Genomic DNA, 57,671 nt, shown 5'->3' with positions numbered 1-57,671 from the left:
CGGAAAGCGTCCGCAAGCAGAGAAAATCATAACGGTCACTAGTAAACGTATTGTGACGCATTATCTCTATATAGTTAACACTTATTAAGTTGTGTGATTCCCCGATTCACTTGCATATGGAACGTCCTATGTTCACGACTGTTCCAAAACGCTTTAAAATGAAGCGTATATTATTAATTCTTAAGTTTCGTATTTACAATAACAAAACTATAATAACTTATGCATAGATATTGAAGAGGAAGAGTAGCCCATCTTTTTATAAAGTCGAAGTGCATTCTCATTACCCCCAAACACACTTAAAGCAATCGAATTCATTCCTAGTTCTTTTACCCTTACTTGCAATTCTTCTAAAGCTTTAGTTGCGTAACCATTTTGTCTATATGCTTCTTCAATGTAAATATGATAAAGGAAGGCACGATTAATATCTTTATTTACGTTGAACCAAAGTAATCCTACTTTCTTGTTTAGGGCATGATCATAAATATTAAGCAAAAATTGATTTTTGGTAGACAAACCATCTGGAAGTAAATCCTTCATCATTAATTCTGATTCTTCCATTGCTTTATCCATTGGAAGATCATAGTTATTAGAAATGTCTTTTGCATAATCAGGTACCATAAAATCTAAATACTTTTTAAACTCATTATTTTTCATCTTTTCAAGCTTAATCATGTTTTCTCTCCTTTAACAACCGAATTGATCACTCAACCGATCCCTATCTGAAATAATCATTTGTAAAGTGAACAGTGTAAGATAACCGCGATTGAAGATAATGTATTTAAAAGAGACTGTTAATCCCACCTTGATCACTTTACGATGTAATCCATGGAACACTGAAATTATATTGGTTCACTCTTTATTCCTCCTTAACTATCCTCTTATATAATAAATTCGTAAAACTTCGAAAAAATCCTGTTCCTACTATTTATTTTAACTGTGATTAACGAAAAGAGGGACGGAAAGTGGATTTTTCCACTTTCCGTCCCTTTTAAAAACAAACAAATTTTACTTTATGTTATTTCGTGAAATCTTTAAGCTTGTCTCCTAGTACATCGCTGATGGAGAAGCCTCTTGATTCTTCTGGTAATTGATAATCCGCTATATTGAACTCTTCTTCGTTTTCGATTAGTTCCTTAATACTTAGAGATAATCTTTTTTCTGCGCTGCTTACTTCCAGAACTTTTACTTGTACTTCGTCGCCTTCTTTTAATACTTCTTGTGGCGTGCCAATATGTTTATGCGCAATTTGAGAAATATGGACAAGTCCTTCTACCCCTGGGAAGACTTCTACAAACGCCCCATAAGAAACTAAACGTTTTACTTTGCCTGTTAAAACAGTCCCTTTAGAAGCCTTTTCTTCGATTTCATCCCACGGTCCAGGTAAAGTATCTTTAATAGATAAGGAAATTCTTTCAGCGTCTCTATCAATTGATAATACTTTCACTTTCACTTGCTGTCCTTCCGACAGTACGTCCGCAACATTAGCTAAATGCTCGTATGATATTTGTGAAATATGCACAAGCCCGTCTACGCCGCCAATGTCTACGAAAGCACCAAAAGATGCAATTCGTTGGACAGTACCCGTTAGCACGTCCCCACTTTTAATAGAATCCATGGTTTTTTGTTTACTTACTGATTTTTCATCTTCCACAACTGCTTTATGGGAAAGAATTAATCGGTTTTTGTCTTTTTCAAACTCTACAATTTTAAAGGTTAATACTTTACCTTTATAGTCTTCAAATGATTCAACGAAATGGTCTTCTATTAAAGATGCAGGGATAAATCCGCGCACTCCTAAGTCAACAACCAATCCGCCTTTTACTACCTCTTTTACTTCTGTTTCAATAATCTCTCCAGAGTGGAATTGCTTTTCTAGCTTATCCCAAGCTTTCTCTGCATCCACTTTGCGTTTGGAAAGAACAAAATTTGCTTCTTCCACTTTTGTAATCATAAGCTCTAGTTCATCACCGATGGAAACGGCGTCGGATGCTTTTTCAATATGCAAGCTAGATAGTTCGCTGATAGGAACGATCCCATCAAAAGGTGCACCTTCAATTGTTACGATTGCTGATTTATCATCTACTTGTGCAATCGTCGCTTTTACTAGATCTCCCTCTTTAAACTCATGTGTGTCATTTAAGTTCATTTCTTCTGACATATGATATTCCTCCTTCACAACGTCTCTTCTCTATTTTATGCGAACTAGCACAGAAATACAAAAAGAAGCACTTTTGAAACAGAAAAATTCTAATTATTTTGTTTTATATTGCTCAAGTAAAGCTGCAATATTAGCCATAATGACTTCTGTTACTTCATCCGCAGAAGCCTTTCTTTCACGGTAAGGTTGCATATCAATAGCTTCACCATAAACTATTTTTAACCTTTTAAAAGGTTTATATGGACCGATAATGGCACATGGAACTACATTTGCCTCTCCTCTTAGGGCAAAGAAGCCTGCCCCACTAAAACCTTTACCGAGCTGCCCATCCTTACTTCTTGTACCTTCTGGAAAAAGACCGACTACTTCTCCATCTTTTAATAGTTTAAGAGCTCTGCGCAATGCATCTCTATCGCTCATTCCTCTTTTTACAGGAAATGCACGCACTCCTGGCAAAATACTTTTTAATATCGGCAAGTTGAACAATTCTTCTTTTGCCATAAAATTTACGGGTCTTGGAGCATTTATACCAACGACGGGAGGATCTAAATTATCAATGTGATTACTACATAATAAAATTCCTCCCTCTTTTGGAAATTTATCTGCTCCAATTACTTCAAATCTGTAAATTGGTTTTAGAACGCCATATACTACTGTTTTTGCAAAGGAATAAAGATTCATATTAGGCCATCCTTTCTTTTGCGAGCAACATAATCTTTTCCGAAACTTCATCGATCGTTAAAGAGGTAGTATCGATAAAAATTGCATCCTCTGCTTGTACTAATGGAGAAGCTTCACGTTCGCTGTCTAATTTATCCCGAAGAGCTATCTCTTCCATTAGTTCTTCCAAACTTGTATGGATTCCTCTTTTTTGGTTTTCTAAAAATCTTCTATTTGCTCTTTCTTCCACACTAGCAGACATAAAAATTTTCAATTCTGCATTTGTTAATACAAATGTTCCAATATCTCGTCCATCCATTACGATACCACCGTTTTTACCCATTTCCACTTGTCTTTTTACCATTTCTTTTCGTAAATCAGCATGAGCTGCCACAGCAGAAACAGAAGCAGTTACTTGTTTGGAACGGATCTCTTCCGTCACTTCTACTTCATCTAAAAAGACTAGTTGTCCTGTGGGAGAGGGTTTTAACTCAATAGTAGTCTTGTTTAATAATTTCGTTAAATTTTCTCCGTCTTGCAAATCTATGTTTAGTCGAATCGCTTTATACGTGATGGCACGATACATAGCGCCAGTATCTACATATGTATAACCTAATAACTCTGCTGTTTTTTTAGCTATCGTACTTTTTCCAGCAGCTGCTGGCCCGTCGATTGCAATCTGTATTTTTTTTGTCATCTAATTGCCTCCACTCTATTCGATCATAATTTTATCATACAACATTACGTAAAAAAAAAGCCTGTCAATACAGACTTTTTAGTCTAAATTCTTCTTTCTTAAAAATACTTGTCTTTCAAAACAAAAGCGAACAATCTGCTGTTTGTCTATCTCATCGGTACCAGAAAATTGCAAGGATGCCAAGGTGATAGAATCTCTATCCCAGATACGTATAACTATAGCTGTAGTGGACACATATTTAATATCCCCGTTATTAAATGCTAATGGGATTAATAAGGAAACTTCGTCGCCTGCTTTAAAATTCACTTCACGATTTAATATAACAGCAGTGCCTCCAGCACTAATATCATCTGTCACAAATTGATACTTTTCTTCTTCAAATTGTATAGATATATCAAGTGATGTGGCTACCCTTACAAAATCTCTGCGCTGTATTTTAATAATTTCTGCATCTCCTGGATAAGAAAGTTTAATCATTGGGATTTGACCTTTCCTTTTACCAAGTACCTCCGTTTGGAAGGCAAAAGCTGCTTTAGACTCTTCCACGTAGGACGCGCGAAGCTGAGTGCCATCCATCAAAAAGACTGTTCTATTAGAAATAGTATCTGTTGGGTAATCAACATAAACAAAATGATCATCTGAATCGACAATTTTGCAACGATACTTTTCAGCATTTTCTGTAAAGGTTGGTTCTAAAGTTAGAACTGTTCCTAGTTTAATTTTCATAAGCAACCCTCTTTAAGTGTCATAATATAATTATTATGACACTTAAAGCGTCGCTTTTCTATTAAAAATTATTTTAAGGTAGTTTTTCTGTGTGTAAAATTTCATGTGTTTGTGCATCAATATAAGTTTTGTATGTGCCAATAGAATCATTTCTTGTTAATACTTCAAATGCTAGCCGTTGTTGTAATTCTTTATTTTCAACATAAGCCAATCGTTCTTCTTCTATGGAAAAATCGCCTGAAAATAATTCTTTATAATCTAGCGGAACAATTTCTTGCTTCCCAATATTTTCTTTTTGAATATATTCCATTGCGTTTAAACCTAGAAGTTCCCCATTATCTTTGGCAATTTTAAGTTGTATTCCATCTGCATAGATTAATGCATCGTTTTCTTTATCTACTCGTGCAAACGCTGCATGCCAGGCTATATTATTTTCTCTATAGTCAACCATTTCTGTGTCGGTGTAATCAAAAGACTTCAAATAGGTAGAAGTCTTTTTCTTCATCTCTTCTACGCTAATCGTTGTTTTATCAAAAGGTCGTTCCATTAAATAAGATAATAAATGGCCGCCTTTTTTAGTAAAATCTGCATAGCCAATACGGATTCCTTTATGGAATTGTATATGATAGAAAGGATAAGGAGCATCTTTAGAGCTTTCCGTAATGTGAAGCGTCGCATCTTTTAACTCTGGAAATAATTCTGCAAATTTTTGTTTCATTTGCTCTATGGTAACCTCAGAGTCCTCGATATGCTTTAAATCTTTCTTTTTCTGTTTATCCGTTTCACTTGCCGTCATGGGAAAATCACTTTCGGTATAAGCTTTCACCGAATCTCCTAGTGTTTTCCAATTTTTCTCGTTTTCTTTATTGACTTTATTGTTTACAAAAGTGGTTACTATATAATCTTTTTTACCAGCATCTCTATTAGTAAAAGCCCATTGATCGGATAGTGATATTAAATTTGCCCTAGCATCCTTCATGCTTTTTTGCCAATCTTCAATTGGTATTTTGCCTTCTTTAACAAGTGAAGCTCCATTACCAATGCGGTTTAAATAATTCATCCATACCGTTGATGTTTGATGGTCGATTGGTAAAGCAGATATAGAATCCCGAACATCTGAAGAAATTCTCCATACATCTTCTAAAGGCTGATCCAATGCTTCTTTGTCTTGAAAAAGTAAGGTCTGATCGATTGAGTCGCTTAATTTTATTAATTTCTCAGAGGCAGATGTTAATTGATTGGAATACTGGTTGGCGAGTGCTGTTTCGAGACGGTTATTTTTAGATTGTACTGAGAAATGATACACAAGAAATATGGCGGCAGCTGAGACAATTATTATCCATGTAAACTTTTTCATCTGATCTCCTTATGAACAAAAAATATGCTGTCCGATTGTTTTTATTTGTGGTCTTGACCAAATCCATTTGCTTGTTGCTGTCTTTGGATTGAAATAATAAATGGCATTTTCAGTAGGATCCCAACCGTTCAACGCATCGAGAACCGCTTCTTTTGCACGTTCATTTGGCTCTAACCATATTTGTCCGTCTGCAACTGCAGTAAAGGCTAATGGTTGAAAGATAACCTCTGAGATTGTGTTAGGAAAGTCAGGATGTTCCACTCTATTTAAAATAACGGCAGCAACCGCAACTTGTCCTTCATAAGGCTCGCCCCTAGATTCACCGTAAACTGCGTTTGCTATAAGTTTTAAATCTTTTTCTGAGTATTTGGGAGGCAATTGCATATTAGTGCCTTCGCCTTTTTGATTTTTTACTTGTTTCTCTAAATCCTGTCCTCCATAATAAGTAAAACTGTTACCTTTTTTAATTTGTTCATGAACATATTCTTTATTGTATTCTGAAACGTTTACAAGTTTTTTCTTCGTTGATTCCCCTAGTAAACCATCGATTGGGAGCCCATATTTTTCTTGGAAGTTTCTAAGAGCCCAGTATGTGTTGTATCCAAATTTTCCATCTATTTGACTCGTATAAAATCCAATGTATTGAAGTCTAGATTGTAATTCAATTACATCATCTCCGTAGGCCCCACGTTCTAAAACTTGAGTGGAGAATGCTTGTGTATGCTCTTCTTCGTGTAAAATTGCATAACTAGCTGTGCAAAATAACAGGCTTATAAGAATATATTTTATTTGTTTCAAACGACATCTCTCCTTTTTATATAGCTTGGATAAGAAATGTCCAAATATACGAAAAAAATCTAGCGCTTGGCTAGATTTCTTCGCTCATATAAAATTGATGATGCTCCATTCGTTTTTTACGTGATAAAATATGTGCTTTTTTAGCTTTGGATAAACCAAATGCCCATAAAAATAACATAAAAGGAACTATTAAAATTAAATCTAGCCCTTTGATGATTAAAATACTATTATAAATAGTATGTAGCGCAAAGGATGCTAAAAATGCATACGCAATTTCGTTTTTTGCTTTTCGAGAAGGCGAAAATTTTGCTCTTCCGAAATAATACCCCATTACTACACCAAATAATGCATGACTGGATACTGGTAGTAATGCACGAAGGAATGCTTCGTTCATTCCGAAATTTAATAAAAATAAAATGTTTTCAACAGTCGCAAAACCAAGAGCTACACTCGCACCATATAATATTCCGTCATATGGATCATTAAATTCTACATGTTTGTAAATGGCAATAAGTAATATAAGCCATTTAAAAAATTCCTCTAAAGCGCTGGTAACCAATGCTTGATGAATAAATAACGAAGAAAATATCTCTTCTTCCTGAAACACATGTTGTATAAATAATATTGGAAATGTTAATATAGCACCATATATAAATGAGTGTAGTAATAATTTTGAAGGCTCTTTTGCGATCTCTTTACGCAAATAGAAATAACTTAAAAGTGCAAGTGCCGGGGCAATTGCAACGGAAAGCAGTATGAACATATGCGTACTCCTTCCAATAGATTATCTTTATTATACATCTTTTTATCGATAAATTGTAAAAATTACGGAGGTTTTATTATGAAATCCATTTTACTTATTCATACTGGCGGTACAATTTCTATGCAAGTACAAGCAGATACTGGTGCTGTGCTGCCCGCAGAGAATAACCCTCTTATTTTAGAAGGGGAAAAATTAAAACAATTCGCTAATATAATCGAAATTGAAGCTTTTAATCTGCCTTCTCCCCATATAACTCCTAAAGAGATGTTTCAATTGAAGCACATGATAGAGCAATATATCCAAGAACAGAATATCGACGGAGTAGTCATTACTCATGGCACTGACACATTAGAGGAAACTGCTTACTTTTTAGACCTAACTATTAATACTTCTATACCAGTTGTCATTACAGGGGCCATGCGTTCTTCAAATGAAATAGGATCAGATGGTCTATACAATTTAGTTTCTGCTATAAAAGTTGCTTGTTCCGACGAGGCAATGGATAAAGGAGTACTCGTAGTTCTAAATGATGAAATACACACCGCAGAAAATGTTACTAAAACTCACGCTAGCAATGTAAGCACTTTTCAGAGTCCCCAATATGGGCCTATTGGTTTTATTTCAAAAAATATTGTACATTTTCATCATACTCCTAATCATCGCACCGTGTTACCTATTGAAAGCATTTCAAAAAGGGTAGCCCTCTTTAAAGTGTATGCAGGAATGGAACCTGATTTATTGGAAGCATCTATCCAATTGGGATACGAAGGCATTGTATTAGAAGGATTGGGACAAGGTAATGTTCCTCCTAGCCTAGTTCCAATAATTAATAAAATATTGAGCAAAGAAATACCAATTGTCATTGTTTCTAGATGTTTTAACGGAATTGCTCAGGACGTATATGGTTATGTAGGTGGTGGGAAAGGTTTAAAAGATCAAGGAGTGATGTTTGCCAATGGACTAAATGGGCAAAAAGCAAGATTAGCTCTACTAGTTGCTTTACATAATCCGAACCCCCAAAATGCCATGCGTAAAATCTTTTCGATTTAGAGCAATGAAAAAAGCGCAAAGAGTTATCGTTCTTTGCGCTTTTTTTCTATTTCTTTTGCTATTTGTCCCCCATGAAAACGTCCATTTTCGATAAATATTTCGTTTGCATTATTTCCAGCTGCAATTACCCCCGCTATAAAAATCCCTTCAATATTGGTTTCCATAGTTTCCGGATTAAACGAAGGTCTTCCCGTAGAAGCATCAATTTGAATGCCCATTTGTGCTAAAAATGCATGGTCGGGATGGTAACCAGTCATTGCAAATACAAAGTCATTTTCAATTTTGTATTTACCATCGGGGCCTTTTAATTGTACATACTGTTGTTCTATAGATATTACTTGGGTATCGAAATGCATCTGAATCTCATCATTCCGAACGAGTCCATCAAACTCTGGTAATACCCAAGGTTTTATACTTGGAGAATACTCGCTGCCACGATAAGCAACGGTCACATTAGCTCCTGCTTTATTTAGTTCGAGCGCAGCATCAATCGCGGAGTTTTTGCCTCCAATTACTAATACATTTTGATCAAAAAATGGATGCCCTTCTTTAAAGTAATGTTTTACTTTCGGTAACTCTTCACCTGGAATCCCCATAAAGTTAGGGTGATCATAATAACCTGTCGCAATGATTACGTATGTAGAATGATATGTTTCTTTAGATGTTTTTACGATAAAATAGTCTTTTTCTTTTTCCACTTTTTCAACATATTCATATTTATTGACTTGTATGTTTTTTAATTTTGCGACTTCCCTATAATAAACTAATGCCTGGTTTCTCTTTGGTTTCCTTTTCTCTACGATAAAAGGAACATCTCCAATCGCTAACTTTTCACTTGTGCTAAAAAAAGTTTGGTGGGTAGGATAATTAAAAATAGCTTCGACAATATTGCCTTTTTCAATTACTAGCGTATTTAAACCAAGATCTTGCATGGATACCGCAGCAGCCAACCCACATGGTCCCCCTCCAACTATTAATACATCAACCTGTTGTACCACTTGTAAAACTTCCTTTCTCTTATTTCCTTACTTGCTTATTCACCGTACATTGTAATGATATGGCATTCGGATTTTGCACCTAATCTCAGTGGCACTCCAGTCGTTCCGAAACCATTACTTACGAGCTCAGCGCTATCATCTTTTTCCCTAAATGAGCCATTTTCATATATACCAAAAGGACCCAATCTAATTTGGCCACCATGCAGATGCCCTGCTAATAACAAATGCGGTTTGCTTATCTTTTTTGCGTTATTAAAATAAGCTGGTGCATGCGTAACAAAGATAATAATGTCTTTTGCCTTCACTTCCTGAAAAGCATCATACATTTTAACTTTACCACTGAATCCGTCATTAATTCCAATCAAGCGAATCGGAGTACTAACAATCTTAAGTTCCACGGATTTATTCACTAACATACAAACATTATTTCTTTCTAACATTTCGATTAGCTCTTGTTCTCCTACTTCACGGTCATTATTTCCAAATACATAATAGATTTCTCCCATTTTTTTTAGTTGCTGAAGATTTTGTTCAATACGATGTAAAGGAACCCCTTTTTCACAAATATCTCCCCCAATAATAACAATATCTACGCTACCCATAAGGGAGTGAATTAATTGAGGCTTTATTTTTCTTCGATGGATATCCGAAATAAAAAACAGATGAATCTGTTCCCCTTTTTTCATCTTCTTTACACGTAAAGTATGTGTTTTAACATTTACTTGAAAAGCTAGAAAAAGCATATAAAGTAACAAACCTATACCCAAGATGATAACTGTCAGAAAAAAATACATCCATGTCCCTCCAATGTAAACATACAAAAAGACAGGGAATTACCCCTGTCCTTTCTCGTATTTCACTATTGATAAAATTATTCGTCTTTTTCAATATGTAAAACACGAAATCCTGATTTTTCAAGATCTGTTACGATACGATCGATTTTTTCTTCGTTTTCAATTTTCAAGACAATGCGGCGAAAAAGCTTGTCAGTTTCATCAAAAGTAACTAGCGAAATAACTGATGCATGATATTTGTGAAGAATATCGGTCATCTTTAATATGCGTCCTTTTGACTCAACGGAGGTAAAGGTAATTCGTGTGCCTTTGCTATTCATGCCGAATGCGCTTTTAAATTGATGCATTATATCAAAGCGAGTTACTAATCCAAGAAACTTCCCATCTTCTACAACGGCAAGTATCGGAAAATCATATAATTTCACCATTGCTTTTTCATATACATCTTCTAATTTTACGAATGTATTTTTTTTGATCGCTACATCTGAAACCTTCGCTTGTTCTAAGAAGCTTTTTTTATCCATATCACTATAAAAAAAAGCTTTATATAAAAGATATCGATTGAACATTCCTAAGTACTTTCCATCCTCAATAATTGGAAGGGCATCGATTTCTTTTGCTTCTAGTTCTTGTAAAGCTTCTAGAACAGGGGTATTCTCCCGCACAGTTAAACATTTTTCTTTCGGAATCATAACACTTTTGACGAACATACAAACACCTCTTTCAAACAGTATATAATTATATATTCAACAAAAAATACAATTATCCTTCTTTTTCACAGTATTAAGGCAAGATTAACTTTTGACCAACAGAAATTTCGTTTGAAGATAAGCCATTCGCTGCCTTGATCTTTTCAACTGCAGTGGGATCATTATAATAATTTATGGCAATACGATATAAAGTTTCGTTCGATTTTACGATATGTGTCTTGGACGGAGTATTCTGTTTAGGCTCTTCTTTTACTACCGGTTTTTTGGGTTGTTCTATTTTTGGTTGTTCTTCTACTTTAGGCTCTTCTATTTTTGGCTCTTCTTTTTCCGGAGTCTTTCCAGCTGCAGCTTGTTCCTCTGCTACTGATTGATCTTCCTCTGGAGTTGTTTCCTCTTCTTTTTCATTTGTACTATTTGTTATAATTTTCGTTTCTACTTGTATAATACCAGCATCTTGAACTTCTTCTACTTCTTTAGGTGTGTAGAAAAATTGTACATAAATGAAAATGCATACAGGAATTAGTATAAAAACACAGAACAAAGTTGGTATTAAAATATTTCTAGATTTTTTCTTTGCTTTTTTTCCTGTATTTTTTCTTCTGCTTCTGCTTAATTCAACTTTTTCGTCTTCTACCCCTATGGACTGTCTGTGCTCATCTATTTTCTTTTGATAGTCGTCTTGATTCATATTTCTCAAACTCCATTTCTACCTTCATATCTACTTCTATTATGACGAATTTTGTTGAAAAAGTAAACTTCCCTAAAGGTTATACGATTGTAGAAGTTCATCTAGCCTATACTTCCAATTAAAATGCTCACTTGTTTCATGCGTTTGTTTTTTACTTTCTAATAATTCCTCCAAATTTAACAAACACTTGGAGCAACAATTAATTGGACGATCAATCAATTGTTCATCAAAAAAATGTAATAACTGCTCCCTTATACATAATTCATTATGAATAATATTGTACAAAGCTTGAATTTCAACCCACTTTTTTTGTTTAATATTTTGAAATAAATGAATTGTTTCTTGCTCGGTTAATTCTTCCTTCCAATAATTTAAAATTCGTTCCGTCGTTTCTGGTAATTGTAGTTGAAAGTTATCGGTTTGATAAATGAGCTGGATATCCGTTTCTTCTGGAAAGTCCTGCATTGAAACATAAAACGCCTGTTCCACATCTGAGGTAGTATAGAGTAAAGATGCGATTGCTTGTTTTCCGTCTCTTGATGCTCTTCCTACTTCTTGCATATAGCTCGCCACGGATGTTGGAATATGATCATGAATAATTTGACGAATATTGTCTTTATGTATTCCCATGCCAAAAGCATTCGTTGCGCATATCCAGTCTAGCTGTCCTTGTTGAAACTGTTGCTGTACTAAAATGCGATCTTCTTGCTCCATTTTCGCATGGTAAAACGCGCATCTAACACCTCTATTCCGAAGTTCCTTTGCATACATTTCTGTTTTTTTGCGTGATTGTGTATATACAATTCCTGGACCACCGGTATTTGTTATTCTATCTATTATCCAAGCAAGCTTTTCCTGTTGATTTGCCATTTGTTTGACTTCATATGCAATGGAAGGTCGATCAACTGAATGGATATACTCATATGGCTCTTTCATCAATAAAGTCGTTTTAATATCTTCTACAACAGTTCTAGTTGCAGTGGCAGTTAAGGCAAGTACATTCGTTGCTCGAAAAATTTTTAGCCATCGAGCGATTCTTAAATAATCCGGTCGGAAGTCAAATCCCCATTGGGAAATACAATGCGCTTCATCCGCCACAATATAAGCGATTCGTATTTCTTCAAGGGCTTTATTAAATCTTTCGTTCTGCAGCATTTCTGGTGAAGTAAAAATAAATTTATAAAAAGACAAATGACGAAAAGCAAACTCTCTTTGTTCAAAAGTCAAAAAAGAGTTGATAGCAATTACACTTTTCTCCCCAATCATTTTGAGTTGCTCCACTTGATCTTGCATTAAAGACAATAAAGGAGAAACAACTACTACCGTCCCTTCCATCATATACGCTGGTAATTGGTATAGTAGTGATTTCCCCATACCGGTAGGTAAAATTGCAACTACGTCCCGCCCAGCTATTACTTGTTCGATTATTTCCTTTTGTCCGTTGCGAAATGAATCATAACCAAATTTGTCTTTAAGCACTTTCGTCAATTTATCCATATGTTCCTCCAATCGTTAGCGCTAGTCTAATTTGAAAAAAGCTTAAGTCAGGGGCTTTCTCACGAATCATTTTTAACTTTTTCGTTTGCAACTCGGCAGAAATTTGCAACACAAGCTGTATTTGTTCACCGGCAATAAAAGAAGAAATAGGAAATTCCGGCTTTGCCGACACGATTTCAATCACATGGTCTTCAATTGTATTTTCTTTTAGAAAACGCATTTTAGCGATTTCATTTAAAGAATATCCTTTTTCAAATAATTTACTCGTTTTCAATGCAGAATCAGTTAAAGGTGTTTTTGCATAAACATCGTTTGTTAACACTGATATATCCGGATATTTTTCCATTGTTATGTCATTCAACATAATATGTAAACTCTCGATAAATAGGAACTTTACATCTAAAACTCCCATACTATGATGAGCAGCGAGCTGCTCCCACGTTAATCCACTATCCTTGTACCCGCTCAACCGATATACAAACAAATTACGATGAATTTCTAGTAAATTAGGATTTTCAAGTAAGCACGTCAATTGTTCTTTAAAGCTTGCTCCAAATGCAATCGATTGAAAATCTCTTGGAAGTAAAAAGCCTTTCACAAAATGATGAATTTCGTTATCTTTTTGAACAGGAATAAACCTTTTTTCGTTTTCTTGAAAATGGGATAATGTTTGAACAATCAACTCCATCCTTTTCCAAAAAGTAAACTCCCTTCCTCTATATACCCACCCATTATAAAAAAGGGGTCTCATCGCAAGAATATGATGTAAGCCTTTTTCGGTTATTGCGAGAAAGGAATCATCCATTACGATATAGTTCTTAGCAAGAAGTGCCGTAATTTCCTCATCGAATGCTTCCTTTGATAGTTTAGGATAAAGCGAGAAGTAAGGATGTAAGTTAAAATACGTAACATCTTGAATAGTTTGTCCTGACTTTTTTCCTCTTAACAAATAATAGGGTGCTGATGCAGATCGTTCTCCTTGAAATTTATATATAATCAATAGTAATAATTGTTGGAAATGCAACTGAAATCCCTCACATTTAAATGTATTTTGGTTGAAATCTGATGAAAATATCTTTAGAATGAATAGGATAGCATATTCGTGAAAGCAGATATAAAGGAGAGAATATAGTAATGGCTAAGTATACAATTGTAGATAAAGATACATGTATTGCATGCGGTGCATGTGGCGCTGCTGCCCCAGATATATATGATTACGACGATGAAGGTATTGCCTTCGTTATTTTAGATGATAACATGGGCACAACCGAAGTTCCAGATGAACTAATGGAAGATATGGAAGATGCATTTGAAGGTTGCCCAACTGATTCTATTAAAGTAGCAGAGGAATCATTTGACGGTGATGCATTAAAATTCGAATAGTGTCTTAGATCATTTCCTTGTAATATAGATTGAGCTAAAAAGGTCGTTTCTCATTAATTAGAGAAACGACCTTTTTTTAACTTATATTGACAACACCAAATGAATTCGCAATTTTATCAAGCAAAGGCTTCATTCGTTTGAATAAAACAATCATGACTACTGTCACTAAAATACCTTTTATAAGATTAAACGGTAATATACCGAAAATGATAGAATTGAATAATGCCGTTCCAGTTTCCATTGGAAAGTTTAAGAAATAAGCATACATCGGTAAAAACACATAATAATTCAATACACTCATCCCAAATGCCATAGAGATTGTTCCACAAGCTAATCCATAAGTAATTCCTTTAGATGATGTAGCTTTACGATAAATTAAGTAAACAGGAGTTAAAAATAAAATACTTGTCACAAAGTTTGCCATATGCCCCACCGGAACCCCTGTTGGACTTCCAGAAAACAACCAATCCAATACATTTTTTAATAATGCTACAAGAACCCCGGCAATTGGGCCCATCGTAATAGCGGCTATTAGTGCTGGAATGTCACTAAAATCTACCTTTAAATAAGCTGGTAGCACTGGTAACGGAAATGCAAGTAGCATGAGAACAAAAGAAATACTACTTAACATAGCAATTGCAATAAGCATCCGCGTCTTGCTTTTAATCATAAAATCCTCTCTCCTTTTGTGATTCACTCCACAAGAAGAAAAGTTCAGACCGTATTTCCTACTCAAAAAATCCCTTAAGCTTTTATAACAGGCTTAAAGGAGTAAAAGGTACACTTAAATAAGCGTATCCGTATAAGAGTATACGAAACACGTCTGCACCTTCACCTTCTCCCATCCAGACTATACTGTCGGCTTTGGAATCGCACCAAATCCTGCCATTACGGCTCACGGGCTTAAGAAAAAATTTCTCTTACCGTCGATCGGGAATTTCACCCTGCCCCGAAGATGAATCAATATTTTATTGTCCTTCAAGAATATCTTGAATTGAATACATTTTATCAAAGTTTGAACTGTTATGCAATACTTCTGTCTTAGAGAATCTTAAGTTCGATGCAAGCATATCTTGTCGTCATTGTTTCTTGCATGCCTTGTAGTTCGTGGGGCCGGTTTAGTATGACCTTCCTATCTCTTCCATTGTTCGGGGTTTGTATAGAAAGAATGGAATTGAGAAATAGCTAATGAATTTATTTTGGCAGGGTCTTGTTCTTATACATATCCTACTTTTTTCATTGAAGAGGTAATTATTGATATGGCTAATCTCAAAAAGGGGTTTTTTACCCTAACTTGCGCTTAAATTCTCTACTGGCGAAGAAGTAAGCGATGATCATAATGCCAATGCACCAGGCAAGCGCTATCCAGATTTCGTTGCCAACAGTCCCTTCAAACAAAAGGGCACGAATTACATTCACGATTGAAGTGACGGGCTGGTTCTCTGCGAAAGTACGGACAATTTTAGGCATGGTTTCAGTAGGCACAAAGGCAGAACTGATAAATGGCAAGAAAATCAGCGGGTACGAGTAGGCATACGACCCTTCCATAGAACTCGCCGTCAAGCCAGGAATGATCGCCAGCCATGTCAGCGCCAGCGTAAACAGTCCGAGTATTCCAGCTACCACGAGCCAATCCAGGATATCAGCGCTGGAACGGAAACCCATCAAAAGCGCAACGAGGATAACAATTATTAAAGTAAGCACATTAGAAAGGAGCGAGGTTAGCACGTGAGCCCACAATATCGATGAGCGCTTGATGGGCATGGAAATGAAACGCGACATTAGCCCACTCTTTACATCTGTAAACAGCCTCACAGAAGTGTATGCGACACCGGATGCGATAGCCATCAGCAAGATTCCTGGCAATAAATAATTGACATAGTTGTCCGTACCCGTTTCTATGGCACCGCCAAATACATAGACAAACAGCAGCATCATCATAATTGGAGTAATCGCCACCGTAATAATTGTATCCGGGCTGCGCTTGATATTGCGCATTAAACGGCCAAGTAATACTCCTGTTTTGTTTTTCATTTACATCTCCTCCTTTTTGCCAATGATTGCGAGGAAAATTTCCTCCAAGGTCGGTTGCTTCTCAATGTATTCCACTTTCGCTGGCGGGAACATCCCTTTGAGTTCGGTAAGGGTACCGGTCGTGATGATTTTTCCGCCATGCAGGATGCCTATATGGTCCGCCAATTGTTCGGCTTCCTCCAGGTACTGGGTCGTCAACAAGATGGTCGTGCCACCGCCGGCAAGCTCCTTGACGGTATCCCAAACTTCAATCCGTGCTTCAGGGTCAAGCCCTGTCGTTGGTTCGTCGAGAAAAATGACTGCTGGTGTACCGATTAGGCTCATGGCTATGTCAAGCCGACGCTTCATCCCACCGGAATATTTGTCAGCCCGGCGGTTTGCCGCCTCACGCAGACCGAATCTTGCAAGCAGACTGTCGGCAACTCGAGCGGGTTTGGAAACTCCCCGCAACCTGGCAATCATCATCAGGTTTTCTCGTCCGGTCAGCATGCCATCTAAAGCTGCGAATTGCCCTGTCAGGCTGATGTTTTGGCGAACATGATCCGGTTGACGCTGGACATCAAACCCGCAAATACCTACTTCGCCGTCATCAGCCTTCATTAAAGTTGAGAGTATGTTGACCGTCGTCGTCTTGCCTGCTCCATTTGAGCCCAGTAGTGCGAAAATTTCACCACGCCGCACCTCAAAATCCACCCCCTTTAAGATTTCCTTGTCTTTAAAAGATTTCGTTAACCCTTTTACTGAGATCGCTGCATTGTTCATACTTTTTCCTCCTTATGCGCCTTGCGGAGCTAGATTGTTTATCCCCCTACTTAGTACCACCGGTAACCTGTATCACTTATTACTTAGCGAAAATAAAACTGAATAACAAAGGGGGCATTTCACATTTGCAAACAGCTATTCAGTCGGTATAATCTATTGAATTTATTTTTTTCCCAATCGCTTCATGATACTCTGATTCAACTCTTCCTGATACTTGGCGACATAGGTTTTAGCGTTTGCCACAAGTTCATCAGCAAAGGAAGCTACGTCTTCACCAGTAATTTCCAGCACTTGTCTTCCATCAGCTGCACCTGCTTCGAACAACTCGATTAATTCATACTGAATGTGCAGCATATCCATTCCATTGCCCGCTGAGAAATTCCACATGTAGCTTTGAATTTTCTTAAATACAAACTCGTAATCCTCTGGCAAAGCATCAACCCGACCCATCATCATCTTGTACTCTTTTTTATCACCAATCATTTTTTTGAACATATCCATCATGTTATTTTCCTCCTTTTTTAATAAGCTGAACCATACAATCCAAAAATATCGTACGGAATATCTTATGAAGCTAGAATGACTTCAAGACGTTTATTTTTGATGATACAAAGTCCCACTTTTTCCAAAATAATTCAAGTTCCTTGCAACCAGCCTCATTAAGTGAGTAAAACTTGCGAGGTGGTCCCATATCTGATGGTTTCTTTACTATATTCACTAGCTTTTTCTTTTCTAATCGCACGAGGATAGTGTAGACCGTTCCTTCCACTACTTCGGTAAATCCAAGCTCGTTCAGGCGGCGGGTAATTTCATAACCATAAGTTTCATGGCGGCTGATGATTTCTAATACGCAGCCTTCCAGCGATCCCTTCAGCATTTCTGTTAAATTTTCCATATTCGAATCCTCCTCTCTTCCGTCTGACTTTTTATAAGTATAACTTAGTACTAAAGGAATTTTTACTGAATAGCTTTCCAAAAATCATTCTATTAAGTATTACTTACTACAGGTATATCGTAACACCGAGTAGTGGTAATGTCAAATCTTTTTTTAGATGCTGTTTATCGCTTTAATGGATTGTCTATGATGTTTTTTTGTAACGCTCTTTAAACTGGCATCTTTGTCTGAGATGATATAGTTCTTCATTATTCATTCCTTTGATATTCTTTGTATTCTAACTTCATACATATTCATTTCTCCTACTTTAAACAGAAGTCTTAAAGCATGTGCTAAACAGGTTATTTCGTTAAATTTGATGTCCTTATTCATTTTCATTTCACTCCAGTTCCGTAATAGAACTGTATTACCTAAATTCCCCATAGTAGTATATTCAAAAAAGCATACAACACACAGATCACTATGTGTTGTATGCTTTTTAGTTAATTGTTCATGATAAAACCATTTGGTCCCAGCGGAACAGGGAGAGGCTTGGTTAAATCGAATTCTGCCCACTCTTGTTGTGCTACGTTTTCCAGCTTCACTTTCGTTTTGAAGCTTGCACCTGTTAATGAAAATGCTTCTATTAGCCTAGTTGCCGCTAAAGGTTCCAATTTTGTTAAGTCAAGCGTATCATCGAATTGAATAACTGCTACCCCTTTCTCTTCCTTATAAGAATAAGTAACTGAGGAGGGAATTACAGAAGTATAAATATCATTATCTTCAGTTTTCATTGCTAAAAAAGCCTCTGAGATAGAATTATAAGAATTCCCAAAATTAGGTGCTAAATAATTTTCTCCATTATTCGCATGATAATTATAGTAATTAGTATGACCTAATTTTCCATCAAGTTTACTAGGTTTTTCCCACAATCCGACTTGATCCCATTCTATTGGTGAACTATCTTCATTTACTGCTAAAAAGGTTTCAAAGTCTGTAAATATTTCGTTTATCGATTGTCGATAAGTCGTGGAAGCACCTGACGCCATATCGTATCCGTGGTCTTTAGGTAAATAGTGCTTTAATAGTTTATCCTCGGCGATAAAGTAGCCTTTATATGGATGATACTCCATAAAGCCTAAGGATTCTTCATCAATCTGACCTGCATATCTATCATACAATTGTAGGCTGGTTGGAGTAATTCCTGGAAAATCAGCTTCAATCTTTTCTTTTGGAATAATAATAGTAACAGGAATTGTTAATGCATTTTCAACAAGTGAAAAATGAAAAACTGTCCCTTCGTTTACAGTATCTGCGTAAACGGATGTCGTTTTATGCAAAGGTAATAACTCGATGCTAGTATCTATCATTGCCGACATCGTCGTCATTTCACTTGCTTGGTCCCCTTCTTCTACCAGTGACGTTTCTTCACTTTCTTTTGCTTCATCCATAGAGCGCATCTTTGCTGTTGGAGAGGCTTGATCGGCTTCACTTTCTGTTGATATCGCTGTTTCTTTTTGATCGATATATGAAGAAACAAGAAATGTAAGAAGCAAAATGGATGCAACAGAAACTATAAAAGGCATCCATTTGGAGAATGACACTGCAGAAGCCTTTCTTTTTTCTTCCTTAATTTGAGCTTCTACTTCCACTTTTACCCGATTATATATTTCTTCTTTGGAACGTTGATCTGTAAACTTGGGCATATTGGTTAATAGCTCATCTAATGTATCGTCGTCTTTTTTTATCTCACTCATGATGAACTGTACCCTCCTTTTCTTCATCAGATAAACGTTCCCGAAGTGCTTTTATAGCTCTATGTTGCGTTGTTTTCACTTTCCCTTCTGTCCAATTGAGTACTTGTGCTGTTTCGGCGATTGAAAGCTCCTGAAAATAACGCATAATGATAACTATTTTTTGATCACCTGTGCAATCATCTAGCGCGTTGAGCAGTGTTTTCATCTCGTCGTTCAACTGTACTAAATCTTCTGGAAGCATATCGTTAGAAGTAAGCTGCATCGTTTCCCAATCAAAAGACTCGAACAATCTTTTTTTTCTAACGGTCTGTTTCCTAAAATGATCAATGGCTACATTTTTCGCTATAGAAAATAACCATGTTTTTTCTGAACTTTTGCCTTCAAACTTGCTGTAGGCCCTTAATACGCGTACATATACTTCTTGGACCAAGTCTTCCGCAGTTTGCCTATTTTTCACTAAATAAATAAGAAACTGAAAAACGTCTTGATGATAGCTATCATACAAGCGATGGAAAACGGAGTCATTCATAAGCTCCCCCCGTTCTATTAATTAGTCGTTTCATGTACCGTTTTGTTTCATTATAAGTGGTTTAAAGGCAATTTTATGATGAACGTCGTCCCAACACCAACTTCACTTTCTACAGACAAATTACCGTCATGTCGTTCTACAATATTTTTAGCAATCGCCAGCCCTAGACCAGTTCCACTTTTCCCTCGTGTTCTTGCTTTATCCGCCTTATAGAATCGTTCAAAAACATAAGGTAAATCTTCTTTTGGGATGCCATATCCAGTGTCAGCCACTTCAATCTTAATTTGTTGATCTGTCTGGCTAAGCCTTACAGTTACCGATTCTCCTTCTGATGTATGTCGCAGCGCATTATCAATCAAATTAGTTAGCACTTGTTCCATACGGTCCTCATCAATTTGTAAATGCACCGATTCAGTTAGTGTATGTTCGAAATATAAATGTATATTTTTTTCCTTCGCTATTTGATCAAACTTTTGGGTTATACGCTCAATTGCAGGTAAAATAGAAACCTCTTCCTTATAAATACTTAAATAACCTGATTCTAACCGAGCTAAATCTAATAACTCAGTTACTAATCTACTCATTCGTTTAGATTCATCGTAAATAATACGGATCATTTCATTTTTGTCTTCCTCGGTTGTAACTACTTCATCGATAATTGCTTCGCTATAACCTTGCAACATCGAAATAGGGGTCCGAAGTTCATGAGAAACATTGGCAATAAAATCCGAGCGCATCTTATCTAAACGATGTTGTTCAGTCATATCCCGCAAAACAACGACAGCGCCGCGAACCGAGTCTTTACTGTAAAGAAGGCTAATAGAAACCGAGAAATAAGCGCCCTTTATCTCTATTTCTTCATCCATTTCTTCTTCCAAATGAAATACATGGTCCAGTAAATGATATAACTCTGCAGGTAAATTAGAGTTATCACCAGTTTCATTGTATGCATACCATTTTTGAAATAACTGGTTTGCCTGCGGATTGCTTACAAGTACATTGAAATCCTTATTAAATGTGATAACTGCATCGGTCATTGACGTAAGAATACTAGACAGCTGTTCTTTTTCCTGGCTAATAACTTCTACATGATGCTTTAACTGGCTTCCCATTCGGTTAAATGCAACGCCAAGTTCACCAATTTCATCTTTTTGTACGTAAGGAACTTTCGTTTCGAAATTCCCTTTCGCTATTTCTAAAGCAGCTTCTCGCATTGTTCTAAGAGGTAAAGTAATTCGAGAAGACAGGAAGAATGAAAACATCGTAGTTAATAATAACGCAATGAATCCAGATAAAAAGACAATTCTAGTCGTATGATTGGAAGTCTTATTTACCACCTCTAGACTTTGATAAATAAAAACAGCTCCGTGTATTTCCTCGTCAGACTCAAGAGGAGAAGCAAGAATTATATAATTTTCCATTCTATCCTCATCGGTCATCGAAGGCATTAACATCTTTTTAATAATCGTGGTATTTGTTGTATATATATTTGATAAGTCTTTATCTTTTAATATTTTTTCTTGAAAAATATCTTTTTTTAGACCTTCATGAACAGATAAAAAAACCGATTCGGAGTTTCGCACAATTAAAGCATTCGTTTCAGCCCCGAGAATATCTTGAATAATTTGCATAGAGTCTTCAATCTGGTCATATTGTTCTACTATTTTACCTATAGTGGCAGCTTCCTGTCTGAGTGATTCTTCTGCTTGTTCGGTATGGAAATTTTCTAAAAACTCAAGCATCAAGACAGTAATGATAAACAACACAAATAAGACGAGAAGCAATATGGTTCCCCATAGCTTCCCGACAACACTATTCCAGATTCTATTCATTGACAACCTCGAATTTATAGCCGACACCCCAAACAGTGACGATCATTTTTGCAGACTTTTCCGAGACTCTATTTAACTTTTCACGCAATCGTTTAACATGCGTGTCGACAGTTCTTAGATCACCAAAGAAATCATAATGCCAAACTTCTTTAAGCAATTGTTCACGATCAAATACTTTGTCTGGTGCTTTCGCTAAAAAGTAAAGTAATTCATATTCTTTTGGTGTCAAACTTACTTCTATTCCATCAGCAGTTACTCGATGCGCATCATGGTCAATGGTCAGATGTGGGAACACAACGATATCTTTAGAAACAGAAACTCCTTGTGTTGGTGAAAAAGCAGCAGAACGTTTTAAGAGAGCTTTTACACGCAATACAACTTCTCTAGGGCTAAAAGGTTTCACTATGTAATCATCTGCGCCCAATTCAAATCCTTCTACTCGATTTGCTTCTTCTCCTTTAGCCGTTAACAAAATAATCGGTGTTTCCTTGTGTTCGCGTAACTCTGTCATTGTTTCTATACCATCTTTTTCTGGCATCATGATATCTAATAATATGCAGTTATATTCATTTTCTAATGCTAGTTGTAAGGCAACTTCGCCATTTTCCGCTTCTTCGACTTCGTAACCTTCTCTTTCTAAATACATTTTCAATAAACGACGAATACGTTCTTCATCATCAACTATTAAAAGTTTAATCATTTCAGACATAATATCATACCCTTCTATCAACTTCTAATTATATTGTACAGTGAGACCCGACAAAATGAAAGAAAAGCCCTTATCTCTTTTTAAGGAGATTAGAGCTTTTGTGTCTATCTAGCTTCATTAGTATTCACGAATGGTAAGACATCCACTATTTCAATAAATAAATTATCTTATAAGCATTATAGGGATAATGTGTCTTAAGGAAGAGTCCGCTTGGATTTCCGCTGCAGGACGGACGCTTTCCGTGGGGTGAGTGATGAGCCTTCACCGTCCGCTTAAGCGGTCGATGTGAAGTCTCATCTTACTCACTTGATCCCACTGGAGTCGCCGCCCTTCAGCTCCAATCCATCCAAATTGCTAACTAAAATAGCCAATTACTCTACGTTGACTGTAAAGTAATTCCACTTTATAAATTTGGTTGCTCACGGAGATGAATTGGTTGCTTTCCGGGGTAATCTAGTTGCTCTCGTCGTTGAATTGGTTGCTCTCCATAACGATTCTGTTGCGCTAATCCATTTTTTGGATATTTTTATGAGCAAACCACTCTTTAACAGTTGGATTTAGCGCGGCGGCGTGAGACTTCAACGGGAAAAGCATTAGCCGAAGACACGCTAGCTGTGCGAGGTGACCAAGGAAATTGGATTTTTCCAAACGAAAAAACGGGATATTTTTTTACCAAGCCGATACTGGAAGATAAGCAATTTTCTTTGATTTTCTCTGCTGGGGGCGACTCCTGCCGGATGAGTGGGCAAATGAGCCATTCCAACGAACGCGCAAGCGGACGGGAATGGCTCATCGCTCACCCGGCGGAAAGCGTCCGTAAGCAGAGAAAAACATAGTGGTCACTCTAAGACGCATTATCCCTAAGTTGTATACTATCCCTCATAGTATTGAAAATAAAAAAAGAGAGACTGTAAAGTTACATGCACTTTACGAGTCTCTCTTAATGCTTATTTGATTGATGCTTCTTAAAAGCATACTAGAAATTTTAAAGCCAAGCTTTTTTTAAGCGTAAGAGTGTAAACCAGCAATAATTAGGTTTACTGCTACTAAGTTGAACATGATGATGATAAATCCGATTACTGCCAACCATGCAGATTTCTCACCTTGCCAACCTTTAGACAATCGTAAGTGTAAGAATGCTGCATAGAATAACCACGTAATAAGCGCCCAAACTTCTTTTGGATCCCATCCCCAAAATCTTGACCATGCTTCATGTGCCCAAATCATTGCGAAAATCAGAGCTCCTAAAGTAAACACCGGGAATCCAATAAGAACCGAGCGGTATCCAATCTCATCCATAAATTGAGAATTTGCTTTACTTGCAAAAGGCTGTAATACTGCAGCAATTCTTTTTCTAAAAATCAAACGAAGTAAAATATATAAAATCGTTCCAAAGATAACGGACCAAGTAACAATAGTAAGTTTCTTAGCATTTACAAGTGGAGGCATTTCCATTAATGGCACCATTGCATTTTCCGTTATAGCCTCTGATTCATTCATACCAAAAATAGGTGGCATGTTGTATTCCATCGTTAAAACTTTATCTTCTTTGTTCACATAATTATACTCCACTTTATAGTCTGCTAAAGTGAAAGTCGTTGTTGCAGCAACAAAACCAAGAACCAAAACAGCCACATACATAACTGCTTCTATCCAAAATCGTTGTTTCGATTTCTTAGTCAAATCGATATTTTTTAGCAACCATATTAGACCGGCAACTGCACTGATAGCTAGTATAGACTCACCAAGTGCCGCTGTAATTACATGAACTGTTAGCCAGTAGCTTTTCAGTGCAGGTATCAATGGAGTAATATCTTTTGGGAACATACTTGCATACGCAATGATCAATACAGCTATCGGCAAAGCAAAAAGCCCTAAAGCCGGGATTCGATAGATAAAATATATTAAGATAAATGCACCAACTACCATCATTCCGAAAGCAGTTGTAAACTCGAACAAGTTACTAACAGGAGCATGTCCCGCCGCGATCCATCTTGCTATAAAATAACCTATATTTGAAATGAAACCGATTATGGTTACACTAATTGCTAATTTACCCCATCGGTCAAATGATTTCGAAGCTTTGGAGCTGGAACTCTTTACAGCGCCTCCAAATAAAAAGGTCGCTAATAAATAAGCTATAAATGCAATTAACAATAAGGTACTACTAAGTTCTACCATGAATTATACCCCTTCCTCTTTTTCCGCTTTGGAATCTAAATCTTGCTGATCTTCATATTGTGGGAGATTGGCTACATCTGAAACAGCATCCATGTCTTTCATAATACTAAGCCAGTTTTTATTTGTATGAGCAGCGATTACAACTTGCCCATCTTCTAATTGCTGGATCCAAATACGTCGATGATTCCAATATGACCCTTGCGCTACCCCGATCATGAAGATAATACCACCAAGCAACAAAATAGGAATGGTTAAATCTTTACGGATTGTTAAACCAGAAACGTCTCTTGTTTCCACGCTTTGAAAAGCAATTTTATGTTTGTTTTCGCCTAGTGGTTCCAGTGTTTCTTTGATCATGACAAAACTTGTTTCACCTTTTGGAAATTCTGGACTATACATTTTCACCAAAAATGCTGGATTGTTCGGAAGCGGTGACTTCGATTGAGGAACACCATCTTCAAATCCAGTGAAATCAGCGTAATAATCCAAGATTTCTACTTTATACCCATTTTTTAAATCATATACTGGTTCAGGATTTGCTAAATCAATCGTAAAATCTCCAAAATTTTCTTTAGTTTCTTTATCTTGAAGTTGGAACGTCATAGAAGCCAATTCATCTAAACGGAAGTCCATTTGGAAAACAGAAAATTGATCAAACTTCAGTGGTTTGTTAACTTGAATAGCAGCTTCCTTTTCCAACTTCAGATTATCATTATTCCCAGCAACAGCATCATCTGGTCCTTTATATAAGGCTACATTCGTTTGATAGTTCTTTGCGATTGTCCCTACTCTGTCGATTGCTGCACCAAATACTTCTTCCGATTCTTCTTTAGAATATGTTTCATATATAAATTCTTTACTTTCTAAAAAATAACCATCTGTTTTTGGAACCGATAGTGTTTCACCTTCGCGTAGCCACATTGTTTCATCAACGTAAAAGCCTGGTAGCGCTCTAAGCATCACACCAAATAAGAAAAGAATAAGTCCTAAATGGTTTATATAAGGACCCCAACGTGAAAAGCGTCCTCTTTCGGCTAAGATGGCATTTCCTTCACGCTTTACATTATATCGCATCGTTTTAAGCATTTCTTCTGCTTTGCTTAAAGATTCGTGCCCTTGTTCCACTTGACCGATTCCATATAAACGTTGGCGTTTTAAAAAGCTAATATGTCGCTTTGTCTTTTGCTTTTTAAGGGATTTATAAAGTGGAATTACTCTATCCAAACTTGCAATGATTAAAGAAATACCAAGCATTCCGACAAGTCCTTGGAACCACCAAGAACTATATAAATCCGATAATCCTAGTTCATAATATAACTTCCCAAAGGTTCCATAAATACGCTCGTAATAAGCAGCAATATCTGCTTCATTAGTTGCGGGAACGTAAAAAACTTGTGGAAGTATTGTTCCGATTGCCGCAGCAACGAGAATAATAACAATAATCCACACACCAACTTTTACACTAGAAAAGAAATTCCAAACTTTGTCTACAATTGTTTTATTGTAAGTTTGAGATCGTCGTGCTGATCCTTCATAACGCATATCAACAATCTTTTGATCCTTTGTTTCTTCGTTTAAAGGTCGTCCACAACTTTCACACAACAATGTACCAGCTGGATTCACATTTCCACATGTACAAACTATCTTGTCCATCTATAAAACTCCTTTAGGATGGTTTAATTTGATCCATAAAATCTGCAATATCTTGCTCTGTCATTTGGCCCTTTATTATTTTTTCAATACGACCATCCGGATTTATTAAAAAAGTAGTAGGTAAAGGGTCAATATTATAGGATTCCATAACACTTTTATTTTGATCAATTGCAATAGGGAAAGTTAAACCATGACTATTTATAAAGCTATTTACTTTTAACTTTGACTCTCCAACATTAATCGCTAGTGTTTGAACTCCTTGGTCCTTATAAATGTGGTATTGGTTGTCCATCGCAGGCATTTCAGTAGCGCAAGGTTTACACCAAGTTCCCCAAAAATTTAAGAAGATCCCTTCCCCTTTATAATCGGAAAGTCGATGTTGTTTACCATCCATATCAATTACTGAAAAATCTGGTGCTTTATCGCCCACTTGAAGTACAGCACTTTTTTCTTTTGTCACATTCGAGTAAATGGTAAACACGATTGCTATCGTTAGTACCGCTAAAATAGCAGTTCGAATATAGTATCTCTGCTTTTTAGACTGTGCCATAATTGCCCCTCCGTTTCTAAGCGTAATCGAAATTAATTATACCAAAATATACATCTCAAAATTGAAACACATTTGAAGGGTTTGTGAACATTCCAGTATTAGTTTCCTATTTTCCCTGTTTCTGCTAAAACTCGTAATTGTTTTATTTCATGAGTTGTCAGTTCTCGCCATTCACCTGCATTTAAAGAATGTAACGTTAAAAATCCGAATCTTTCGCGTTTTAATTTTTGAACAGGAAATCCAATTGCATCAAACATACGTCGTACTTGTCTATTTTTCCCTTCATGAATCGTTATTTCGATAATAGCTTTATTCGTTTTTTTCTCGGCAGATAATAATTTTACTTTTGCAGGAGCGGTTTTCCCGTCTTCTAAAACAATGCCACGTTCTAATGGTCTTAGTTGTTCTTTTAATGGAATTCCTTTTACTCTCGCTACATATGTTTTATCCACTTTAAACTTTGGATGCGTTAATGCATATGAAAAATCTCCATCATTCGTTAGCAGTAGTAAGCCAGACGTTTCATAATCCAATCTTCCTACAGGATAAAGTCTTTCTTTTACATGAGGCAATAAATCTGTTACCGTTTTTCGTCCCTTATCATCTGAAACTGCGGATATAACCCCTCTTGGTTTGTAAAGTAAATAATACACTTTTTGTTCCTTTTCTAATTTTACCCCTTCCACCTCTACAGTGTCCGAGTTCGAAACTTTCGTGCCAAGTTCAGTAATTACTTTTCCATTCACTTTCACTTTTCCTTGTAAAATTAATTCCTCTGCTTTTCGTCTAGAAGCCACTCCTGCATGAGCAAGCACTTTTTGTAGTCTTTCCAATACATTCACCTCGTCCATTCTTTCCATACATATGAGTGAATTATGTCACACTTTTGGCGAAAATAAAAGAAGACAGTCTTTTATAAAAACTATCTGCTTTCTCGCACTATACATACACGTCGTTGCGCCAAAAAGAGATAGTGTGTCGTAAGGGAGTTTCTGCTGCATGGAGGAAACTTTCAGCGGGGTGAGCGATGAGCCTTCACCGTCCGCTTGAGTCGCCACCCTTTTCGCTCCAATCCATCAAAATATACGCTTTTATTCGTATTTATTATCCATTAAAAGTTAGAAAATGGCTTAGCGAGTCCAATTGGCACGTGAAAGCAACCAATTCAATAGGCAACACAACCAGTTTGAGATTGAAAGCAACCAATTTGGCAACGAGCGCAACCAATTCTTCAATAAAGGCTTGCGGACATTGATAACCATGCGCTTCCACTATAGTATCCGCTAAATCAACATGAATAAAATGTTCCAATCAATATTGCGCAACATATCAGTCGTTACTCGCAACTTTTACCTGCTTACTAGCAACATTTTGAATGGACGGAACTTTATGCTTGGATGCTGACTCGTTATGCTCGCATAACGGCACTGCAAGGGCAACTAAGTTAAGTCGAATTATCTCAATACAATGCATGTACACAGTTCGTACCACACACATAAAAAAAGTGTTTAGGGGCTGACAAAGTCATACTTCCTAAACACTTTTTTGCAAAGTCACTTATTTTATTTTTTCCACATTAAAACGCAAAGCTATTTGATCATCAATAGTTACATTCCATAAATATGGATTGGCATTAGTAGATTTACGAGGTATAAGTAGTACGTTTTTCAGTTTTTTCTTTTCTTCTGACTTAAGTAATAAATAATAATCTTTTTCCACTTCAATTACTTCTTTTTGAAATAATTTATATTTTCCTTTCTTCACGACTTTTACGGTGTCATAGTTCGCAAATACTTTTTCAGCAAGCGAAGAATGATACGCCCAATCATTGGAATGGTTTAGTGTAACAACAATTATCTCTTTTTTTCCCTCTTTAAAATAAGTAACGAGTGTCCTACCTGCTCTTTTCGTGTAACCTGTCTTTCCCGCGATTGCCTGTTCATTTTCATGTAATAAACGATGTTTGTTATTCCATTGAACATTCCGTTCTTTCGGTCTATATGTTTTCGCTGAGGCAATCTCTTTAAATTGTTCATTTTGAAGCGCTATTCGAAACATGTTCGCCATATCATATGCTGAGGCATAATGATCATCATGATGAAGCCCAGATGGATTCGTAAAATGAGAATGGTCTAATCCTGCAAGTTGAAACTTTTCGTTCATCAAACTTGTAAAGCCCTCGATAGAACCCCCTGCGTACTCTGCAAGGGCGTATGCCGCATCATTTCCAGACTGCATAAGAAGACCGTGCAATAAAGAATCGACCGTCCATACTTCACCAGGTTTCAGGTATAAAGAGGACCCTTCTTGTGTTGCTGCTGCTTGTGAAATAGTGATTTCTTCCTCTAAAGCCACATTATCAAGAACGGTTAAAGCCGTCCACACTTTTGTAAGACTCGCAATCGGCAATTGTTCGTCAGAGTTACTGCCTTCCAACAATCTTCCCGTCTTTGCATCGATTACAGCATAAGAAGAGGATGCTTCCGCTTCATTTACTTGCCATAGCAGAAAAAATAAAAAGAATATACATATTTTTTTATAAATAGAAAATACTCCTCTTTAGTTTATTTCTATCCTTCAAATGTTTCTTGAAACTTTGTCATAAATAAATCAGAGTTTTCCATTTCGTCCACTGAAATATCTTCAGGAAGTGGTGGAAGTGCGCTAATTTCTTGTAATCCAAAGTATTGAAGAAATTCATTTGTTGTTCCGTATAATATAGCTCTACCAGTACCTTCTGCACGACCAACTTCTTTAACAAGACCTTTAACAGACAATGTATGTATTGGTCGCTCAGATTTTACTCCGCGGATATCTTCAATTTCTACCCTAGTTATTGGTTGCTTATATGCAATAATGGCCAACACTTCCAACGATGCTTGTGACAGAGATTGGGACGTAGGATTTTCAACTAACTTTTGAATACTATCTACATTTGCTTGTTTTGTCACCAACTGAAAAGTACCTGCCAATTGTTTGATCTCAATTCCTCTGTCTTCGTTTTGCTTATATTCTTCTACCATAATTTCTAATGTTTCTACTACTTGCTCTTCCGGTGTATCTGTTAAAAAAGCTAATTGTTTTTTTGTTAATCCATCTTCTCCACTTACAAATAGAAGACTTTCTATATTACTCTTCAATTTCATTATCGAATTCACTATCTAAATCTTCCTTTCGCAAAAGAACAAATAAATCATCAAAATTGTTATTTTGCTCTACTTGAACAATTTGGCGTTTCATGAGCTCTAGTATAGATAGAAACGTTGTAACAATAGTCGTTTTATCTCTAGTTGGAAAAAGCTCATAGAATGATAACCTGCCTGCACCTTGTTTTAATGTAGCAATTACATTTTTCATTTGATCTTTTATGGATAGATCTTGTTTACTAATACGAGTATGAAGTGGTGCACTCAGCTGTTTTCTGCGAAGCATTTTTTGAAATGCACCTAGCATGTCATACACATTGACGTCTAGTTCAAATAAGGCAAGCTGCTTACTATTTTGTAAATCACTTAAATCAGTTGGAGGTCTAGTATAAAATAGATTACGAGTTTCCTCCATTTCTTGTAAACTAACTGCGGCTTCTTTATACTTTTTATATTCTATTAATTTTAGAACTAACTCGTCCCTTGGATCATTTAAATTAATATCAAAATCATCTTCCATATCATCATCTTGATGAATCGGGAGTAGCATTTTACTTTTAATGGACAGTAAAGTTGCCGCCATTACTAAGTATTCACTTGCTTCATTTAGCTCTAAAACGCTCATTGCATGGACATGCTCCATATATTGCGAAGTGATTTCTGCCATTTTAATATCATATATATCTATTTCCAAACGATTTATTAAATGCAATAATAAATCGAGAGGCCCTTCAAATGCTTCTGTTTTTACTTCATACGACATAAAACTCCACCTATTATCGGTTTTTAACATCATTATAGAGGAAAGGTGATTGCATTGCATCCTACATTCCATCCTAATTTCGTACAATTTTTAAAAGAATTCAATGTGACTTTCGATTATTTTGAATGTCACGAACTGCTTGAGGATTACTGGAAAGATATTTCACCGAAAAAGAAAACCCACCCTTTAACAGCGTTGATCCTATTATCTACATCTATGTATCACTGGCGTAGGGGTAATATTAAGGGGGCAATTAAAACAATGCAGGGAAGTATTAAACGATTAGAAGAAACATTTCCCTCTACTTATTATGAAACAATTAACTTTCCAAAGTTACAACAAGATATTACACATTCTATTGGCTTAATGCTCAAAAAGAGTACTTTCGAAAACTTTACAATCGATATTATCGATGATCATCTGCTCCTTCTAGTAAATGAATTGGAAATTCCATCAAGTGAAGATATACACTTTCTTACTCATAAGCATATGCTCCGAGATCGATCAGAAATACTGAATGAACGAGAAAAACAGAAAAAAAGAAGAGATGACTTATAACAAAGTCAATCCTCTTCTTTTTCTATTTGGCATTTCTCAAAGAAAGTTTTTACCTCTTCAGATGGTTGGATAGATGATGTATGTAAAATAGCCGGTAAATTTTGTAGCATTTCCTTTCCAATACCCTCACCTCGATGGGAAGGATTAACAGAAAGATGCTGAATGACTCCATCAGTACCTTTCATTCGAACGCCAACTAATCCAACTAAATCTTCACCTTTTTTCCACAAAAACAAGTGCCAGTCTGGATTCGTTTCATACTGTTGAATGGTTTCTAATAATTTTTTCACATCTTTTTCTTGAGGCATAAATGAGAGAAGACCCATAGAAATTTTTTCAAATGATTTTTTATAACGTAGCAACATATTTAAGACCCTCTTTTAATTTCTTCCCTTATAGAAGTAGGAGACTTCTGTAAAATACGATTATTATAACTTTACTATCCTGCACAACATTTGTCAAAACGATAAATTAGCCGTTGGAGCTATAAAAATCCAATAAATTACTCCCCAAATTACTCCTACTACTAAAAGCATAAGAAATAAAATAATATTACTCTTTTTCAACTTACCTTCACTCTCCTTCCATAGATAGAGGAAGGTCAAGATGAACGATATCTTCCAAAGTTTCTCTTCTAACAGCTAGTTGATGTTTCCCATTTTCCACAAAAACTACTGCTGGTCTTGTTAAGCGATTATAATTACTTGCCATGGCGTATCCGTATGCACCTGTGCAGAACATCGCTAAAATATCTCCAGGGCTTGCTCTTGGTAATGAAATATGTTCAATTAGCTTATCGCCAGATTCACAACATTTCCCTGCAATTGTATACTCTTCTTCTACCTTTTCGTCCATTTTGTTCGCTATAACTGCATCATATAATGCACCATACAGAGCTGGACGAATATTATCCGACATTCCACCATCTACCGCCAAATATTTGCGAACGTCCGGTACTTCCTTTTCGGAACCAATTGTGTACAAAGAGGTACCAGCATCTCCAACAAGGGAACGCCCTGGTTCAATCCAAATTTCTGGCATTGCAAAGTTTGTTTCTGCAACTAAGTTTTTTACTACAATAATCATTTCTTTGACATAGATAGAAGGTTCTAGTGGTGAATCTTCATCCGTATATTTAATACCAAAGCCACCGCCTAGATTTAATACAGTACATTGGAAATTATAGTCATTATGCCATTCAATCATTTTCTTAATCAATTTTTCAGCAGCGACTTTGAACCCAATAGTTTCAAAAATTTGAGAACCAATATGACAATGCAAACCGAGTAATTGGATATAGTCATCTTCGTACACTTGCGCAAAAGCAAGATCTGCTTGTCCATTCATTAGATCGAAACCAAATTTTGAATCTTGCTGACCCGTAGTAATATAGTCATGTGTATGGGCTTCTACCCCAGGAGTCACTCGTAAAAGTACGTTTACTTTTTGCTTATGTTCTGCAGTTAATTGCTTTAATAACTCTACTTCATAGAAATTATCTACTACAATACAACCAATCTTATGTTCAATAGCCAGTAATAATTCTTCTTTACTTTTGTTGTTCCCATGGAAATGTATCCGATCTACTGGAAATCCGGCTTTAATTGCTGTATATAGCTCTCCACTTGATACTACATCAAGTGATAGATTTTCTTGTTTCATCACTTGATACATTGCCACACTTGAAAAAGCCTTACTCGCATAAGCAACTTGTGCAGGTACGTTTTGTTCTTTGAATGTATTGATAAATGCACGTGCACGGTCTCTTATAAGCGATAAATCATATACGAATAATGGTGTGCCATATATTTTAGCCAATTCTAAGCTATCGATTCCACCAATTAATAAATGACCTTTTTCATTTACCGCATGTTTTGCTACCATCACCAAATAAATCGCCTCTTTCCTCTTTTCCTATAAGAACTTTACCACATTAAAAGAGGAAATTGCAATGGGATTCAAGACCTTTTGCGAACAGGTGATCTAGTAATATACGGACGTTTTGCATCAACCGGCATAGGAAAACGAACGAGTATTCTCATAAAAGCCTTCGGAAAGAAGGGAAGAGCTGGCCAAAGATATGGCACATTCAATGGTCTTAATGCACTTACATACCAAATTAAACATACAATAGATATAAAGAAGCCATTTACACCAAAAATAGCAGTGCTTAATAAAATAAATGTCCTAAATATTTTTGTTGAAATACTAAGCTCATAAGAAGGGATGGCAAAAGTAAATATTGCCGTAATTGCTGTATATAAAATAACTTCAGGAACAAATAATCCAACATCTACTGCCATTTGACCGATGACTAAAGCCGCAATAATTCCCATCGCTGTCGATAAGGGAGTCGGCGTATGAATGGCGGCCAACCTTAAAAACTCTATTCCAACATCCGCAAAGATTATTTGCAATAAGAGTGGAATTTCCCCTGTATCTTTTGGACCAAAAAAGTCAAGCGAGCTAGGCAAAAATTCGGGATGTTTCGATAATAGATACCAAAAAGGCAATAAAAATAGACTTAAAAATACTCCTGTCAAACGAATCCACCGAACAATAGTGCCTACTAAAGGAGCTTGTCGATATTCTTCAGCATGTTGAAGATGATGGAACAATGTTGTTGGTACTATGATAGCGGAAGGGGATGTATCTACAACAATGACAATATGCCCTTCCAGCAAATGGGCAGCCGCTATATCAGGTCTTTCTGTGTACCGAACAAATGGAAGCGGATGAAACCCTTGTTTAAACAACCATTCTTCCAAAGCTTTATCCGTCATCGTAAATCCATCATGCTTTATTTGGTTTAGTCTATCTCTGATTTGTTTTAAATTATCTTCGTTTGCTATGTTTTTTATATAGGTAATAGCAAGGTCCGTTTGCCCTAATGTCGAGACCTGGTGCAGCTCAAATCGTAGATCGGTATCTCGAATCCTTCTTCGAATAAGAGCAGTATTTTGAACAATATTTTCAGTAAATCCATCCCTGGAACCTCTCACAACCTTTTCATTATCAGGTTCTTCTGGGCTTCTTCCTGGATAAGAACGGACATCTATTGTATAGACGGACCCATTTTTTAAGATGAATGTTACTTGCCCACTAAGTAGTGCTACAAGCCATTTCTCTTTTGAATCATACTGAGTTATGGAATAATACGGAAAGTAATGTTCCATAACATTATTTTCATCGATAGGATTTTCCGTTAATTCCCTCTGCACGTTAGTAAGCAATTCAGTGAGAACAGCCCCATCAACTAAACCATTAATATATACGAGCAACACAGGGAATTCATATAAATGGGTGTGCAAAGTTCCAACATCATATGATTCGTTTACTCCGAATTTTTCCTTTAAATATGATTCTGCTTCTGACATACTTGCAAATAAAGCTTTCGTTTCAATCACCTATCTTTAACTTTCGAATTATTAGCAATACCCACCGGAACTAACCACGATTTTAATTGGCTTAATATTTTTTTCTCCAATCTGGATACTTGCACTTGCGAAATTCCAAGTCGCTCTGCAATATCACTTTGTGTACAGTCTAGGTAATAGCGTAAGTAAATAATCATTTGTTCGCGTTTTTCTAGTTTTTCCAAAAGTTCTCTAAGTGGAATATGGTCAAATGATTTTTCGGAACGTTCATCCTTCATCTGATCCATCAATGTTAATGCATCGCCACTTTCATTTTCGTATAACTGCTCTTGTAGGGACGCCGGATCCCTTAACGCATCAGTAGCCATTACAATTTCTTCTCTCGATACTTCTAAAATACTTGCTAGTTCAAGAATTGTTGGTTGTCGTTCATGTTTTTTCAAAAAATCATCCGTGGCATGACGAATTTTAAAATTTAATTCACGAATGGAACGACTTATCTTCACCATCCCATCGTCTCTTAAAAATCGCTGTATCTCACCGATAATCATCGGTACGGCATACGTAGAAAACTTCACCTCATAAGATAAATCAAACTTGTCCACAGACTTCATAAGTCCAATACAACCAATTTGGTATAAGTCTTCTAAATCTGCTCCCCTTGAAGCAAAACGCTGAACAATAGACCATACCAAACGAGTATTTCCTTCTATCATTTGCTGTCTTGCAAGCTTATCTCCTGCTTGTGATAACGCGATGAGTTCCCTCATTTTTTCTTGGGTTAATAAAGCCGCCGTCGTCTTATTATTCATCATTAGACGATCCTACAAGATTCTTGAATTGGTACAAATTTCTTCGTAATAGTTACTGTCGTCCCCCTATCAGGAATTGAGTATATCTCCACATCATCACTAAAGCTTTCCATAATCGTGAATCCCATCCCTGAACGTTCCTGCTCGGGCTTGGTCGTATAAAGTGGTTCACGTGCCTGGGTCACATCTCTAATGCCACGACCATAGTCCACAATGGACACAATAATTTCTCTATCTACTCGTTGCGCATGGATATCGATCTTCCCTATTCCATCCTCTTCATAGCCATGCACAATTGCATTTGTTACGGCTTCGGAAATAACCGTCTTAAATTCCGATAATTCTTCAATTGTTGGATCTATTGCTGCGATAAAACTGGACATAACCATTCTAGCTAGTGCTTCATTCTCACTTTTAGCAATAAAAGATAGTGTGATCTCATTGTCCATAAACAATTCCCCCTAACTTAGACATTATTTCAATTTCTGATTCGTTATAAATATAGGGACTCAATCCTGCAAATTGGAAAATTTTCTTCATCGTTGGTGAAGGATTCACGATGATTGTTTGACCATCTATGGGAGCAAGTTCACGCATTCTACCAAGAATAAGCCCTATTCCTGAACTATCCATAAAATTTAAATCTTTCAAATTCCATACTAATACTTTAATAGACCCATTTTTAATCAGTGGCACTATTTCATTTCGAATATCAGTTGTACTATGATGGTCTAATTCACCTTTTAATCGAATAATAATAATTTCGTCTCCAACTCTTTCTACTTCATGCATCATACAATCGCCTCCTCGTAATAGCGCAATTCCACATGAACAGATGTAATTCCTTGCGCTTGACAAAAGTAGAAGAAATCATTGTTTATTAGTCGATTTTCGACAAAGGGCTGCTCACTTCAAGTATGGGATGATTTATTATTTTTTAATCAAAAAATAGGCATCTCGTAAAAGTTTTTATCAAACTTTACAAGATGCCTATTTTGCTTCCTTCATCCAGAAAATCTGGAGACAAGCATAGCGATATTTTATTTTAGAATATTAAGCACTCCGTATACGAGCTTAAATATTTCCCACAAAATCAAATTTGTCACATCATTACATAATTTTCAATATAGATTTAATCTTCGCGGGTGCAACGTCTGCAATGGAATAAGCGCTTTCAATTAATTGAATAGACTCGTTGACTTCGTCTTTATTGGAATACAAAATAGCTAAAGTGTCCCCTTTTTTAACGGATTGCCCCGTAAGAGCCACTAATTTAACCCCTGCATCAAAATCTAGAACATCTGCTTTTGTTAACCGTCCTGCTCCGATTAAAAGAGAGGCTTTCCCAATTTGTTCAGCGTCGATAATGCCAATATAACCATCTTTTGCAGCTTTCACTTCGATTGCATGCTTTGTATTTTTTGCGTAAACATCAGCAGCATCTCCGCCTTGAGCAGAAATAAATTCTTTAAATTTGGCAAGCGCGGCGCCATTTGATAGTGTTTCTAACACTTTTTGCTCCGCATCATCATCACTTGCACCAGTAGCTAATTGATACATCTTAGACGAAATCGCAAGAGTTACATCTAACAAGCCCTTTTCACTCTCTTTGTAGTTGCTAAGGAAGTCGTTCGCTTCTGCAACTTCCAATTTATTACCGATATTGTGACCAAGTGGCTGGTTCATATCTGTAATAACGACGGCAACTTTTTTGCCAAGGCTTTCGCCAATTTGGATCATCGTTTCCGCTAACTCGGATGCATGTTCTAAATCTTTCATAAATGCACCTTTACCGCATTTCACATCTAGTACAATACCATCAGCACCACTCGCTATTTTTTTGCTCATAATAGAAGAAGCGATCAATGGTATACTATCTACCGTACCAGTCACATCCCTTAAAGCATATAGTTTTTTATCTGCAGGTGTTAAGTTGCCTGATTGACCGACGATTGCAATTTTATGTTCATTTACTTGCTTAATAAATTCTTCGGTAGATAATTCCACATGAAAACCAGTGATGGATTCAAGTTTATCAACTGTACCACCAGTGATACCAAGGCCTCTACCACTCATTTTGGCAATCGGTATATTTAAAGAAGCTAGAATTGGTGCCACGAGTAAACTAACTTTATCGCCTATACCGCCAGTACTGTGCTTATCTACTTTAAAGCCAGCGATACTCGACAAATCAATGACATCACCTGATTCAACCATCGCTTTTGTTAACCAAGCTGTTTCCTGTTCGTTCATACCATTAATTAGAATCGCCATGAGCATAGAACTCATTTGATAATCCGGCACTTCATCTTTTGTATACTTTGTTATCATATATTGTATTTCTTCTTCAGTTAAAGAATTGTTTCGCTTTTTTTTGTCAATCAATTCAAGCATATTCATTTTATTTTCCCGCCTTACCGGTTATTTTAGTAGTGATAAAAAGCTTTCCCCAAATGCAGTTTCAGCAACTTCAAAGTTTTCCGAAATAGTTGCCCCAATATCAGCAAACGTTGAGCGGAGAGGCAGTTCCTTTATTTCTTTCAACTTTGGAGAATAAACAATTAATGGAACAAATTCACGTGTATGGTCCGTGCCTGGCATTGTCGGATCATTACCATGATCTGCTGTAATAATAAGTAGATCTTCCTCTGTTAACTTCGGTAAAACTTCTTTTAACCGAGTATCGAATTCTTCCAATGCTTTCCCGTACCCGATTGGGTCACGACGATGACCAAATGAAGCATCAAAATCCACTAAATTCAAAAAACTTATTCCTGTGAAATCTTTATCTAACATGGTGATGAATTTATCCATCCCATCCATATTATCTTTTGTTCGTTCTGTAGAAGTTACTCCTTCTGCATTAAAAATATCATTTATTTTACCAATGGCCAAAACCTCTAGTCCACCATCTTGTAACTCATTCATTGCTGTGCGACCAAAAGGTTTTAGAGCATAGTCATGACGATTTGATGTTCGTACAAATTTTCCTGGCTCACCTATAAATGGACGTGCAATTACTCGACCAACTAGAAACTCTTCAGAAAGGGTTAGCTCTCTTGCAACTTCGCAAATATGATAAAGCTCTTCGAGTGGAACAATCTCTTCATGCGCAGCAATTTGCAACACCGGGTCTGCCGATGTATAGACAATAATTGCCCCAGTTTTCATATGCTCTTCCCCAAGTTCATCTAAAATGGCTGTTCCACTTGCAGGTTTGTTGCCGATCACTTTACGTCCAATTTTTTCTTCTAGGGCTGTAATTAGTTCATCTGGAAAACCATCAGGATACACTTTAAATGGCTTGTCAATATTTAAACCCATAATTTCCCAATGACCAGTCATTGTATCTTTGCCAACTGATGCTTCTTGCATTTTGCCAAAGTATGCGACTGGATTTGCTACTGGTTCTATCCCTTGAATGTTTTCTATATTGCCAAGGCCAAGTTTTTGCATTTCAGGCATATGAAGACCGTTCATTTTTTCTGCAATATGACCTAAAGTATGTGATCCCACATCTCCGAAATCAGCGGCATCAGGTGCTTCGCCGATACCAACTGAGTCCATTACGATAACATGAATACGTTTGAATTTGCTCATTTTTTTGCCTCCTACTATTTTCTTCTAGTTTACCAAAAATTTCAGGAATGTACAGGTCAGACCTCTGACTTATTTAATAGATTTTATGTTACTTATTATAACAATATTTGTATATAAAACGAAATAAAAAGCCAGTTCCAAGCTAAATACCCGGGACTGGCTGTAAAATTCAAAAACAACTTCTATTAAAGTAGGAAATTTAAGCCCTTGGATGGAATTGCTTATAAACTTCTTTTAAGCGGGTTTTACTTACATGTGTATAAATTTGAGTAGTAGAAATATCAGAATGGCCAAGCATTTCTTGTACCGCTCTTAAATCTGCCCCATTTTCAATTAAATGGGTTGCAAACGAGTGTCTAAGAACATGTGGCGTTATTTCTTTTTGTATACCTGCGTTCATCGCGTGTTTATTTAATAGTTTCCATATTCCCTGTCTGGTTAGGCGTTTCCCTCTTTGATTGACAAAAATGGCGTCTGTCCGTTCTGTTGGTTTTAATAGCTTTGGTCTCGCCTCTTCAATATAAGATTGACAGGCGCGAATCGCTGCTCCTCCAAGTGGAATGATGCGTTCTTTTCCACCTTTCCCAAATACCCGAACAAAGCCCATTGTTAAATGCAGATCTTCCAAATCCAAATGTAAACACTCGCTTATGCGCATCCCACTTGCATACATTAGCTCAAACATTGCTAGATCTCGTTTACCTTGAGGTTTAGATACATCGATATTATTCAATAAAATAGTTAGTTCTTCTACTGATAAAAAATTGGGTAGTTTCTGCTCTAACTGTGGTTGCTCTAAATGAATAGTTGGATCAGTAGTAGTCACTTTTTCGCGCAGCAAAAATTGATGAAACGAGCGAATCGACGAAATATGCCTTGCTATCGTACGGGCGGACTTTCCCTCTTCTTTTAACTTACGAATATGGACAATAATATGTTGACGCTCTACAAGATCGAGATTATGTATTCGCTGTGTTTCTAAAACAGAATTTAGGTATTCGATTAAATCCTTTTTATAGGATATTAATGTGTTATCCGCTAACTGACGTTCGATTCGTAAAAAATGCATATAATCTTCTAAATGGATTAATCCGTCTTTCAAACAAGAACCCTCCCTATTAAAAAAAGGATAGCATATATGCTATCCTTTTTTGGTTATTTATCCTGGCAGCGATGACATACTCCATGAAACGTTAAGCGGTGGTCTTTTATTTTAAAATTCCATTTATTTTCAACGATTGCTTCCACGTCTTCTAATAAATCTTCTTGAATTTCATCGACCGCACCACATTCGATACACACTAGGTGATGATGAAAATGTGCTGCCCCTTCTTGTCTTAAATCATAGCGAGATACTCCATCACCAAATTGTATCTTATCCACTACATTCAATTCATTTAATAATTCTAGTGTTCGATAAACTGTTGCAAGCCCAATGTCAGGAGATTTCTCTCTAACTAGTAAAAATACATCTTCAGCACTTAAATGGTCCTCTTCATTTTCAAGCAAAACTCGAACCGTGGCTTCTCGCTGCGGCGTCAGTTTATAGCCCGCACCAGATAATTGCTTTTTTATACGATCAATACGGCTTTCCATATGACGCCTCCTTAAACTTCTTCCATTATACCAAAAAATGAATTCTCATTACAAGAGATTCACTTAATAATAATTATCATTAAAAATTAATTATTATATAAGACGAATGGTATAAAGAAGAACTCTATTATAATAACAATTATATAGAAGGATAGCGAGAACACATTGACCCGGTTTGCAAGTGCTAGAAGAAGTAAACAATAGACTAGTTGAAATGGAAACCACCAAAAAACGTAAGGGAATGTAGATTCTTGAGTTTGGAGCAAGTAGCTAGATCCAAAACCGTAAAACGTAATTTTAAAAGCACAAATGATTAAAATGAGTTTTCGCAAATAACGATGCTGATAAAATAAAAAAAAGATAACAGCAATCATGAGGTGCGGGAAAAGGGTTTCAAGAAAAGTAGGCTGTTCTAATAATAGAACACGTGCGTCCAAGAGATTAATAATCCATTGCTGCTGTTCTGGAGTACTTTTTTCAAAGAGATATAATCCACCGATAAAACTAAAAACTAGTACGCATAATGAAATGAAAATAGTATAAGACTGGTTCAAGTTGGAACACCTCCCTATCTATTTTCATCATATGCTTGTACTAACTTAAATCATGCTTCTTTCAAATAGTTTTTTATCCAAAGACATGCAAAGGCAGTTTTAGCGTCATATATTTGATTAGCGGAAACCATAGATTCCATTTCCTCTATAGAAACATGCATCAATTCGACAAATTCATCTTCGTCTAAATCTGCTTTCTCTTCCAATTTCATCACGTTTTCTGCCAAATATAAATGAATAACTTCATCGGCAAATCCTGGAGAAGTAGCGAATGACTGAATATATTGAAGCTTACTTGTCGTATATCCCGTTTCTTCTTCCAATTCCCTTAGCGCAGTTTCTTCAGGCGGTTCACCAGGCTCTATTTTACCAGCTGGGATTTCAATAATAGAGCGTTCAAGTGCTTTTCGATATTGCTCGACTAATATAATCTTCTTGTCATCAGTAATCGCAATAATTGCTACAGCACCAGGATGCTTTACAATCTCTCTTTTGCCTTTTTCCCCATTTGGGAGTAGTACTTCATCTACCTGGAGGGTAATAATTCTTCCTTTGTATTTTAGCTCTGTTTGGATTGTTTTTTCTTCGAATTTATTCATTTGTAACTTCCTTTCATTTGAATGTGTCTGATACTCATTGTAACATGGAGAAAAGGACGTGATGAATGTTGAAAAAAAGACAATTGGGGAAAAGTGAATTATTCATCTCTGAGATAGGTTTAGGCTGTATGTCACTACCAACTGATCAAATAGAGGCAAATAAAATTATTCAAGTCGCTATAGATAACGGCATAAATTATTTTGATACGGCTGATTTGTACAACAAAGGGGAAAATGAAAAAATCGTCGGGAATGCGTTAAAAAATAACCGTCAAAACATTATTCTAACAACAAAAGTAGGTAATCGACTAAACGAGTCAGGAGAAGGTTGGTCTTGGGATCCTTCAAAGAAATGGATAACTTCTGCCGTCCATCAATCATTAACGCGTCTTCAAACAGATTATATTGATGTGTATCAATTACATGGCGGAACAATGGAAGATGATGTCGAGGAAGTAATTGATACGATGGAATCGTTAAAAAAAGAAGGACTTGTACGTGAATATGGCATTTCTTCAATTCGTCCCAACGTAATCGAGCGATTTTTAACGAAAAGCAATGCTGTTTCTGTCATGATGCAATACAGTTTACTAGACAGAAGACCAGAGGAATGGCTGTCATTGTTAGAAAGACATAATGTTTCATTATTAAGCCGCGGGACTTTGGCAAAAGGATTATTAACTGTAGACGGGCAAATACGAGCGAACAAATCAGAAGAATATTTGTCCTATTCCAAAGCTGAATTACTGCAAACAATCGAAAAGTTACAAGTATTAGATGCCCCTATTACTTCCGTAGCGCTTCAATATGCATTACAAACAAAGGTTATGGGATCGACGATTGTGGGAGCAAGTAGCACGGAGCAACTTACGGAAACGATCGAAGCCTATCATATGCAAGTTTCTAATGATATTCTACTAGATGCCGAGAAGATCACGAAACAAGATTATTATACAGAACATAGAGCTTAAAGGAGATTTATGAATGTGGAAGCAAAATGCATAAGGTACCACCATTTTGGAAACCCCCAAGATGTATTACAAATTGAAACGAAAAGCATACAATCTCCAAAAGATAATGAGATCCTTGTTCGTATGGTAGCCCGTCCGATTAACCCCTCTGATTTGATACCAGTTAGAGGGGCCTATTCCCACCGCATTTCTTTACCTACAATTCCTGGTTATGAGGGGGTTGGCATTGTCACGGATGTCGGTCCTTCTGTATCTCAAGATCTTATAGGCAAACGAGTTTTACCTTTGCGAGGCGAAGGAACTTGGCAGGAATTTGTAAAAACATCTGCGGAAATTGCCGTCCCTATCCCAAATGATATCGATGATTTTACTGCTGCACAAATGTATATAAACCCGATTACGGCATGGGTAATTTGTACGGAACAGTTAGATTTAAAGCCAAATGATGTACTTTTGGTAAATGCGTGTGGTTCTGCGATTGGACATATTTTTGCCCAACTTTCCAAAGTGAATGGCTTTCGATTAATAGCTATTACAAGAAATAGCAATTATACAAAAGACTTATTGGCTTTTGGTGCTTCTTACGTAATTGATACATCCGTACAACCAATATATGAAACTGTTATGGAACTTACAAACGGACGCGGGGCTAAAGCTGCTATAGATTCTATCGGAGGCTCTGCAGGTACAGATTTAGCTTTTTGTGTGAATCCTACTGGTAGCTTTATAACAATTGGTCTTTTATCGGGGATTCAAGTAGATTGGGCGGCTATTGCACATAAAGCAAAAGTACAGGCAAAAATATTTCACTTACGTCATTGGAATAGCAATGTATCGGCGGAAAAGTGGCAAGAAACTTTCAATGGTTTAATCACTCTTATACAAGAAAATAGATTAACATTAATGACGACCGATTCTCATTTTGATATGTTAAATGTCCATGATGCCGTGCGCGTTGTAGAATTATCTCAAAATAGGAATGGGAAAGTATTTTTAACCAGTTGAAGTATGGGTTAGCGGAAATTAATTGCCGAAGTGAAGTAAGTTGCGATTTGCGCTTGTTCATGTAAAGCCTGTCCTTTTTATAACGGACAGGCTTCACATGAACAATCTATTCAATGCCTACAACAAGCTGCTTACATTATCCAAACTCTTTATAAGAATCGGTAATTCTCCTAAATCCTCGACAACGAATTTCGACTTAAACGAATTCCATTGCTCATCTTTTTTCCAAATGCTTATCATCCCAACAAGTTCGGAAGCTTTCACATCGTTTTCTGGATGGTCACCGACAAATACACTTTCATCGGGAGCTACATGGAGACGCTCTAGTGCTCTCTCAAAAATTTCACGATTAGGTTTCTTTACTCCTTCTGTTTCCGAAACTAAAATAGTTTTAAAATAATGTTTTATATCCAATGCTTCAATATTATCCATCTGAAACTGTCCAAACCCATTTGTAATAATTCCTAAAGCAAAATTGTGTTTTCGCAATTCTTCTAACATATTATGGAGATTTGGAAAAGGAACACAGTGATGCTTGAATTCTGCTTTATAATCTTCTAATAGAAACTCCCAATCTATTTGATCAATATGGAATTCTTCCACCAACTGTTGATATACTATATCTTTCCACACATATCCTCTACTATCCAATTCGATAAATCTCGTTATATATTTCTCTTTTGGTATATGACCTAACCATTTATAAAGTCGTTCATATTGGTACTTGATGAAGTGCTTCAATGATGTATCACGATCCAGTAATGTTCCGTCTAAATCAAATATTATTGCTTGAATCATCAGTTATCTCCTCTATTAACTTTATTTAATCATTCCAAAAAAGTTAGATTGCGCACACACAATAATAAGCATACCGATAAATAACAATTCGCTTAATGTATAAATATACTCCTTCCGATTTATAGCATATTTCCACTCCATAAAAGCACGAACTAATTCATCCAGTACTAAATAAATCATTAATATACTCAAAAAGTACCACGGACTATTTGTTAATTCAGGTGATTCTATCTGCCGCATAGTAAAAATAATATAAATTATGAGAAAGGTAATTCGCAGTATCCCCTCTATTTTTTTATGGAGTTTATTTACAAACTTAGCGGAAAATAAACTTCTCTTTTCCACTTTCAGTACCTTTGCCATGATTGTATTAAAAATAAATATTAATACAAATAGAGAAAAAACGAACAGAGCAATCATTCCCCACGCCATTTAAAGTTCCCTCCCATTTGTATTGGTTATTTTTATCTGTTTATTCAGTGTATCATAACGTTTTGCGTTTTTCTCGAGTAATTCAATCAATTCATGTATATACTTGGATATACTATATTTGAGGTGGAAGTTATAATGGATGTATGAAATGAAAAACAAGGAGTGATCCAATTGGTTACAAAAGTTAGTCAATGGGGAAATAGTTTAGGTGTCCGGATTCCTAAGTCAATTGCAGACAAGCTAGGCATTAAAGAAGGATCTGAGATGAATATGTATGCTGATGACAATATAATCACATTAGAACCAGTAAAAACACGATATACACTGGAGGAATTAGTTTCACAAATAACAGATGAAAACAGACATTCATCGGTTGATACTGGGGAACCGATGGGAGACGAATTAATTTGAGCTACATTCCAGAAAGAGGAGACATTGTAACATTAAACTTTAATACGCAAAAAGGCTCCGAACAGGCGGGACATAGACCAGCAATCGTTATATCTCCAAAAGCATATAACCGTGCAACGGGGTTAGTTATTGTTTGTCCAATTACGAATAAACAAAAAGGATATGCGTATGAAGTGAAATTGCCAGCTACATCCCCCGTTACTGGTGTTATTTTATCGGATCAACTTAAAAGCATGGATATAAAAGCAATATCAGTGAAACTGAAAGAAGCACTATCCAGCAACGAAGATTTACAAATCGTCATCGAAGAATGCTTGGCGAAGATTAAAACATTGGTAAATTAAAACCACTTCCCGATTATTAAAGGAAGTGGTTTTTAGTAATTTTATTTAATTTTATTAACTACAATTTCTTCATCCACAACATCTATATGGACCTTTTCAATTGTCTCTTCTTCCAAAATAAGATCTGTTAATGGATCTTCAATTTTGTCTTGAATCACTCTGCGAAGCGGTCGAGCACCAAATCGTTTATCGTAACCAAGTTTGACTAATGCTATTTTTGCTTCCGAAGAAATTGTCATGTCTATATTATTTTCTGTAATTGTTCCTCGTAGATCTTCAAGCATTAAGTCTATGATTTCAAGTAAATTTTCTTCTGTTAATTCATTGAATTCCACAATCGCATCGAAACGGTTGAGAAATTCTGGCTTGAAATATGCCCCTAGTGATTCAAGCATAGTGACGGATTCATGTGTTACTTGATTGAAACCCATACTTACTTTTTTATCGCCTGTCCCTGCATTACTCGTCATAATGATGACAGTATCTTTGAAGCTGACTGTTCTGCCATGTGAATCCGTCAATCTACCATCTTCCATTATTTGCAGGAACATATTTTGCACATCAGGATGTGCCTTTTCAATTTCATCTAGCAGTAAAATAGAATAAGGATTACGGCGAACATGTTCTGTTAATTGGCCGGCTTCTTCATGTCCTACATAGCCTGGAGGGGAACCTATAATTTTAGATACTGAATGTTTCTCCATATATTCACTCATATCAAGACGGATTAATGTATCGCGTGAACCAAATAGTTCCTCCGCAAGCACTTTTGTAATCTCAGTTTTACCAACACCTGTTGGACCGACAAATAAGAATGAACCAATTGGGCGATCTTTAGATTTAAGTCCAGCACGGCTACGACGAATCGCTTTGGCAATTTTATCGACCGCATCTTCTTGGCCAATTACTTTTTTGCCTAGATTTTCTGCAATTCCTTTCATTTTCGCTTGTTCCGCCGCTTGTAGTTTTGTCACAGGAATTCCTGTTTTTTCTTCTACTATCAATTCGATCTCTGCAACTGTCACTTCTACTTGGGGGCTGTCGCCATTTTGTTTAGCTTGTTCTAGCTGTTTACGCAACTGGATCTCCTCAAAGCGTAAATTTGCAGCTGTTTCGTAATCTTCTTTTTCAGCAGCTTGTTCTTTTTGTTGAATGACTTCGTTAAGTCGTGATCCTATGGACTCCGAATCGGCTGATATATGTGTCAGATTTAAACGTGCACCTACCTCGTCCATCAAGTCGATAGCTTTGTCTGGTAAAAATCGATCTTGAATATACCGCTGCGATAAAGTAACAACAGCTTGAATTGCCTCATCCGGATAATGTACTTCATGGAAGTTTTCATAACGATCCTTAATACCATGTAGAATATGAATCGTATCTTCAGCAGATGGTTCTTTCACTAAAATAGGTTGGAATCTACGCTCGAGCGCCGCATCTTTTTCGATTTGACGATATTCTTTCAATGTGGTTGCACCGATAAGCTGCATCTCCCCGCGAGCTAAAGCAGGCTTTAGAATATTACCTGCGTCCATTTTTGATCCTTCGGCTGTTCCCGCTCCAACGAGTAAATGAATTTCATCAATAAATAAAATTATATCTTTTCGTGTTTGAAGTTCATCGATTAACTGTTTCATTCGCTCTTCGAATTGTCCACGGATTCCAGTGTTCGTTACGAGTGAAGCGACATCTAATAAGTACACTTGTTTGTTCATCAATTTCACAGGTACATCACCATCGAGGATTTTCACTGCAAGTCCTTCGGCAATGGCTGTTTTACCAACACCCGGTTCACCAATTAAAACAGGATTATTTTTATTTCTTCTATTTAACGTTTCAATTACGCGCTTTACTTCTTGATCACGCCCAATGACCGGATCAATCCGACCTTCTTTAGCGTCATTCGATAAATTTTTACCAAGTTGATCCAATAAACTATTACCTTGCTGTTCCGCAGATTGTCTCGTTTGTGTTCGTGCTTGGTGACTACCATTGGCTTGAGACAAATGCTCGGCATCTTTACTAAATATCGGAGTCTTACCTGCAGTCAATTGTCCTTGAATATCTTGAAAACAAGCATTACAAAGGTTCATTTGTATTCCTTGCTGATTTAGTTGGATTCTCAAACTCATCGTTGCTTCGTTTTTATTACAATGTTGACATTTCATAAATATGTCCTCCTTCAAATAATCATTTGACTTTGACTATCTTTAACCTTTGATTTTAGTATACACTGACCTTTTTTGACTTTCAATTAATATGCTCGGATTTTTCTATGTGAGTTTAGTAACGTCTTATTTGCTAATCTAATAATGAGTTCACATTATCAACTTATTGTGAATTTAATAGGCTATGTTGAAGTTATAGGAAAACGGAAAGCGATTTGAGCAAAAAAAAAGCAAATGCTTATCTTAGCAAGTGTTGATGGAACATAGGAAACAGCGGATAAGTTAAGGCTAAGAGACTATGCATTCTAAATAAAAAGTGCACATAAAAATGAGCTGGGAAATGTATCCCCAAGCTCATTTCATTTTGATGTCCATTTTTTTCTAACGCACTCGTTACTTTAAGTAAATACTTTCACATACTTATCATTTTTCTACTAAATACAACTCAATATCCAAATGTGTCTCCTTTTTTCAAATTTAAGATATTATTGTTAATCGAGACCGTGCTGTTATTTTCCCATTCCACTTCAACTTGTTCTACCCTGTGTTGATAATAAATTCGTTTTTTAGACCACAGTGGTCCATTTAATTCTCCCCTCACTCCAAATGAACCTGCTGCTCCTACGTCAAAACGATAAAAATCAATTGTATAATTATCTTCAGGAGAACTTACCGTCTTTATATGTTTATTTTCGTCCATTGATGAAAACAAAAGTGTGAATGATAATATCAAAAAAAGTGCGATAGATGTCAATGATGATAGAATTATTGTTAACCAACTTTGTGTTTTAGTTCGCCAGTTTCTTTTATCTTTAAAACCTATAATTCCTAAAACAAAGGCTAACAAACTAATCATAAGTAAAATATAATTTGGAGGTGCAAATAACCAGGTGTTATTAATATTAGAATACAATGAGTAGACTGCTAAACCTAAGCAAACAATTATTAAATAAAAAGACCACAAATTATATCTTTTTCCCACAAAAATTCCCCCTTGTAATTCTTGTCTTTCATCTTGTGCTAACCTACGTTTGTTAGTTTAAGTGTAAACGTTCATAAACTTGTTCTTAGTTTAACATAAATATCCAGTAGAGGTGAATTCAATCAGATTTAGTGCACGTGTCACCATACCATTTCACTATAAATCAACCTTTACCTTTAACATAGCCATTTAACAATAGTTTCTTGCCTGTTTTTGTGGACTGAATATATTTATCCAACAAAAAAAACAGTTTAGAAATCCCTATATTGGATCTCTAAACTGTTTGTAAATCATCTAAAACTTAGAACCACCATATCCGTGTTCATCTAGTAGTTCAGCAAATGTTTTATTTTTTTCTTTTTGCTTTTTTTCAAATGCAAGCTGAGCTTGTCTTTCTTCTTCTTTTTCTTGCTCTTCTGCTACCAGTTGTTTCTTCGTTTCCTTAAGCTTCGCTAGCACATCTGATGAAAGCTGATCAAATAGACCATTTCCTTCTTCTTTTGAAGCTACAGGTTTTACTTGTTGTTGTCTTTGTTTTTTCTTTGCCAATTTGTTCACCTACTTTATTTGCGTTTAACGATAGTTGCTACTCCTTGCCCGCCACCGATACAAAGTGTTGCAAGTCCTGTTTTTGCATCTTTTTTCTCCATTTCATGAAGTAAAGAAACAAAAATACGTGCACCACTTGCACCAATTGGGTGGCCTAATGCTATAGCTCCACCATTTACATTTAGTTTATCATGATCAAATGAAAGTTCTCTATCCACCGCAATCGATTGTGCAGCAAATGCTTCATTTGCTTCGATTAAATCGATATCTTCAAGCGTAATATTTGATTTGTTTAAAACTTTTTTCACAGCCTCTACTGGTCCAATTCCCATTACACTTGGATCTACTCCAGCCGCTGCATTTGCTACGATTGTCGCTAATGGTTTAATCCCCAGTTCATCTGCTTTCGTTCTAGACATAACAACTACAGCTGCTGCACCGTCATTAATACCCGATGCATTTCCTGCTGTAACAGACCCATCTTTTTTGAATGCTGGACGAAGCCCGCTTAACTTTTCTTGTGTAGATCCTTTTTTCGGATATTCATCCTTATCAAATACGATTGGATCGCCCTTACGTTGTGGAATTTCTACTGGAACGATTTCTTCTGCAAACTTGCCTTCTTCGATTGCCTTTGCAGCACGGGCTTGAGAGCGCGCTGAAAATGCATCTTGTTCTTCTCTTGTAATATTGTATTGATCACATAGATTTTCGGCTGTAATTCCCATATGATAATCATTAAATGCACACCATAAGCCATCTGAGATCATGCTATCTACCACTTTTTGATCCCCCATACGGAAGCCTTCTCTAGCATTCTTTAATAGATAAGGAGCTTGACTCATATTTTCCATCCCACCAGCAACGATGACATCCGCATCTCCTGCGATAATGGCTTGTGTTGCTAAATGGATAGCTTTTAGCCCAGATCCACACACTTTATTAATAGTAAGTGCTGGCACAGATACGGATAATCCTGCTTGGATTGAAGCTTGTCTTGCTGGATTTTGCCCTAATCCTGCTTGTAGAACATTTCCCATAATCACTTCATCCACCGCATCTTTTGAAACTCCAGCTTTTTCTAGCGCTTTTTCAATTACAATCGCACCCAACTTTGTCGCAGGTACATCTTTTAATGCCCCTTGAAATGAACCAATTGCAGTTCTTACCGCACTTACAATTACTACTTCGTTTGTCAAAGTCATTTCCTCCTCATATTCCCCTGTCATTACAGTAACTTATGACTTTAATCTTAATTTCTGAAAATAAGATTAAAAGTTGCTTGTTTAACCATCCATTCCTTACAATAGAGATGGAGGGATGATTATGTTTAGTTTACCAAAAAAAGTGACAATTATCGAGGTAGGTCCAAGAGACGGGCTACAAAATGAAAAAAATGAAGTACCAACAGAGGTAAAATTAGCGTTTATTGAGAAGTTACAGGTAGCTGGTGTCGAAGAAATGGAGCTGACTTCTTTCGTATCACCGAAGTGGGTGCCTCAAATGAAAGACGCAAAAGAAATTGTGGGATGTGCAAAAAAAGTTGGCAGACAATTTGTGTTAACACCTAACGCGAAAGGCGTGGAACTTGCCAAAGAAGCAAATGCTAGTAGCTTTGCTGTATTTGTAGGTGTATCTAACACATTTAATAAAAAAAATATTAACAAAACAACCGAAGAAAGTATGCATGAATTGAAACCAATTGTGGAAAAATTACTAGTAGAAGGACATTTTGTACGTGCGTGTATCTCCACCGCTTTCTATTGTCCATATGAAGGAAAAATAGAACCAGCCAAAGTGCTAGAATTATGCAGTGAATTTGTCTCGTGGGGTGTAGATGAATTAAGTGTTGCAGATACAATTGGGATGGCAAATCCACAAGAAAGCTACATGCTATTTGAAGCATTAAAAAAAGAATTTCCAAATACACTAATTACAGCTCATTTCCATGATACAAGAAAAATGGGGGTAGCAAATATTTTTTCAGCACTTCAAGCAGGGGTTGATCGATTTGACACTTCCGCAGGCGGTTTAGGGGGTTGTCCTTTTGCTCCAGGAGCAACCGGAAATGTAGCAACTGAAGATGTTGTGAATATGCTAAAACAAATGGATATTGAAACGAATATCAACCTAGACACATTGATACAAGCGGTAGATATCATTGCACCGTATGCAACTAGGCCAATTGAAACGGGTATGTATAGACTATCCAAAAGCAAGTAGGAGTTGAGGCTATGAAAAAAAGAGTCATCATTTGGACGAGTATTTTTACAAGTGTTATTTCGGCCCTAGCCACCGTTTTCGGTTTTTTTGTAACAAACAAGCTTATGTATATGAAGAAAAAAGAAAATGACTTCATATTAAATCGTGAAATTACATCCAAACGTTTAGATGAGGCATGGTTTAATGCGGTAAATAAAACAGAGCAGTGGATTGAATCTAAAAATGGATATTCCTTAAAAGCTATTTTTGTAGAGCCTTTGCAAACAAATAATTACGTCATTATTTGTCATGGCGTGACTGAAAATAAAATAAACTCTTTACGTTTTGTTCGCATGTTTGAAAGGCTTGGTTTTAACAGCGTCGTGTATGATCACCGTCGCCATGGTGATTCGGGAGGAAAAACAACTAGTTTTGGGTTTTATGAAAAAATTGACTTGCAGTCTATTGTAGAAGTGGTACGAGAGCGTGTTGGTGAAAGTGCCATTATTGGAATTCATGGTGAATCGATGGGTGCGGCAACTATGCTACTATATGCAGGCTCTATAAAAGATGACGCAGATTTCTATATTTCTGATTGTTCTTTTTCCGATTTTGAAGAGCAGGTTTCCAATATTATTAAGCAAACAACGCCTTTACGCTCTGGTTTACCAATTCGATTTGCTAATTTATTTTTAAAAATGCGGGATGGTTACACTTTAAATCTTGTTTCACCGATTGATGTAGTAGATAAAATTGAAAAGCCAGTATTATTTATTCACAGCTTACAAGATGACTTTATTCTTCCTAAAATGACCGAGGAATTATATGAGAAGAAAAAAGGTCCAAAAACATTAAAATTATTTGATGTTGGTGTTCATGCTAAATCATTTAACGAAAATAGTGAGGAATATGAGCAAGTTGTGGCAGATTTTCTCATGCAAAACAATTTACTAAATAAATAATAAAAGCACTCAAAAATGAGTGCTTTTATTATTTATTTTGCATTTTATTCATTTGATTCATCATTTGTTTTACTTGTTTTTCAGAAGGCTTACGTCCCATTTGTGCCATCATCATTCGAAGCATTTGTTCATTGATAGGTGGATTTTCTTTTAGGTATTTCATCATATATTGACGTGCCGCAAAAAATCCAATTGCTGCACCACCGATTAACGCAACGATTACAATAATAATCCAAATCCATGTTTCCATGATTTCTCCTCCTTTACGTTCTTGTCTACGTGTACAAGACACCACTGAAAATTATACTATATATTCCCTATGCATACTATATAAATTAAAATAAAAAAGCAATTCAAATACTTTTTGTCTAGAAGTATTTGAATTGCCTTTATTCACTTCTTATTTTTGAAGTAGGTTCTTCATTTTAGAAACAACATTTTCAACAGAGAAACCGTATTCTTTCATCACAACTTCACCTGGTGCACTAGCACCGAATTGATCGATTGCTATAACATCTCCGTCAAAACCAATATAACGATGCCATCCTAATGAGGATCCCATTTCAATAGCTAATCGTTTTGTTAAATTGGACGGTAATACAGATTGTTTGTATGCTGCGTCTTGTTTCTCAAACAAATCCCATGATGGCATAGATACAACAGAAACTTGGATACCTTCAACTGCAAGTTCCTTTTGAGCTTCAACTGCAAGGCTAACTTCAGATCCTGTAGCAAGTAAAATTGCTTCCGCATTTGCATTTGGAGAAACTACATAAGCCCCTTTTGAAACCCCTTCACTAGCCTGTTCTACAGAACCTTTAAGAGTTGGTAGGTTTTGTCTAGATAGAACTAATACTGTTGGGTGGTCTCCTGCAGAAACTGCTAACTTCCATGCCTCTGCTGTTTCATTTGCATCCGCTGGACGAATTACAGATAAGCCTGGCATCGCACGTAAAGAAGCTAAATGCTCGATTGGTTCATGTGTTGGTCCATCTTCTCCTACAGCAATACTATCGTGTGTAAATACATAAGTTACAGGTAAGCCCATAAGTGCAGATAAACGAATTGCTGGTCTTACATAATCGCTAAATACGAAGAATGTTCCACCGAAAACGTTTAATCCACCATGTAGAGCCATGCCGTTTAAAGCTGCACCCATAGCAAATTCACGTACACCGAACCAAATGTTTTTTCCAGCATAATTTTCTGCAGAGAAGTCTCCCGCATTTTTCATTGTCGTCTTGTTAGAGCCCGCTAAGTCTGCACTTCCTCCGAAAAATGATGGAAGATTTTGAGCAATTGCATTAATTGCATCCCCAGAGGCAGAGCGAGTCGCATGAGATGTACCTTCTTCATACGTCTTCAATGCATCCGCAAAATTCTCAGGTAATTTACCACTAATTGCTTGTTTAAGAGTTGTAGCTAGCTCTGGAAATGCTTCTTCATATGCACTAAACTTTTCATTCCAAGCAGACTCTTCTGTTACTCCTTGACGCTCTGAAGCTTGTTTGAAAGTTTCATACACTTCTTCAGGTACATGGAAGTCTCCTTCAAAAGCCCATTCATATGCAGCTTTTGCTAATAAAGTTTCTTCTTTGCCAAGTGGCATACCATGTGCATCAGATTTTCCTGCTCTATTTGGAGAGCCAAAACCGATAACCGTTTTTACTTCAATAATAGTTGGTTTATCATTTTGTACTTTTGCTTTTTCTATTGCAGCTGAAATTTCAGCGATATTATTTCCATCTTTAACCAAAATATAGTTCCAACCATATGATTCAAAGCGTTTTTCGATTTTCTCAGAAAATGATTTATTTAGATCACCATCTAAAGAAATATCATTACTATCGTATAAAACGATTAGTTTATCTAATTGCAAGTGACCCGCTAAAGAAATTGCCTCTGCAGCGACACCTTCCATTAAATCTCCATCTCCACATAAAGCATACGTATAGTGATCTATGATTGAATGGTCTTCTTTATTGTAAGTTGCAGCTAAATGAGCTTCTGCCATAGCCATTCCTACCGCCATCGCGATACCTTGACCAAGTGGTCCAGTTGTAGCTTCAACCCCTGCAGTGTGACCGTACTCTGGATGTCCTGGAGTTTTAGAATCCCACTGTCTGAAGTTTTTAACTTCTTCCATTGGTAGGTCATACCCTCCAAGATGGAGTAGACTGTAAAGTAGCATAGAACCATGGCCTGCAGATAAAACAAAACGGTCACGATTAAACCAATTTGGATTGTTAGGGTTATGACGTAGATGTTTCGTCCATAATGTATAGGCCATCGGAGCTGCTCCCATTGGAAGACCTGGGTGTCCTGAATTCGCATTATCAATTGCATCAATTGATAAAGTACGAATTGTATTAATTGCTAATAAATCTGCTTGTAAAGACATGAATGACATCCTCTCGAACAAAAATTTTTTCCTGCATTAAGGCAGTAAAACCCCAACAAATCAATATGGGAAGATGAAGTCCACTAATAATTGAAGTTCAACTTTTCTATACTTCTAGTTTAGACAACAATGTATCTATTATCAATGGTTTCTAAAATGATTAATTAATTCAGAAATTTACCCTTTTTTGCTTGTTGTACTTTCTCAGGTGTTACATCATTGCCTTCTGGATCAATAATTTTTACACTTTCAATTGTATCTCTCATGGTTGAACGAAACGTTTCTAAATATTCTTTTCTAAGAGCGCTTTGTTCTTTTGCTTCTTCTATCGATAAACCACTTGTTTTTGATTTTTTAGAGAGTTCGCTGATTCGTGCTAATTTTTCTTTACTTAACATACATTTCATCCTTTCCTTATATACCTTCTATAAAGGTAAGGAAAAAACACACAGAGTGCAAGTCTTTACACTCCATGTGTTTCAATAAATTCAATATATCTGCGATGAATAGTCGCTTTACTAATTTCTATGCCAAGTCCTTTTAAGGTTGCAGCTATTTCTTCATAAGTTAACCCTGCATTTCGCAACCTAACGATTTCATCAACAGGAACATCGATTCGTTCTCTACCTTCGGGATTTCCTTGCATTTTCAAATTTTTTTCCGGTCGATAGCCTTGGGATACCGCTCGTTTCATACCACGTTTAATCTTAGCATTATGAAGCTTTCGTTGATATTCCTCTACAATCGCTAATATATCTAAAAGCATGGAATCCATTTCATTTAAATTTAAAATTCCTTTGTCTTGCAAAGTATATACAGATGTATTTGTTTTTTGCAGCAAATGTAAAACAGCCATGCGACCATTCCCCCGCCCGATTCGAGTTTCATCTTGTACAAAAATCGCTTTGATCTCTTGGTCTTTTACGTATGTAAGTAAATCTAGTAATCCTTCGCGCTGGATATCATACCCGCTATGTTGATCTGTAAAAACTTCAGACACATAGTAACCTTGCTTTTGAGCAAATTCTACTAGTTCTTCTTCTTGTCTTTTTAAAGATGATTCTTGTGTTTCTTTTTCCGTGCTAACACGGCAATAAATTACTGCTTTCATTTATCATCGCCTGCCATCTCAGTTCCATTATTGAAATGAAAATTAACTTTTACCTCAGGAATAAGAAGTGTCTCTCCTGCTTTTATATGAGAGGTTGGCAAATTATTCATCACCATTACTTTATTTATCCATGCGTCCTTTGATTCATCTTCTGCAAATTTATCAGCAAGTTTCCATAAAGAATCTCCTTGTTCTATTCTAATTTGATAATCTTCCTCTGTCGAGAATGTATTTGAGATAATAAATGTCATAAGAAACAAGACACTTAACCCTAAAAATAAAGTAATAAAATAATTTTCTTTTAACCAAGTCATGTTAAGTCCCCCTAATAAGAATGCGTGTTCGGAATGTATGTTCTAATAATAATACGAACACTTGTTTTTTGTCAACAATTATTAGAACCTATGTTTGCATAATACAAAATAGACTGTTATACTATTAGTAAGAAATAACTTAATAGAAAAATTCTTATTTAAAAGAGGTGAACTCATTGAAAAAAGCATCTAAGAGACAAGAAGATATTTTAGCTTTTATTAAAGAAGAAGTTCGAAAAAAAGGATATCCACCTTCCGTACGCGAAATAGGCGAAGCTGTAGGGCTTGCTTCTAGTTCTACAGTACATGGCCATTTAGCAAGACTTGAAAGTAAAGGATTAATAAGAAGAGATCCAACAAAGCCTCGTGCAATCGAAATACTTGATGGAATCGATTCTCCAGCAGAAAAACAAGGTGTCGTTCACGTTCCACTTGTAGGAAAAGTAACGGCCGGACTACCTATTACAGCAATTGAAAATATAGAGGAGTTCTTCCCGCTTCCAGAAACGTTTGGCACCTCTGATGACAACTTATTTATGTTAGAGATTATGGGTAATAGTATGATTGAAGCTGGTATTTTAAATGGTGATTATGTTGTCGTAAAACAGCAACAGTCTGCTAATAATGGAGATATTGTAGTAGCCATGACCGAAGAAGATGAAGCAACCGTCAAACGTTTTTTCAAGGAAAAGACTTATTTTCGTTTACAACCCGAAAATTCAACGATGGAACCGATCATCGTGAACCAAGTTTCTATTCTTGGAAAAGTAGTTGGAGTATATCGACATATACAATGATATTTGTGTTAACTTGACTAAACTTACTAATTTTTGTATGATTATGTAGAGCCGATATC

At 36.3% G+C, this 57,671-nt stretch carries 63 protein-coding genes and 1 riboswitch; of the genes, 10 read left to right on the top strand and 53 right to left on the bottom strand.

The genetic code is table 11. The features are described 5' to 3' along the window. Positions 1-207: 207 nt before the first annotated feature. The 8 genes from FS486_RS10705 to prsW all read right to left on the bottom strand — a co-directional run bounded on the left by FS486_RS10705 (position 208) and on the right by prsW (position 7,159). Positions 208-672, bottom strand: coding sequence for a GNAT family N-acetyltransferase (locus tag FS486_RS10705; RefSeq protein ID WP_144511326.1), 465 nt, complete (start codon positions 670-672; stop codon positions 208-210). Between the two features lie 343 nt (positions 673-1,015). Further along, positions 1,016-2,158 carry a 30S ribosomal protein S1 gene (gene rpsA / locus FS486_RS10700; RefSeq protein ID WP_144511325.1) on the bottom strand — a complete coding sequence of 381 codons (1,143 nt, stop codon included), beginning with the start codon at positions 2,156-2,158 and terminating at the stop codon, positions 1,016-1,018. Between the two features lie 93 nt (positions 2,159-2,251). After that, the gene (locus FS486_RS10695) at positions 2,252-2,839 is read right to left on the bottom strand and encodes a lysophospholipid acyltransferase family protein (protein WP_144511324.1); all 588 of its coding nucleotides are present in this window, start codon (positions 2,837-2,839) and stop codon (positions 2,252-2,254) included. Between the two features lies 1 nt (position 2,840). Then, the gene (gene cmk, locus FS486_RS10690) at positions 2,841-3,515 is read right to left on the bottom strand and encodes a (d)CMP kinase (protein ID WP_144511323.1); all 675 of its coding nucleotides are present in this window, start codon (positions 3,513-3,515) and stop codon (positions 2,841-2,843) included. 78 nt (positions 3,516-3,593) lie between these two features. Beyond that, complete coding sequence (locus tag FS486_RS10685) at positions 3,594-4,241, bottom strand: flagellar brake protein (protein ID WP_144511322.1); 648 nt, start codon at positions 4,239-4,241, stop codon at positions 3,594-3,596. Positions 4,242-4,314: 73 nt separating this feature from the next. After that, positions 4,315-5,598 carry a PepSY1/2 domain-containing protein gene (locus tag FS486_RS10680; protein WP_144511321.1) on the bottom strand — a complete coding sequence of 428 codons (1,284 nt, stop codon included), beginning with the start codon at positions 5,596-5,598 and terminating at the stop codon, positions 4,315-4,317. Positions 5,599-5,607: 9 nt separating this feature from the next. Beyond that, positions 5,608-6,372 carry a spore cortex-lytic enzyme gene (gene sleB, locus FS486_RS10675; RefSeq protein WP_260858081.1) on the bottom strand — a complete coding sequence of 255 codons (765 nt, stop codon included), beginning with the start codon at positions 6,370-6,372 and terminating at the stop codon, positions 5,608-5,610. Positions 6,373-6,466: 94 nt separating this feature from the next. Beyond that, complete coding sequence (prsW, locus tag FS486_RS10670; RefSeq protein ID WP_144511319.1) at positions 6,467-7,159, bottom strand: glutamic-type intramembrane protease PrsW; 693 nt, start codon at positions 7,157-7,159, stop codon at positions 6,467-6,469. Between the two features lie 75 nt (positions 7,160-7,234). Between prsW and FS486_RS10665 the strand changes: the two genes are divergently transcribed. Next, the gene (locus FS486_RS10665) at positions 7,235-8,209 is read left to right on the top strand and encodes an asparaginase (RefSeq protein WP_313956989.1); all 975 of its coding nucleotides are present in this window, start codon (positions 7,235-7,237) and stop codon (positions 8,207-8,209) included. 23 nt (positions 8,210-8,232) lie between these two features. Here the strand turns inward: FS486_RS10665 and FS486_RS10660 are convergent, their stop codons facing one another. The 6 genes from FS486_RS10660 to FS486_RS10635 form a co-directional block, all read right to left on the bottom strand. After that, positions 8,233-9,207 (bottom strand): YpdA family putative bacillithiol disulfide reductase, encoded by a 975-nt coding sequence (locus tag FS486_RS10660; RefSeq protein WP_144511317.1) that lies wholly within the window; start codon positions 9,205-9,207, stop codon positions 8,233-8,235. 35 nt (positions 9,208-9,242) lie between these two features. Beyond that, the gene (locus tag FS486_RS10655; protein WP_144511316.1) at positions 9,243-10,001 is read right to left on the bottom strand and encodes a metallophosphoesterase; all 759 of its coding nucleotides are present in this window, start codon (positions 9,999-10,001) and stop codon (positions 9,243-9,245) included. Between the two features lie 77 nt (positions 10,002-10,078). Then, positions 10,079-10,711 carry a CBS domain-containing protein gene (locus FS486_RS10650; RefSeq protein ID WP_144511315.1) on the bottom strand — a complete coding sequence of 211 codons (633 nt, stop codon included), beginning with the start codon at positions 10,709-10,711 and terminating at the stop codon, positions 10,079-10,081. 73 nt (positions 10,712-10,784) lie between these two features. Next, positions 10,785-11,399 carry a LysM peptidoglycan-binding domain-containing protein gene (locus tag FS486_RS10645; protein WP_144511314.1) on the bottom strand — a complete coding sequence of 205 codons (615 nt, stop codon included), beginning with the start codon at positions 11,397-11,399 and terminating at the stop codon, positions 10,785-10,787. 72 nt (positions 11,400-11,471) lie between these two features. Continuing rightward, entirely contained in the window at positions 11,472-12,896 is a 1,425-nt protein-coding gene (locus FS486_RS10640) for a RecQ family ATP-dependent DNA helicase (protein WP_144511313.1), read from the bottom strand. Beyond that, positions 12,889-13,920, bottom strand: a complete 1,032-nt coding sequence (locus FS486_RS10635) for a YpbB family protein (RefSeq protein ID WP_144511312.1) — start codon at positions 13,918-13,920, stop codon at positions 12,889-12,891. The genes FS486_RS10640 and FS486_RS10635 overlap by 8 nt, the downstream gene beginning before the upstream one ends. A 110-nt stretch (positions 13,921-14,030) precedes the next feature. On the opposite strand from FS486_RS10635, the gene FS486_RS10630 reads away from it, so the two are divergent. Then, positions 14,031-14,279 carry a ferredoxin gene (locus FS486_RS10630; protein WP_144511311.1) on the top strand — a complete coding sequence of 83 codons (249 nt, stop codon included), beginning with the start codon at positions 14,031-14,033 and terminating at the stop codon, positions 14,277-14,279. A gap of 76 nt (positions 14,280-14,355) precedes the next feature. On the opposite strand, the gene FS486_RS10625 is transcribed toward FS486_RS10630, so the two are convergent. From FS486_RS10625 to FS486_RS10550, 16 genes are all read right to left on the bottom strand, one after another. Continuing rightward, positions 14,356-14,949 carry an ECF transporter S component gene (locus FS486_RS10625; RefSeq protein WP_144511310.1) on the bottom strand — a complete coding sequence of 198 codons (594 nt, stop codon included), beginning with the start codon at positions 14,947-14,949 and terminating at the stop codon, positions 14,356-14,358. Positions 14,950-15,108: 159 nt separating this feature from the next. Continuing rightward, positions 15,109-15,240, bottom strand: a riboswitch (FMN riboswitch). 323 nt (positions 15,241-15,563) lie between these two features. Next, positions 15,564-16,313 (bottom strand): ABC transporter permease, encoded by a 750-nt coding sequence (locus tag FS486_RS10620; RefSeq protein ID WP_144511309.1) that lies wholly within the window; start codon positions 16,311-16,313, stop codon positions 15,564-15,566. Beyond that, positions 16,314-17,075, bottom strand: coding sequence for an ABC transporter ATP-binding protein (locus FS486_RS10615; protein ID WP_144511308.1), 762 nt, complete (start codon positions 17,073-17,075; stop codon positions 16,314-16,316). It abuts the gene before it with no gap. 162 nt (positions 17,076-17,237) lie between these two features. Next, the gene (locus FS486_RS10610; protein ID WP_144511307.1) at positions 17,238-17,579 is read right to left on the bottom strand and encodes a DUF1048 domain-containing protein; all 342 of its coding nucleotides are present in this window, start codon (positions 17,577-17,579) and stop codon (positions 17,238-17,240) included. A gap of 70 nt (positions 17,580-17,649) precedes the next feature. Beyond that, positions 17,650-17,970, bottom strand: coding sequence for a PadR family transcriptional regulator (locus FS486_RS10605; protein ID WP_144511306.1), 321 nt, complete (start codon positions 17,968-17,970; stop codon positions 17,650-17,652). 482 nt (positions 17,971-18,452) lie between these two features. Further along, on the bottom strand, positions 18,453-19,706 hold the full coding sequence (locus FS486_RS10600; RefSeq protein ID WP_144511305.1) for a hypothetical protein: 1,254 nt from the start codon (positions 19,704-19,706) through the stop codon (positions 18,453-18,455). Further along, positions 19,699-20,235, bottom strand: a complete 537-nt coding sequence (gene sigX, locus FS486_RS10595; protein ID WP_144511304.1) for an RNA polymerase sigma factor SigX — start codon at positions 20,233-20,235, stop codon at positions 19,699-19,701. Before sigX ends, FS486_RS10600 begins: the two co-directional genes overlap by 8 nt. Positions 20,236-20,285: 50 nt before the next feature. Then, positions 20,286-22,067 carry an ATP-binding protein gene (locus FS486_RS10590; RefSeq protein ID WP_144511303.1) on the bottom strand — a complete coding sequence of 594 codons (1,782 nt, stop codon included), beginning with the start codon at positions 22,065-22,067 and terminating at the stop codon, positions 20,286-20,288. Beyond that, complete coding sequence (locus FS486_RS10585; RefSeq protein ID WP_144511302.1) at positions 22,060-22,776, bottom strand: response regulator transcription factor; 717 nt, start codon at positions 22,774-22,776, stop codon at positions 22,060-22,062. Before FS486_RS10585 ends, FS486_RS10590 begins: the two co-directional genes overlap by 8 nt. A gap of 1,002 nt (positions 22,777-23,778) precedes the next feature. Beyond that, the gene (gene ccsB, locus FS486_RS10580; protein ID WP_144511301.1) at positions 23,779-24,957 is read right to left on the bottom strand and encodes a c-type cytochrome biogenesis protein CcsB; all 1,179 of its coding nucleotides are present in this window, start codon (positions 24,955-24,957) and stop codon (positions 23,779-23,781) included. A 3-nt stretch (positions 24,958-24,960) separates the two neighbouring features. Beyond that, a complete protein-coding gene (gene resB, locus FS486_RS10575) occupies positions 24,961-26,610 on the bottom strand; it encodes a cytochrome c biogenesis protein ResB (RefSeq protein WP_144511300.1) in 1,650 nt (549 codons plus the stop codon). A gap of 13 nt (positions 26,611-26,623) precedes the next feature. Next, complete coding sequence (gene resA / locus FS486_RS10570; RefSeq protein WP_144511299.1) at positions 26,624-27,160, bottom strand: thiol-disulfide oxidoreductase ResA; 537 nt, start codon at positions 27,158-27,160, stop codon at positions 26,624-26,626. Positions 27,161-27,258: 98 nt separating this feature from the next. Next, complete coding sequence (locus tag FS486_RS10565) at positions 27,259-27,993, bottom strand: pseudouridine synthase (protein WP_144511298.1); 735 nt, start codon at positions 27,991-27,993, stop codon at positions 27,259-27,261. Between the two features lie 724 nt (positions 27,994-28,717). Further along, positions 28,718-29,668, bottom strand: a complete 951-nt coding sequence (locus FS486_RS10560) for a D-alanyl-D-alanine carboxypeptidase family protein (protein ID WP_260858080.1) — start codon at positions 29,666-29,668, stop codon at positions 28,718-28,720. Between the two features lie 62 nt (positions 29,669-29,730). Further along, positions 29,731-30,306 (bottom strand): SMC-Scp complex subunit ScpB, encoded by a 576-nt coding sequence (gene scpB, locus FS486_RS10555; RefSeq protein ID WP_144511397.1) that lies wholly within the window; start codon positions 30,304-30,306, stop codon positions 29,731-29,733. Beyond that, on the bottom strand, positions 30,290-31,069 hold the full coding sequence (locus FS486_RS10550; protein WP_144511296.1) for a segregation/condensation protein A: 780 nt from the start codon (positions 31,067-31,069) through the stop codon (positions 30,290-30,292). Before FS486_RS10550 ends, scpB begins: the two co-directional genes overlap by 17 nt. 45 nt (positions 31,070-31,114) lie before the next feature. Between FS486_RS10550 and FS486_RS10545 the strand changes: the two genes are divergently transcribed. After that, positions 31,115-31,627 (top strand): DUF309 domain-containing protein, encoded by a 513-nt coding sequence (locus FS486_RS10545; protein ID WP_260858077.1) that lies wholly within the window; start codon positions 31,115-31,117, stop codon positions 31,625-31,627. A gap of 5 nt (positions 31,628-31,632) precedes the next feature. On the opposite strand, the gene FS486_RS10540 is transcribed toward FS486_RS10545, so the two are convergent. The 12 genes from FS486_RS10540 to FS486_RS10485 all read right to left on the bottom strand — a co-directional run bounded on the left by FS486_RS10540 (position 31,633) and on the right by FS486_RS10485 (position 42,165). After that, positions 31,633-31,992 (bottom strand): GNAT family N-acetyltransferase, encoded by a 360-nt coding sequence (locus FS486_RS10540; protein WP_144511295.1) that lies wholly within the window; start codon positions 31,990-31,992, stop codon positions 31,633-31,635. Positions 31,993-32,200: 208 nt separating this feature from the next. Then, positions 32,201-33,517, bottom strand: coding sequence for a diaminopimelate decarboxylase (gene lysA / locus FS486_RS10535; RefSeq protein ID WP_395940852.1), 1,317 nt, complete (start codon positions 33,515-33,517; stop codon positions 32,201-32,203). 68 nt (positions 33,518-33,585) lie between these two features. Further along, on the bottom strand, positions 33,586-35,004 hold the full coding sequence (locus tag FS486_RS10530) for a spore germination protein (protein ID WP_144511394.1): 1,419 nt from the start codon (positions 35,002-35,004) through the stop codon (positions 33,586-33,588). A gap of 26 nt (positions 35,005-35,030) precedes the next feature. Continuing rightward, a complete protein-coding gene (locus tag FS486_RS10525) occupies positions 35,031-35,819 on the bottom strand; it encodes a SigF/SigG family RNA polymerase sporulation sigma factor (RefSeq protein ID WP_395940851.1) in 789 nt (262 codons plus the stop codon). After that, positions 35,819-36,265, bottom strand: coding sequence for an anti-sigma F factor (spoIIAB, locus tag FS486_RS10520; RefSeq protein WP_144511294.1), 447 nt, complete (start codon positions 36,263-36,265; stop codon positions 35,819-35,821). The genes FS486_RS10525 and spoIIAB overlap by 1 nt, the downstream gene beginning before the upstream one ends. Continuing rightward, on the bottom strand, positions 36,255-36,611 hold the full coding sequence (locus FS486_RS10515) for an STAS domain-containing protein (protein ID WP_144511293.1): 357 nt from the start codon (positions 36,609-36,611) through the stop codon (positions 36,255-36,257). Before FS486_RS10515 ends, spoIIAB begins: the two co-directional genes overlap by 11 nt. Before the next feature lie 315 nt (positions 36,612-36,926). Then, positions 36,927-38,216, bottom strand: a complete 1,290-nt coding sequence (locus tag FS486_RS10510) for a thymidine phosphorylase (RefSeq protein ID WP_144511292.1) — start codon at positions 38,214-38,216, stop codon at positions 36,927-36,929. Positions 38,217-38,237: 21 nt separating this feature from the next. Then, positions 38,238-39,416, bottom strand: a complete 1,179-nt coding sequence (gene deoB, locus FS486_RS10505) for a phosphopentomutase (protein ID WP_144511291.1) — start codon at positions 39,414-39,416, stop codon at positions 38,238-38,240. 199 nt (positions 39,417-39,615) lie between these two features. Then, positions 39,616-40,518, bottom strand: a complete 903-nt coding sequence (gene xerD, locus FS486_RS10500) for a site-specific tyrosine recombinase XerD (RefSeq protein ID WP_260858076.1) — start codon at positions 40,516-40,518, stop codon at positions 39,616-39,618. A 53-nt stretch (positions 40,519-40,571) separates the two neighbouring features. Next, positions 40,572-41,012 (bottom strand): ferric iron uptake transcriptional regulator, encoded by a 441-nt coding sequence (fur, locus tag FS486_RS10495; protein ID WP_093273310.1) that lies wholly within the window; start codon positions 41,010-41,012, stop codon positions 40,572-40,574. 86 nt (positions 41,013-41,098) lie between these two features. Beyond that, positions 41,099-41,566, bottom strand: a complete 468-nt coding sequence (locus FS486_RS10490) for a hypothetical protein (protein ID WP_144511290.1) — start codon at positions 41,564-41,566, stop codon at positions 41,099-41,101. 50 nt (positions 41,567-41,616) lie between these two features. Beyond that, positions 41,617-42,165 carry an NUDIX hydrolase gene (locus FS486_RS10485; RefSeq protein WP_144511289.1) on the bottom strand — a complete coding sequence of 183 codons (549 nt, stop codon included), beginning with the start codon at positions 42,163-42,165 and terminating at the stop codon, positions 41,617-41,619. Positions 42,166-42,233: 68 nt separating this feature from the next. On the opposite strand from FS486_RS10485, the gene FS486_RS10480 reads away from it, so the two are divergent. Together FS486_RS10480 and FS486_RS10475 are read left to right on the top strand one after the other, a co-directional pair. Further along, a complete protein-coding gene (locus tag FS486_RS10480; RefSeq protein ID WP_144511391.1) occupies positions 42,234-43,136 on the top strand; it encodes an aldo/keto reductase in 903 nt (300 codons plus the stop codon). A 15-nt stretch (positions 43,137-43,151) separates the two neighbouring features. Next, positions 43,152-44,141: a zinc-dependent alcohol dehydrogenase family protein gene (locus FS486_RS10475; RefSeq protein WP_144511288.1), complete on the top strand. Its 990-nt coding sequence runs from the start codon at positions 43,152-43,154 to the stop codon at positions 44,139-44,141. Positions 44,142-44,258: 117 nt separating this feature from the next. Here FS486_RS10475 and FS486_RS10470 read toward each other — a convergent pair whose 3' ends face one another. Both FS486_RS10470 and FS486_RS10465 read right to left on the bottom strand, forming a co-directional pair. Further along, the gene (locus tag FS486_RS10470) at positions 44,259-44,939 is read right to left on the bottom strand and encodes an HAD family hydrolase (RefSeq protein ID WP_144511287.1); all 681 of its coding nucleotides are present in this window, start codon (positions 44,937-44,939) and stop codon (positions 44,259-44,261) included. A 21-nt stretch (positions 44,940-44,960) separates the two neighbouring features. After that, on the bottom strand, positions 44,961-45,371 hold the full coding sequence (locus FS486_RS10465; protein WP_144511286.1) for a DUF4181 domain-containing protein: 411 nt from the start codon (positions 45,369-45,371) through the stop codon (positions 44,961-44,963). A 171-nt stretch (positions 45,372-45,542) separates the two neighbouring features. Here FS486_RS10465 and FS486_RS10460 point away from each other — a divergent pair, with 171 nt between their 5' ends. Both FS486_RS10460 and FS486_RS10455 read left to right on the top strand, forming a co-directional pair. Continuing rightward, complete coding sequence (locus FS486_RS10460; protein WP_395940850.1) at positions 45,543-45,782, top strand: AbrB/MazE/SpoVT family DNA-binding domain-containing protein; 240 nt, start codon at positions 45,543-45,545, stop codon at positions 45,780-45,782. Further along, positions 45,779-46,126 (top strand): type II toxin-antitoxin system PemK/MazF family toxin, encoded by a 348-nt coding sequence (locus tag FS486_RS10455; protein ID WP_144511284.1) that lies wholly within the window; start codon positions 45,779-45,781, stop codon positions 46,124-46,126. Before FS486_RS10460 ends, FS486_RS10455 begins: the two co-directional genes overlap by 4 nt. A 41-nt stretch (positions 46,127-46,167) precedes the next feature. Here the strand turns inward: FS486_RS10455 and FS486_RS10450 are convergent, their stop codons facing one another. From FS486_RS10450 to FS486_RS10435, 4 genes are all read right to left on the bottom strand, one after another. Next, a complete protein-coding gene (locus FS486_RS10450; protein WP_144511283.1) occupies positions 46,168-48,294 on the bottom strand; it encodes an ATP-dependent Clp protease ATP-binding subunit in 2,127 nt (708 codons plus the stop codon). Positions 48,295-48,739: 445 nt separating this feature from the next. Further along, positions 48,740-49,276, bottom strand: coding sequence for a DUF5412 family protein (locus FS486_RS10445; protein ID WP_144511282.1), 537 nt, complete (start codon positions 49,274-49,276; stop codon positions 48,740-48,742). A gap of 294 nt (positions 49,277-49,570) precedes the next feature. Next, positions 49,571-49,825, bottom strand: a complete 255-nt coding sequence (locus FS486_RS10440) for a YqkE family protein (RefSeq protein ID WP_144511281.1) — start codon at positions 49,823-49,825, stop codon at positions 49,571-49,573. A gap of 14 nt (positions 49,826-49,839) precedes the next feature. Further along, the gene (locus FS486_RS10435) at positions 49,840-51,024 is read right to left on the bottom strand and encodes an acetyl-CoA C-acetyltransferase (RefSeq protein WP_395940848.1); all 1,185 of its coding nucleotides are present in this window, start codon (positions 51,022-51,024) and stop codon (positions 49,840-49,842) included. 127 nt (positions 51,025-51,151) lie between these two features. Here FS486_RS10435 and FS486_RS10430 point away from each other — a divergent pair, with 127 nt between their 5' ends. Next, entirely contained in the window at positions 51,152-52,048 is an 897-nt protein-coding gene (locus FS486_RS10430) for a hydroxymethylglutaryl-CoA lyase (RefSeq protein WP_144511279.1), read from the top strand. 11 nt (positions 52,049-52,059) lie between these two features. Beyond that, positions 52,060-52,989 carry an alpha/beta hydrolase gene (locus FS486_RS10425; RefSeq protein WP_144511278.1) on the top strand — a complete coding sequence of 310 codons (930 nt, stop codon included), beginning with the start codon at positions 52,060-52,062 and terminating at the stop codon, positions 52,987-52,989. 28 nt (positions 52,990-53,017) lie between these two features. Here the strand turns inward: FS486_RS10425 and FS486_RS10420 are convergent, their stop codons facing one another. The 5 genes from FS486_RS10420 to yneA all read right to left on the bottom strand — a co-directional run bounded on the left by FS486_RS10420 (position 53,018) and on the right by yneA (position 56,815). Beyond that, the gene (locus tag FS486_RS10420) at positions 53,018-53,239 is read right to left on the bottom strand and encodes a YneF family protein (RefSeq protein WP_144511277.1); all 222 of its coding nucleotides are present in this window, start codon (positions 53,237-53,239) and stop codon (positions 53,018-53,020) included. A gap of 150 nt (positions 53,240-53,389) precedes the next feature. Beyond that, complete coding sequence (gene tkt / locus FS486_RS10415) at positions 53,390-55,390, bottom strand: transketolase (RefSeq protein WP_144511276.1); 2,001 nt, start codon at positions 55,388-55,390, stop codon at positions 53,390-53,392. A gap of 164 nt (positions 55,391-55,554) precedes the next feature. Then, positions 55,555-55,788 carry a DUF896 domain-containing protein gene (locus tag FS486_RS10410; protein ID WP_144511275.1) on the bottom strand — a complete coding sequence of 78 codons (234 nt, stop codon included), beginning with the start codon at positions 55,786-55,788 and terminating at the stop codon, positions 55,555-55,557. A 65-nt stretch (positions 55,789-55,853) separates the two neighbouring features. Beyond that, complete coding sequence (locus FS486_RS10405) at positions 55,854-56,501, bottom strand: YneB family resolvase-like protein (protein ID WP_144511274.1); 648 nt, start codon at positions 56,499-56,501, stop codon at positions 55,854-55,856. Next, entirely contained in the window at positions 56,498-56,815 is a 318-nt protein-coding gene (yneA, locus tag FS486_RS10400; RefSeq protein ID WP_144511273.1) for a cell division suppressor protein YneA, read from the bottom strand. The genes FS486_RS10405 and yneA overlap by 4 nt, the downstream gene beginning before the upstream one ends. A gap of 176 nt (positions 56,816-56,991) precedes the next feature. On the opposite strand from yneA, the gene lexA reads away from it, so the two are divergent. Beyond that, positions 56,992-57,612: a transcriptional repressor LexA gene (gene lexA, locus FS486_RS10395; RefSeq protein ID WP_144511272.1), complete on the top strand. Its 621-nt coding sequence runs from the start codon at positions 56,992-56,994 to the stop codon at positions 57,610-57,612. Positions 57,613-57,671: the final 59 nt, after the last annotated feature.

Source organism: Bacillus sp. FJAT-22090 (assembly GCF_007676755.1).
Classification (GTDB): domain Bacteria; phylum Bacillota; class Bacilli; order Bacillales_A; family Planococcaceae; genus Psychrobacillus.
Note: the sequence above shows the minus strand (reverse complement) of the source record. Positions and strands in the feature narration are given on the sequence as shown.

Coding starts and splice junctions, on each gene's coding strand:
- FS486_RS10705 (WP_144511326.1), bottom strand. CDS start 672: ATGATTAAGCTTGAAAAGATGAAAAATAATGAGTTTAAAAAGTATTTA.
- rpsA (WP_144511325.1), bottom strand. CDS start 2,158: ATGTCAGAAGAAATGAACTTAAATGACACACATGAGTTTAAAGAGGGA.
- FS486_RS10695 (WP_144511324.1), bottom strand. CDS start 2,839: ATGAATCTTTATTCCTTTGCAAAAACAGTAGTATATGGCGTTCTAAAA.
- cmk (WP_144511323.1), bottom strand. CDS start 3,515: ATGACAAAAAAAATACAGATTGCAATCGACGGGCCAGCAGCTGCTGGA.
- FS486_RS10685 (WP_144511322.1), bottom strand. CDS start 4,241: ATGAAAATTAAACTAGGAACAGTTCTAACTTTAGAACCAACCTTTACA.
- FS486_RS10680 (WP_144511321.1), bottom strand. CDS start 5,598: ATGAAAAAGTTTACATGGATAATAATTGTCTCAGCTGCCGCCATATTT.
- prsW (WP_144511319.1), bottom strand. CDS start 7,159: ATGTTCATACTGCTTTCCGTTGCAATTGCCCCGGCACTTGCACTTTTA.
- FS486_RS10655 (WP_144511316.1), bottom strand. CDS start 10,001: ATGTATTTTTTTCTGACAGTTATCATCTTGGGTATAGGTTTGTTACTT.
- FS486_RS10650 (WP_144511315.1), bottom strand. CDS start 10,711: ATGTTCGTCAAAAGTGTTATGATTCCGAAAGAAAAATGTTTAACTGTG.
- FS486_RS10645 (WP_144511314.1), bottom strand. CDS start 11,399: ATGAATCAAGACGACTATCAAAAGAAAATAGATGAGCACAGACAGTCC.
- FS486_RS10640 (WP_144511313.1), bottom strand. CDS start 12,896: ATGGATAAATTGACGAAAGTGCTTAAAGACAAATTTGGTTATGATTCA.
- FS486_RS10630 (WP_144511311.1), top strand. CDS start 14,031: ATGGCTAAGTATACAATTGTAGATAAAGATACATGTATTGCATGCGGT.
- FS486_RS10625 (WP_144511310.1), bottom strand. CDS start 14,949: ATGATTAAAAGCAAGACGCGGATGCTTATTGCAATTGCTATGTTAAGT.
- FS486_RS10620 (WP_144511309.1), bottom strand. CDS start 16,313: ATGAAAAACAAAACAGGAGTATTACTTGGCCGTTTAATGCGCAATATC.
- FS486_RS10615 (WP_144511308.1), bottom strand. CDS start 17,075: ATGAACAATGCAGCGATCTCAGTAAAAGGGTTAACGAAATCTTTTAAA.
- FS486_RS10610 (WP_144511307.1), bottom strand. CDS start 17,579: ATGATGGATATGTTCAAAAAAATGATTGGTGATAAAAAAGAGTACAAG.
- FS486_RS10605 (WP_144511306.1), bottom strand. CDS start 17,970: ATGGAAAATTTAACAGAAATGCTGAAGGGATCGCTGGAAGGCTGCGTA.
- FS486_RS10600 (WP_144511305.1), bottom strand. CDS start 19,706: ATGAGTGAGATAAAAAAAGACGACGATACATTAGATGAGCTATTAACC.
- sigX (WP_144511304.1), bottom strand. CDS start 20,235: ATGAATGACTCCGTTTTCCATCGCTTGTATGATAGCTATCATCAAGAC.
- FS486_RS10590 (WP_144511303.1), bottom strand. CDS start 22,067: ATGAATAGAATCTGGAATAGTGTTGTCGGGAAGCTATGGGGAACCATA.
- FS486_RS10585 (WP_144511302.1), bottom strand. CDS start 22,776: ATGTCTGAAATGATTAAACTTTTAATAGTTGATGATGAAGAACGTATT.
- ccsB (WP_144511301.1), bottom strand. CDS start 24,957: ATGGTAGAACTTAGTAGTACCTTATTGTTAATTGCATTTATAGCTTAT.
- resB (WP_144511300.1), bottom strand. CDS start 26,610: ATGGACAAGATAGTTTGTACATGTGGAAATGTGAATCCAGCTGGTACA.
- resA (WP_144511299.1), bottom strand. CDS start 27,160: ATGGCACAGTCTAAAAAGCAGAGATACTATATTCGAACTGCTATTTTA.
- scpB (WP_144511397.1), bottom strand. CDS start 30,306: ATGAAATTGAAGAGTAATATAGAAAGTCTTCTATTTGTAAGTGGAGAA.
- FS486_RS10550 (WP_144511296.1), bottom strand. CDS start 31,069: ATGTCGTATGAAGTAAAAACAGAAGCATTTGAAGGGCCTCTCGATTTA.
- FS486_RS10540 (WP_144511295.1), bottom strand. CDS start 31,992: ATGTTGCTACGTTATAAAAAATCATTTGAAAAAATTTCTATGGGTCTT.
- FS486_RS10530 (WP_144511394.1), bottom strand. CDS start 35,004: ATGTCAGAAGCAGAATCATATTTAAAGGAAAAATTCGGAGTAAACGAA.
- FS486_RS10525 (WP_395940851.1), bottom strand. CDS start 35,819: ATGATGAATAATAAGACGACGGCGGCTTTATTAACCCAAGAAAAAATG.
- spoIIAB (WP_144511294.1), bottom strand. CDS start 36,265: ATGGACAATGAGATCACACTATCTTTTATTGCTAAAAGTGAGAATGAA.
- FS486_RS10515 (WP_144511293.1), bottom strand. CDS start 36,611: ATGATGCATGAAGTAGAAAGAGTTGGAGACGAAATTATTATTATTCGA.
- FS486_RS10510 (WP_144511292.1), bottom strand. CDS start 38,216: ATGAATATGCTTGAATTGATTGACAAAAAAAAGCGAAACAATTCTTTA.
- deoB (WP_144511291.1), bottom strand. CDS start 39,416: ATGAGCAAATTCAAACGTATTCATGTTATCGTAATGGACTCAGTTGGT.
- fur (WP_093273310.1), bottom strand. CDS start 41,012: ATGGAAAGCCGTATTGATCGTATAAAAAAGCAATTATCTGGTGCGGGC.
- FS486_RS10485 (WP_144511289.1), bottom strand. CDS start 42,165: ATGAATAAATTCGAAGAAAAAACAATCCAAACAGAGCTAAAATACAAA.
- FS486_RS10470 (WP_144511287.1), bottom strand. CDS start 44,939: ATGATTCAAGCAATAATATTTGATTTAGACGGAACATTACTGGATCGT.
- FS486_RS10465 (WP_144511286.1), bottom strand. CDS start 45,371: ATGGCGTGGGGAATGATTGCTCTGTTCGTTTTTTCTCTATTTGTATTA.
- FS486_RS10450 (WP_144511283.1), bottom strand. CDS start 48,294: ATGAAATGTCAACATTGTAATAAAAACGAAGCAACGATGAGTTTGAGA.
- FS486_RS10430 (WP_144511279.1), top strand. CDS start 51,152: ATGTTTAGTTTACCAAAAAAAGTGACAATTATCGAGGTAGGTCCAAGA.
- FS486_RS10425 (WP_144511278.1), top strand. CDS start 52,060: ATGAAAAAAAGAGTCATCATTTGGACGAGTATTTTTACAAGTGTTATT.
- FS486_RS10420 (WP_144511277.1), bottom strand. CDS start 53,239: ATGGAAACATGGATTTGGATTATTATTGTAATCGTTGCGTTAATCGGT.
- tkt (WP_144511276.1), bottom strand. CDS start 55,390: ATGTCTTTACAAGCAGATTTATTAGCAATTAATACAATTCGTACTTTA.
- FS486_RS10410 (WP_144511275.1), bottom strand. CDS start 55,788: ATGTTAAGTAAAGAAAAATTAGCACGAATCAGCGAACTCTCTAAAAAA.
- FS486_RS10405 (WP_144511274.1), bottom strand. CDS start 56,501: ATGAAAGCAGTAATTTATTGCCGTGTTAGCACGGAAAAAGAAACACAA.
- yneA (WP_144511273.1), bottom strand. CDS start 56,815: ATGACTTGGTTAAAAGAAAATTATTTTATTACTTTATTTTTAGGGTTA.